This window comes from Burkholderia semiarida (assembly GCF_029268935.1).
Taxonomy (GTDB): Bacteria; Pseudomonadota; Gammaproteobacteria; order Burkholderiales; family Burkholderiaceae; genus Burkholderia; species Burkholderia semiarida.
Window position 1 is genome coordinate 1871296 of sequence record NZ_JAHLCL010000007.1, and the last position, 56401, is coordinate 1927696.

The window sequence follows — 56401 nt, forward strand, 5'->3', positions numbered from 1 at the left end:
CCGCCGACGCGCTTACGCGAACGAGTAGAACACGCGGAACGCGACCTTGCGCTCGGCCCAGAACTCGGCCGCCTCGCGGAACACGTCGAGCAGCGTTTCGCGCCCTTCCTTGTCGAATTTCTGCGCGATCGGCAACCCTTCGAGGACGATCACGAAACCAGGCTGCGCGCCGGCCTTCGCGACGAGATCGGTGAGGCAATCGTACAGCGCGTCGTAGTTCTTCCCGAAATGCTTCGGAAACAGGAACGAGGTCGCGATCGTTTCCATCACTTCCTGCTTCGACTGCGCGGCGCCGCAATACGCATACAGGAAATGCTGGCCGAGCCGACCGGCTTCGTCGGCGAGATCCTGCACGCGGAACGCGCGGATCGACTGCACGAGATTGGGTCGCACGGTCGTGAAAAGGCTCATAGGCTCCTCGTTCGATGAAAGCCCGGGCTCGGCTTCCTGTTGCTCCGGCGTGCCACCGGCCTGCGCCGCCGCGTGCAGCTGAATCACACGCTGAAACAGATTGCCGTCGCCGGCCGCGAACAGATCCGCCGCCGCCGTATCGTGCGCGTAGATGGAGTCGCTCATGCCATTCGTCCCGAAGTCATTCAACAATACGTTTAAAACTGTTGTAGTGGTCGCCCGTGTAATAACAGTTGTCGATCCGGCGCAACGGCCCGCCACAGACGATCCGGCGCGCGCCGCGATTGCGCGCACGCGGCGTCGGCACCGTGTACTCATGGTAGTAGCCGCGCTTCGCCTTCGGCAGGATCCGCTCGCGGTTGCCGAACACGACGCCGTCTTTCTCGTACGGATAGGGGCCGCCGGCGCTGATCAGGCCCAGCGTGGTCACGGCCTCGCGCGGAAGACTGGCAGTCGGGATCGTATCGAGCCCGCTGGCGGCCACGTCGGCCGGAACGGCCTCCCGTGCGTAAGCGGCGGAAACCAGACTGCCCGTCGGCGTGCCGACGATACCCATCGCGAACATCGCGAAGACGGACGCGAGCGCGCCGTTGCGGAGCCACTTGCGTGCCATGAACCAGGGTTCCCGCTGTTAAATCAAGTAGTTGACGACCAACAAAGGCGTTAGCGTAGCGTTATTGGCCGCGCGAATCAATGTCCGTTTGGGAATCGAAAGCCACGCGACGCCCCGAATTCCGCATTTTTACCGAAATTGCACTACATTTATCTTACATAGGATAAAATGCGTGCGGCATCTTTCGTATGGCAAGACCTGCCTCCTTGCCACACTCGCTACCCGGAGTGGAAAGATGCTGCTGTTGCTTATGGGAAGCGCGGTTGCGCCCTGCCCGCGGCGTGCCCCTTGCGGGCACGCCTCTTTTTGCCTTTGTTTACAATTTCGCCCGGCGCGCGGCCCCGGTTCGACCGGCGCCGCGCGTTCGTGTCGGCTCAGCGCGCGGCGTTGACGTCGGCCACCAGCAGCGCCGCCATGTTGACGATGCGACGAACGGTCGCCGATTCGGTCAGCACGTGCACCGGCTGCGCGGCGCCCAGCAGGATCGGCCCGATCGCGATGTTGTTGCCGGCGGCCGTCTTCAGCAGGTTGTACGCGATGTTCGCGGCGTCGATGTTCGGCAGGATCAGCAGGTTCGCTTCGCCTTCCAGCGTCGATTCCGGCAGGATCTCCTTGCGCAGCGCCGCGTCGAGCGCCACGTCGCCGTGCATTTCGCCGTCCACCTTCAGCTCCGGCGCGGTTTCCTGCAGGATCGCGAGCGTATCGCGCATCTTCTTCGCCGAAGGTGCGTTGCTCGTGCCGAAATTCGAGTGCGACACCAGCGCGACCTTCGGTTCGATGCCGAAGCGGCGCACTTCTTCGGCGGCCATGATCGTGATCTCGGCCAGCTCCTCCGGGGTCGGATCGACGTTCACGTGCGTATCGACGAGGAAAATCTGGCGGCCCGGCAGCACGAGGCCGTTCATCGCCGCGTACACGCTGCAGCCCGGGCGCTTGCCGATCACCTGGTCGATGAAGTGCAGGTGGCGGTGCGTGGTGCTGATCGTGCCGCAGATCATCCCGTCCGCTTCGCCCTTCTTCACCAGCATCGAGCCGATCAGCGTCGTCCGACGGCGCATTTCGACACGCGCGAGCTGCTCGCTGATGCCCTTGCGCGCCATCATCTTGTAGTACGTCTGCCAGAAGTCGCGGTAGCGCTCGTCGTGCTCGGTGTTGACGACCGTGAAATCGGTGCCCGGCGTCAGGCGCAGGCCGTAGCGCTGGATACGGTGCTCGATCACCGACGGGCGGCCGATCAGGATCGGCTTCGCGAGTTTTTCGTCGACGATGATCTGAACGGCGCGCAACACGCGCTCTTCCTCGCCTTCCGCGAACACCACGCGCTTCTTCTCTTCCGGCGCGGCGCGCGCGATCTGGAAGATCGGCTTCATCGTCGTGCCGCTGTGGTACACGAACTGCTGCAGGTGCTGCTTGTACGCGTCCATGTCCTCGATCGGGCGCGTCGCGACGCCGCCGTCCATCGCGGCCTGCGCGACGGCCGGTGCGATCTTCACGATCAGGCGCGGATCGAACGGCTTCGGAATCAGGTATTCGGGCCCGAACGACAGATCCTGGATGCCGTACGCGGTCGCGACGATGTCGCTCTGCTCGTGCTGCGCGAGCTCGGCGATCGCGTTCACGGCGGCGATCTCCATTTCGCGCGTGATCGTCGTCGCGCCGACGTCGAGCGCGCCGCGGAAGATGAACGGGAAGCACAGGACGTTGTTGACCTGGTTCGGGTAATCGGTGCGGCCGGTGGCCAGCACGGCGTCCGGGCGCACCTCGAGCGCGAGTTCCGGCAGGATTTCCGGCGTCGGGTTCGCGAGCGCGAGGATCAGCGGGCGCTCGGCCATGCCCTTCACCATCTCCTGCTTCAGCACGCCGGCGGCCGACAGGCCGAGGAAGATGTCCGCGCCGTCGATCACCTCGGCGAGCGTGCGGGCGTCGGTTTCGCGCGCGAAACGCTCCTTGTCCGGATCCATCAGCTCGGTGCGGCCCTTGTAGACCACGCCGGCCAGGTCGGTCACCGTGATGTTCTCGAGCGGCAGCCCGATGTCGACCAGCAGGTCCAGGCACGCGAGCGCGGCCGCGCCCGCGCCGGACGCGACGAGCTTGACCTTCTTGATGTCCTTGTTGACGACCTTCAGGCCGTTCGTGACGGCCGCGGCCACAACGATCGCGGTGCCGTGCTGGTCGTCGTGGAACACCGGAATCTTCATCCGCTTGCGCGCTTCGCGCTCGACGATGAAGCAGTCCGGCGCCTTGATGTCCTCGAGGTTGATCCCGCCGAAGGTCGGCTCCAGCGCGGCGATCACGTCGACGAGCTTGTGCGGGTCCGACTCGTTCAGCTCGATGTCGAACACGTCGATGCCCGCGAACTTCTTGAACAGCACGGCCTTGCCTTCCATCACCGGCTTCGACGCGAGCGGGCCGATGTTGCCGAGACCGAGCACCGCCGTGCCGTTCGTGACGACGCCGACCAGGTTGCTGCGCGCGGTGAAGCGCGCGGCGTTCAGCGGATTCTCGACGATCTCCTCGCACGCGAACGCCACGCCCGGCGAATACGCGAGCGCGAGGTCGCGCTGGTTGATCATCTGCTTGGTCGGGGCGATCGCGATTTTGCCGGGGGTCGGAAATTCGTGATAGTCGAGCGCGGCTTCGCGGAGCTTGGCTTTGGAGGAGGCTTGGGTAGACATGTGTCTCGTGACGGGCGGATTAGAATAACTGTTCGACGGCATTGTAGCGCCAATCACCGGCCGCCAGACCGGCGATTCGGGTGCGACAGTCGCGACAAAAATGAACTGGATGGTACAGGCGCGCCGCCGCCCGCCTCGTACAATGCCGCTCCTTCAACCGTTTCGGACCGCCCGCCGTGCCAGCCGCCCTCTCCGAGTTTTCGCTGATCGAACGCTTCTTCACGCGCCGCGCCGCCCGGGGCGCCCGCGCGTCGACGCTCGGCATCGGCGACGATTGCGCACTGATTGCGCCCCGATCCGGGAAATTGCTGGCCATTTCGACGGACATGCTGGTGGAAGGCCGCCACTTCTTTCCCGATGTCGCGCCCGACGCGCTGGGCCACAAGACGCTCGCGGTCAATTTGTCGGATCTCGCGGCGATGGGCGCCGAGCCGCGCGCGTTCACGCTCGCGTGCGCGCTGCCGCGCGCCGACGCGGCGTGGCTCGAAGCGTTCAGCAACGGGCTGTTCGCGCTGGCCGACCGATACGGCTGCGAGCTGATCGGCGGCGACACGACGAGCGGGCCACTGAACCTGTGCGTGACCGTGTTCGGCGAAGTCGCGCCCGACGCGGCGCTGCGGCGCGATGCCGCGCGCGACGGCGACGACGTATGGGTGTCCGGCACGCTCGGCGATGCGCGCGCGGGGCTCGGCGTCGCCCGCGGCGAATGGACCGCCGGCGCGCATGAAGCCGCCGCGTTCCGGCGCGCGCTCGAGCGGCCCGAACCGCGCGTCGCGCTCGGCCTGGCGCTCGCGGGCGTCGCGCACGCGGCGCTCGACCTGTCGGACGGCCTCGCCGGCGACCTCCAGCACATCCTGACGCGCTCGAACGTGCGCGCCGAGATCGACGCCGACGCGGTGCCGCGCTCGGTCGCGCTCGCGACGCTGCCGGCCGACGTGCAGCGCCGCTGCACGCTGGCGGGCGGCGACGATTACGAACTGTGCTTCACGGCGCCCGTCGCGGCCCGCGCGGCGGTCGAAGCGGCCGGCGCCGCGGCCGGCGTGCCGGTCACGCGAATCGGTACAATACGCGCGTTGTCCGCGCCGTCGGCCCAACCCGCCATCGCGTGGCGCGACGCCGCCGGCGCGCCCCTCGCTCTCACGTTGCACGGCTTCGACCACTTCCATGCAGACTGATCCGACGCCCGCGCACGCCGCGGCCGATTCCGGCGCCGCGCGGCCCGCGCCGACACGCGTGACGGCCCGCTTCATGCTGTCGCACCCCGCGCATATCGTGTCGCTCGGCTTCGGCAGCGGGCTCGCGCCGATCATGCCCGGCACGTTCGGCTCGCTGTTCGGCTGGCTCACGTTCGTCGTGCTCAACCGCTACCTGACGGTGCCCGAATGGTGGGCGCTGATCGCCGTCGGCTTCGCGGCCGGCACGTGGATCACCGGTTTCACCGCGAAGCAGGCCGGCGTGTCCGATCCGGGCGCCGTCGTCTGGGACGAGATCGTCGCGATCTGGCTCGTGATGCTGTTCGTCACGCCGGCGACCTTCGTCGGCCAGCTATGGGCGTTCGTCGCGTTCCGCTTCTTCGACATGCTCAAGCCGCCGCCGATCCGCTACTTCGACCGCCGCCTGAAAGGCGGGCTCGGCATCATGGTCGACGACCTCGTCGCCGCGTTCATGACGCTGCTCGTGATCGCGCTGTGGCGCTCCGTCGCCGGCTGACCGATTTCCCGACTCCCGTTTCCCGACGCGCATGCCAACCGATTCCGTCGTCCATCAGCTTGCGATCCGCGCAGGCAACAAGCTGCGTGACGAGCACCTCACGCTCGCCACCGCCGAATCCTGCACCGGCGGGATGATCGCCACGGCGATCACCGACATTTCCGGCAGCAGCCAGTGGTTCGAGCGCGGCTTCGTCACGTACTCGAACCAGGCCAAGATCGAGATGATCGGCGTGCCGCCCGACCTGATCGACAAGCACGGCGCCGTCAGCGAGCCCGTCGCGCGCGCGATGGCCGAAGGCGCGCTGCGCAACAGCCGCGCGCAGGTCGCGCTGTCCGTCACCGGCATCGCGGGCCCGGCCGGCGGCAGCGAGAAGAAGCCGGTCGGCACCGTGTCGTTCGGCTGGAGCAACCGGCTGCATACCGACGTCGAGACGCGCGTGTTCAAGGGCGACCGCGAACAGATCCGCACGCAGGCGGCCGCGCATGCGCTGCGCGGGCTGCTGAAGCTGCTCGACGAACACGAAGGCTGAGCGGCCCGGGCGCGCGTGGCGCGCCGCGCCCGCTTATTGGATCGCGTCGGGCTTCACGACGATCCAGTTCTTGTCCGCCGTCACCGGCAGGCCGAGCGCCTTCTGCTTCGCGGCCGATTCGTCCGACCACGCGCGGATCTGCGTCATCTGCTTGTCCTTCTTGTTGACCCACACGCGCACGCCGCCGCGCGCGACGTCGGTCGCGTTCAGCAGCATGTAGCCGTCGGAGCTCGGCGTGTCGCCCGCGACGAGCACCGGCTTCTTCCACTGGTCGATCCAGCCGACGATCGAACCGAGCTTGCCTTCGTACCACGTCATCGGGTTCATCAGGAACGGCGTGATCACGAGGTTGCGGTTCGCGGCCTCGTCGTACTTGCCGGCCTTGATCTGCAGCCGCGACGTGGTCAGCGCGCCGGTGGCCGGGTCGCGCAGCAGCGTCGTCACGCCGATCACGTTCTGCGGCTTCACGTTGTAGCCGTACTTCGGGTCGGACAGCACGAGCCGCGCGAGTTCCTCGTGCGCGGCCGTCATCACGTAGACGTCGATGCCGTTCTCGCGCAGCGCGTTGTACAGCTCCTGCATCCCGCGGAAGAAGCGCGGCGGATTCACCGTGCCGTCGACCACCTTGTCGCCCTGCCAGTAGCGGATCGGGATCGGCTTGCCGTCGGCGAGCATCGCGTCGACGTGGCGCTTCAGGCTGGCGAGCGACTGCCCGGCGAACGCCTGCGCGATCCACGGATAGCAGACCAGATCGTCGATCTCGCACAACCGGTAGTAGTAGCTCGTCAGCGATTCCTTGTAGTCGGCGGAATCCTTGAACGGGATCAGCTTCAGCGACGGGTCGAGCGAGTCGCGCGTCAGCACGCCGTGGTTCTCGAGATACGGCAGCAGCGATTCCTCGAGGTCGTAGCGGTAGGTCGTGTTGTCGGCGTCGAACACCGCGTAGTCGCCGCGGTTCGCGTGCGCGGCGATCATCGCGTTCAGCGCTTTCGCGCTGTCGGCCGGCCAGTGCGACAGGTCCGCCGCATGGGCGAACGTCATGCACAGCGACGCGGCGAACGCGCTCAGAAGACGGCGGGACAGCTTGGGCATGGCGTCGCTCCCTTCTTTGACATTTTTGTGACGGATCGATGACAAGCGGCAGCATCGCGCGAATAAACTGCGCGTATGCGATACGGAAGCGACGGAAAATTGTTCGCGTGCGCCAGGACGGCGAATACACGATGAAGGCGCGCGGCCCGCGAACGCGGGCGCGGCGGTCGAAGGCCGCCCGAGCGGGCGGCCGGTATTTCAGCGATGCGCGTTGATCGTGTCGCGCGTCTTCTGCGCGGCGAGCGCCGCGGCTTCGGCGAAATCCTCGCCCTTGCTCGCATACAGGATCGCGCGCGACGAGTTGATCATCATCCCGGTGCCGTCGGCCGTGCGGCCCGCGTTGACGGTCGCCTGCACGTCGCCGCCCTGCGCGCCGATGCCGGGGATCAGGAGCGGCATGTCGCCGACGATCCCGCGCACGATCTCGATTTCCTTCGGGAACGTCGCGCCGACCACGAGGCCGAGCTGGCCGTTCCTCGCGTTCCACTTGTTCGCCGCGAGATCGGCCACGACCTGATACAGCGGCCGCCCGTTCGTATCGAGGAACTGCAGGTCCGAGCCGCCCGGGTTCGACGTGCGGCACAGCACGATCACGCCCTTGCCTTCATGCTCGAAGTACGGCTCGACCGAGTCGTAGCCCATGTACGGGTTCACCGTGACGGCGTCCGCGCGATAGCGCTCGAACGCCTCGCGCGCGTACTGCTCGGCCGTGCTGCCGATGTCGCCGCGCTTCGCGTCGAGGATCACCGGCAGGCCCGGATGCTGGAGATGGATGTGCGCGATCAGCCGCTCGAGCTGGTCTTCCGCGCGATGCGCGGCGAAGTACGCGATCTGCGGCTTGAACGCGCTCGCATACGGCGCGGTCGCGTCGACGATCTGCCGGCAGAATTCGAAGATCGCGTCGGGCTGGCCGTCGAACTGCACGGGAAAGCGCGACGGCTCGGGATCGAGGCCGACGCACAGCAGCGAATTCGTGCGCTGCCACGCGGCGCGCAGCGATTCGATGAAAGTAAGCGGGGAAGACATGGCGGATACTCGCGGCAAACCGTTGGTAGACCGCGTATTTTACCCGCGTCGCCGCGCTGCCTCGCGTGTCGCGCCATTGCCGCGCGCATCGGCGCGCTCGACGGTGAACGCGAAGCGCCGCGTGAGCCGCTCGCCGGGCGCGAGCAGCGTCATCCCGTGCGCGGCCGCGCCGCCCGGCAGGTTCACCGCATTGATCGGATGATCGACCGGCTCGAAGCAGAAGAAATCCTCGCCCGGCGGCGTATAGAGCACGTACGCGTCGGCGTCGGCCGCGACGGTCAGCGACAGCCGGCGGCGCGGCCAGCTCACCGTCGCGTGGCCGCCCCAGCCGGTGAACGCGTGATTGACGAGCGTGGCCGGCAGCGGATACGCGACGCCGAACTGCCAGGCCGGCGGCACGCTGACGTGCCGCACCGGCAGGAAATCGGCGCCCGACAGCCACAGGCCGCCCGCCGCCGCGGCCAGCTCGGTCTCCGTATCGCGCACGAGGAACGGATGCACGCCGAGCCCGAACGGCAGCCGCGCGCGGCCCGCGTTCTCGATCGTCAGCGCGATCGACAGCGTCGCGTCGTCGAGTTCGAACGACTGGATCGCGCGGAACGCATACGGCGCGCCGGCCGCACGATCGAGCGACAGTTGCAGCGACGTGTCGGTCGCATCGTCCACCTGCCACGGCGCGAGCCAGCCGTCGCCGTGGATCGGCAGCGGCTCGTCGCGGCGGTTGCGCGGCACCGCGACCTTGCGCCCGTCGCATTCGAAGCGCCCGCCGCCGATCCGGTTCGAGTACGGCAGCAGCGGGTAGCACGCGAGCTCGTTCGGGTCCGTCACCGTCTCTGGGTGCTCGCAACGGCGGAACACCGGCATCAGCGCGCCGTTGTCGCCGCGCCAGTCGAAGCGCGCGATGCCGCCGCCGAGGTGCGGCAGCACGTCGAGCCGCAGCGACGCGTTCGACAGCGTGACGGCCGCCGCATGCGCGGCGCCGACGCCCTGCGCGAACACGGCCGTCTGCGGGCCGGGGCTGACCGGCTGGGCGGCGGCGGCCAGGCGCGCGCGGCGCGACTGGCTGGCGGACGACGATGCGCGCGAGGACGTGGCGGTCATGGTGAGCTCCTTTCCTTCGTCGAAGAAACGATGCAGGTCGTGCGAACGATCAGGCCCAGCCGCCGTCGACGATCACGTCCTGCGCGGTGATCATCCGGCTGTCGTCGGCCGCGAGAAACAGCGCCATCCGTGCGAGGTCGGCCGGCAGCAGTTCGGCGTCGATGCACTGGCCGGCCTTGATCGCCGCGCGGCCTGCGTCGTCGAGCCACAGCCGGCGCTGCTTGTCGGTCATCACCCAGCCGGGCACCAGCGAATTCACGCGGATGCCGAACGGGCCGAGATCGCGTGCGAGGCCGCGCGTCAGGCCCTGCACGGCCGCCTTCGCCATCACGTAGACGGGATAGCCGCCGTTCTTCAGCATCCAGCTGATCGAGCCGAGATTGACGATCGAGCCGCCGCCCTGCCGCTTCATGTCGTCGATCACCGCCTGCGCGGCGAAGAACTGGTGACGCAGGTTCACCGCGATGCCGGCATCGAACGACGCCGGCGTCACGTCGCCGATCGCATGGCGCGTGTCGTTCGCCGCATTGTTCACGAGCACCGCGATCGCGCCGATGCGCGCGCGGATCGCGTCGATCGCCCGGCGCAGCGCGTCGATGTCGGTCAGGTCGCAGGACAGGAACAGCGGCGCATGGCGCACGTGCGCGAGGCGTTCGGCCAGCGCGGCGCCGGCCGCCGCGTCGAGGTCGACGAACGCGACGCGCGCGCCCTGTTCGGCGAAGTGCTCGACGAACGACGCGCCGATGCCGGTCGCGCCGCCCGTGATCAGCACCGCGCGATCCTCGAGGCTCGGGTAGCGCGCATAGCGCGCGTCGCTCGCCGCCGCGTGCGTGCCCTGCGCTGATGGGTCGATGGTCATGCGTGTCGTCTCCGTGGATTCGGTCAGTCGCGTACGCCGCGGTTCTTCAACTGGTCGAGCAGCACGGCCGCGAGCAGGATCGCGCCGCGCACGAGGTACTGGTAGAACGCGTCGATGTTCAGCAGGTTCATCACGTTCTCGACGGTGCCCATGATCAGCACGCCGATCACGACGCCCGAGATCGTCGCGCGGCCGCCCATCAGCGACACGCCGCCGAGCACGCACGCGGAAATCACGTTCAGCTCGAAGCCCTGCGCGGCGTTCGGCTGGCCCGACGTGATGCGCGACGCGAGGATCACGCCCGCGAGCGCCGTCACCGCGCCCTGGATCAGGAAGATGTACACGCGCGTGCGTTCGACGTTGATCCCCGCGAGCCGCGACGCCTCCGGATTGCCGCCGATCGCGAGCGTGTTGCGGCCATAGATGGTCTGGTTCAGCAGCACGCCGAACCCGATGAAGCACAGCAGCGTGACCCAGATCGGCAGCGACACGCCGAACATCGACAGCCCGCCGAGCGCGATGAAGGTGTCCGACGACACGCCGACCGCCTGCCCCTTCGACACGATGAAGCCGAGCCCGCGCACGATCTCCATCGTCGCGAGCGTCGTGATCAGCGCGTTGATGCGCAGGTACGCGATCACCGCGCCGTTCACGAAGCCGATCGCGGCGCCGGCCGCGACCGCGGCGACGATCGCGACGAACGTGTTGTCGGTCGCGTTCAGCACCATCGCGCACAGCACGCCGGAGAACGCGACGGTCGAGCCGATCGACAGGTCGAAGTCGCGCGACGCGAGACAGAACATCATCGTGCACGCGACCATGCCGATCTGCGAGATCGACAGCGCGAGGCCCAGCATGTTGTCGATCGAGAAGAAGTGATCGACGGTCAGCGACATCGTGATGAACATCACCGCGAAGATCGCGATCAGGCTGTATTCGGTCAGATGCTGCCACCACTTCTGGCGGTCGCTCTGCTGCGGAACCAGCGCGTCGGCCGACGGCTTCACGGCGGCGCTGGCAAGGTTTTCGTTGGCTTGCATGGTGTGTCTCCTGCTCCTGCATCGCGCGGCCCGCGCCGCGCGTGTTCGATTCGATTGTCCCGGGCTTGTCCGGACGTAGCCGGCCGCGTCAGGCCGCCTCGGCCGCGCTCGTCTGCGGCAGCGCGAGGTTCAGCACCGCGTGCTCGTTCGCGTCGGCGCGCGCCAGCTCGCCGGCGATCCGCCCTTCGCGCATCACGACGATGCGGTCGGACACGCCGAGCACTTCCGGCAGCTCCGACGACACCATCACGATCGCGCAGCCGCGCTCCGCGAGCCGGTAGATCACGTCGTAGATCTCGTGCTTCGCGCCGACGTCGATCCCGCGCGTCGGCTCGTCGAGGATCACGACCTTCAGGTCGGGCTCCGCGAGCCAGCGCGACAGGATCGCCTTCTGCTGGTTGCCGCCCGACAGGAAGCGGATCTTCTGGCGCCGGTTCGGCGTCTTGATCTTCAGCCGCTGGATGAAGCGGTCGGCCGTTTCGCTTTCGGTCTTGCCGTTGATGAAGAGCCCCGCACGCAGCGAATGGCGGCGGCAACTGATGTTGATGTTCTCCGCGACCGACGCGATCGCGATGATTCCTTCTTCCTTGCGGTCCTCCGGGCACAGCACGATGCCGTGGCGGATCGCGTCGCCGGTGCGCTTCACGTCGATGCGCTGGCCGTCGAGCGTCAGCACGCCGGCGCGCCGGCGGTCCGCGCCGTACACGAGCCGCATCAGCTCGCTGCGGCCGGCGCCGACGAGCCCGAAGAAGCCGACGATCTCGCCCGCGCGCACCGAGAAGCTCGCCGGTTCGCGCAATGCCGGGCCGTCGACGCCTTCGGCGGAAAACCGCACGTCGCCGAGCGCGCGCGGCGCGTAATGGTAGATGTCGGCGATCTCGCGCCCGACCATCTCGGCGACGAGCCGCTCGCGCGGCACGTCGGCCAGCGCCTCGTGCGACGCGATCTTGCGCCCGTCGCGGAAGATCGTGCACGCGTCGCACAGCCGGTAGATCTCGTCCATCCGGTGCGAGATGTAGATCAGCGCACGGCCCTGCGCGCGCAGATCGTCGACCAGCTTGAACAGCACTTCCGTCTCGCGATGCGACAGCGAGCTCGTCGGTTCGTCGAGCGCGATCACGCGTGCATTGCGCATCAGCGCCTTGCAGATCTCGACCATCTGCCGCTGCGCGATCGACAGCCGCCCGAGCCGCGCGTCGGGGTCCAGATCGACGCCCATCTCGGCGAGCCGCTCGCGCACGTAACGCTTCGCCTCGCGCTTCCTGACCCAGCCGAACGCATTCGGCAAGCGGCCGAGCAGCAGGTTTTCCGCGACCGTCAAATCGGGCACGTACTGCAATTCCTGGTGAATCACCGCGATGCCGGCCGCGATCGACGCGGCCGCATTCGCGAACTGCACGGGCTGGCCGTCGACCAGCACGCTGCCCGCGTCGGGCTGGTATTCGCCGCCGAGAATCTTCAACAGCGTCGACTTGCCCGCGCCGTTCTCGCCCATCAGGCCATGCACCTCGCCCGCATGCACGTCGAACGAAATGCCGTCGAGTGCGCGCACGCCGGGAAATACCTTGCCGATATTGTCAAAACGCAGTGCCGCTGACACGTCGTCTCCCCACTTCCGGATCCATCGACCGCCGGCCGCCGCGTCGCCGCGGCAGCCGGCGGGCCGCTTACTTCGATGCGAGCCCCATCTCCTCGCGCACCTTCGACACGTTCTCGCGCGTCGCGAGCATGCCCGTCGTCAGCGTCAGCGGCGGCGGCGCCTTGCCCTGCGTGATCCACGCGTACATCAGGTCCGAGGTTTCCTCGCCGTGGCGCTTCGGGCTGATGATCACGGTGCCGTAGAAGCCCGTCGGCTGCGGCTTCTTGAACTCGTTCAACGCCGAATCGGAACCGCCGATGCCGATGCCGATCATGTTGTCGGCCTTGAAGCCGCGCCCTTCGGCCGCGCGCACCGCGCCGAGCACGGCCTCGTCGTTCAGGCCGTACGCGACCCAGTGCTTGAACTGCGGGTTCTTCGTGAGCGCGATGTTCGCCGCGTTGAACGCGTTCTCGGTATCGGTCTTCGCCTGCGGCGCCGCGATCACGTTCGCCTTCGGGAAGCCGGCGGCCACCAGCGCGTCGGTCGCGCCGCTCGTGCGGTCGTGCGCGGTCGGCAACTGCTCGTAGGTGATGTCGATCGCACCGACGTCCTTCATGTCCCAGCCGCGCTTCTTGATCTCGGCCGCGATGCCGTCGCCGACCTGCTTGCCGATGTTGTATGCGGAAATCCCCATGTGCGGCACCGACTCGATCGGCTTGCCCGCGCCGTCGACGAGGCGGTCGTCGACCGTCATCATCTTCAGGTTGTGCGACTTCGCCTTCGCGACGATGCCCGGCCCGAGCTTCACGTCGGGCGTGCAGATGATGAAGCCCTGCGCCTTCTGCGCGGACAGGTTGTCGATCGCGCTCATCACCTTCTCGCCGGACGGCGCGCCGATCTTCACGAGCGTGAAGCCCTTCTGCTTCGCGGCGATCTCGGCGAATTTCCACTCGTCCTGGAACCACGGCTCTTCCGGCTGCTTCACCAGGAAGCCGATCTTGACCGGGTCGGCCGCGTGCGCGACCGGGCTGCCCATCACCACCGCGGCCGCGGCGGCCAGCGTTACGAACGTTCTGCGTTTCATCTCCAGTGTCTCCTTGTTTTCATCGAACAGGATGCAGCCGCTTGTTGGTTTCGACGCAGCGTGCGCGCGGCCGTCGCACGTGCGGTCTTTCGAATCGTTACGTCAGTCGTGTCAGTCGTGATACAGCGCCGCGCGCCCGCCATCGACGGTGATGCACGCGGCGTTGATGAACGGCGCCTCGTCGGACGCCAGGAACACGGCCGTCATCGCGACCTCCTCCGGTTTCCCGATCCGCTTCATCGGCTGCAGCGCGAGCGTCTCGGCGCGCGCGGCGGCCGGATCGGGCTGCGCGTCCCACCAGTCGCGCGTCAGTTGCGTCTCGATGTAGCCCGGCGCGATCGCGTTCACGCGCACGTTGCGCGCCGCGTATTCGATGCCGAGCGCACGCGTGAGACCGAGCACGCCGTGCTTCGCGACCGGGTATGGAAAGCAGCCCGGAATGATCCTGAATGCATGCGTCGACGCGATGTTCACGATGCTGCCGCGGCCGCGCTCGACCATGCCCTCCAGCGCCGCGCGGCAGCCGTGCCACACGCCGTCGAGATCGACCGCGAAGCAGCGGCGCCAGTCGTCGTCGGTCATCGTCAGCGGATCGGCGAACACGTTGATGCCCGCGTTGTTCACGAGCACGTCGAGCGGGCCGAACGCCGCTTCCGTCCGCGCGAGCGCATCGCGCACCGCCTGTTGCCGCGCGACGTCCGCCTGCAGCGGCAGCACGCGCGCGCCGTCGCATTCGTGTGCGATCGCGGCGGCCGTGTGCTGCGCCTGCGGGAAGTCGAGATCGACGAGCGCGACGGCCGCGCCTTCGCGCACGAACGCACGCGCGATCGCGGCGCCGATGCCGCGGCCCGCGCCCGTCACCATCGCGACCTTGCCCGTGAGGCGGCCCATCATGCGGCTCCGCCGCGCGCCGCGCGCAAGCCGGCCTGGAACGCGCGCGCATTCACCGCGGTCGTATCCGCCGACTGGCCGGGACGGTACAGCGCCGAGCCGAGCCCGAAACCGTTCGCGCCGGCGTCGAGGAACGGCCGCATGTTGTCCGGTGCGATCCCTCCGACCGGAACCAGCGGCACCGCACGGTCGATCACCGCGCGCCACGCCTTCACGACCGTCACGCCGAGCTGCTCGGCCGGGAACATCTTCAGCACGTCGGCGCCGTTCGTCAGCGCCGCGAATGCTTCGGTCGGCGTTGCGACGCCCGGCGCGCTCGCCAGCCCGCGCTCGCGGGCGCGGCGGATCACGGCCGCGTCGCTGTGCGGCATCACGATCAGCGCGCCGCCCGCGTCCTGCACGCGGTCGACGTACTCGGCGCGCAACACCGTGCCCGCGCCGACGATCATGTCGTCGGGCAACGCGCGCCGCAGCGCCGCGATGCTGTCGAACGGCTCCGGCGAGTTCAGCGGCACCTCGACGATCCGGAAGCCGGCTTCGTAGAGCGCGCGGCCGTGGTCGGCCGCTTCCGCGGGCGTGATGCCACGCATGATCGCGATCAGCGGGCACGCATCGAACGCGCGCATCAGGGCGGCGTGGGGCGTGTACGGCGCGGGCAATGTCAGGTCGGACGGCATCGAGGATTCCTCTGCAAGCAGTTCATTGGTCGGCGCAGACGGGCTCGCCGTCCGCGCGCACGAGCCCGGCGCGCGACGCGATCCGCCACAGGCCGCGCTCGGTCGCCTGCGCGGCGACACGCGCATGCGCATGGCCGAATACCTGCAGCGCATCGACGTAGCGCGAACACAGGCCGCCGTCGCCGATCAGCAGCAGCGGCTGGTCCGCGAGCGCGATGCCGCGCTCCGCGAGCATCGCGTCGAGCGCATTGAGCTCATGGCCGATCAGCAGGCCGGACAGGTAGTCGCCCTGCGCATCGGGCGCGAGCCGGTCGGTCAGGCCGAGCGTGCGCGTGCTGAAAATCGTCGCGAGCAGCCCCGTGTGCCGCGCGCCGCGCGCGACCGCCACGCCGCGCACGAACGCGCCACGGTCGGGCGACGCACCCGCGCGCATCGTGCGGCCGAGGATCGTGTGATCGCGCAGCACCGCGAACAGCTCGCCGGTCATGAAGGTCTGGAAGCGTTCGATCAGCCCGTCCTTCACCCACGCCCATTTCGCATGCGTTCCCGGCAAGCCGATCAGTACGCCTGAACGATCGGCGCCAAGCGTGGGATCGCTCGCGAGCGCGCCGACGATCTGCGTTTCTTCGCCGCGCATCACGTCGGGCAAGTCGCCCGTCGCGATCACGCCCGGCACGATCGAGACTGTCGCGCCGCGCGCCGTCGTCACCGTGATGAGGCCCGCGACGAGCGCGTCGGCGCCGGCCGGCACCGCGACGTACGGCGCTTCGCGCCAGCCCTGCGCGCTGCCGACCATCCCGGCGGCGAGCACCGGCAGGCCGGGCGTGCGGTCGAGCCAGTCGCCGCACGCTTCCTCGAACACCGCGTCGAACGCACGCGCGCCGCCACCCGGCACGTGCATCACGCCGGCCGCCCGGCTGCGCGTGTCGATCGGCACACCGTGCGCGTCGTACAGATAGGCGCGCAGCGACGTGGTGCCCCAGTCGAGCGCGATCAGCGACGGGGCGGCGGAACAGGCATCCGGAACGGGCCGGGTCGAAGTCGTCATCGTTTGATCCTGCGGGTACCCTGCGGCGGGCTCCAGCCCAGTTCCGCGGAAATGGCTCGCGCTTCGCGCTGCACGAGCGGAATCAGTTCGTCCATCCGGTCGTGCGGCATGTACGGAATCGTGCTCGCGACCGACACCGCCGCGACGATCGCGCCCGACGCGTCGCGGATCGGCGCGGCCACGCAGCGGATCGACGCCTCGTTTTCCTCGAGGTCGAACGTATAGCCGCCGGCCGCGTAATGGGCCATGCGCTGCAGGAACGCATTCGTCTCGGGCCGGTTGTCGGGCTTGAAGTTGACGCCGGCCAGCGCGCGCCGCGCGGCTTCGAACAGCGAGCGCCACAGCTCGGGATCGAGGTCGAGCATCATCGCCTTGCCGATGCCGGTCGATGCGAGCGGCATCCGGTGGCCGACGCGCGAGCGCATCTCGAGGCCGCGCGTGCCGGGAATCTTGTCGATGTACAGCACGTCGTCGCCGTCGCGCACGCCGAGATGGATCGTATCGAGCGTCGCTTCCGCGAGCGCCTCCAGATGCGGACGCGCCACCGCGGTGAGCGGCATCTGTTCGAGCGCGATCGTGCCGAGCTCGATCAGCTTCGGGCCGAGCAGGTAGCCGCCCTGCACCTGGCGCAGATAGCGCGCCTGCACGAGGCTGCTGACGAGGCGATGCGTCGTGCTGCGCGTCGTGCCGAGCGCGGCGCCGATCGCACGCATGTCGCGCGCGCCGTTCGCGATCGCCTCGAGGATCGCGAGGCCGCGCAGCAGCGTCTGCGTGCCGGCCTGCTGCGCGGCGAGGTCGAGCGGCGTGCTGGTCGCGCCGATGCTGTCGGTCAGCGACGGTTCGGCCGGCATCGCGCGCCGGGCGTCGAGGGCAAGGGAGTCTGGCATCTTGGTCATGGGGCGGGGCTTCTTCAACGGAATCGGTGAAGCCGCTCGCGCGGCGCCGGAACTGCGTCCCGTGCTGCGGCGTGGCGGCGGTCGATGCACCGAGTAAAGCGCCCGGCGAACTTCATGGAAGGTGTCTCCGTGTGCGACGGGCGCCGCGCGATGCGTGGGTCCGAAGCTGTCGATGTGCTTCGGATTGTAGGAGCGCACGCACTCGGCTCCAATATTTGAATGCGTTGTCCAGATAATGAGAATTCAGGCGAGATCGACTCGGGGGCTCGCGCAACCGCCGGGCGATGCGCACGGGGGCGGAACCCGCCGTGCCGCAGGTTCCGCCCCCGTTTGCTCACCGCGTCCCGCGCTTACTGCTGGCTCGTGCCGCGCGCCTGCATGTAGCGCTGTACGTCGGCGAACGACACGCGGCCGCTGCCGCCCGCATCGATCTGCCGGAAGTGGTTCGCGACGTAGCCGAGGCCGGCCGCGCGCGCCTGCGACTCGGTGATCGAACCCGTGTTCTGCGTATCGGCCGCGCTGAACTGCCGCGCGAGCTTGCGCACCACCTGCGCATGCAGTGCGGCGCCGGTCGTCTGCGTGCCGGCGCTCGCGTGGCGCGCGGCCGGCGGCACGTACGGATCGCCGAGCTGCGCCTGGCGCGCACGCGCCGGCGCGACGGCGTCGCTCGCCTGTGCGAACGCGGAAACGGATGTGGCGGCGCCGACGCATGCGAGCGCCGCGGCAACGACGATGAAACGATTCTTCATGTCAGGCTCCAGTCTGGAATGAGGTCGACTGCCGGCGAGCGGCGCCGCCGAGGGCACCTGTCGCCGGCCTCGCGCATCAGTGCGCGGCCGCGTTGTAGAAGGTCACGAGGTCGGCTTTCTCCTGCGGACGCGACGTATCGTCGAGATAGACCATGTGCCCGCCCTGATAGTCCTTGATCGTCAGGTTCGGTTGCGTGCCGAGCCGCGCGAGGTCGAGCTCGGTCTGGTAGAACGGCGTCGCGATGTCGTGATACCCGTTCAGCGACAGCACCTTCAACTGCGGGTTCAGCGTCAGCGCCGCGGCCAGATCGGGGATCGTGTCGGGCATCGCGAGGCCGTCGTGCGTCCAGTCCCACGTGTTGATCGCATTGCTGCTCACCGAGTAGGCCGACTGCGCGGTGTACTTGAGTTCGTTCGGCAGGTAGCTGCCGATCGTGTCGGTGAACGGCTTCGTGATGAACGAGCTGGACGGATCGCCGTCGGCCGCGAGCGGGCTCGACAGGGGCACGTTCACGCGTGCGTCGTAGCGGCCGATCAGCGTGCCCGGAACGAGCGACAACTGGAAGCTGTTGTCGAAGAAGGTCGGGACCACGTTGAAGTCCGCATTCCACAGCGCTTGCTTCACGCCGGTCGAATTCACCATCGTCGTGACCAGGTTCGGCGGCGGCGGCGTGTGGCTCGCGAGGTACGCGTTCACGGCGGGCGCGTAGCTGCCGGCCGTCAGCAGGCGCATCTGGTCCGCATACTGCGGCAGGTTCGACGGGTTCGGGTTGTCGAGCTGGTAGTACGCGCCGACCGTGCCGTACGACGGCACGAAGCCCGCGCAGCTCACCGGGCTCGCGCCGTTGTTCGAGTTGCCGACATAGTCGCTCGCCATGTCGCAGTTGGTGTTGTAGTTCAGGATCGACGACTGCAGCACGATGCCGTCGAGCTTCACGCCGGCCGTCTCGAGCAGGTTCGCGAGCACGTCGGTGCGCGGCGTGCCGTACGATTCGCCGAACAGGTATTTCGGCGAAGCGCCGCGCTGGTTCACGTTCAGGTAGCGCGTCACGAAATCGCGGAATGCGCCGGCGTCCTGGTCGACGCCCCAGAACGTCTGGTTCGTGTTCGGCGCGATCGCCTCCGAAAAGCCGGTGCCGATCGCATCGACGAACACGAGGTCGGTCGTGTCGAGCAGCGTGTCCTGGTTGTCGACGAACGGGAACGTCGACGTGTTCGCGTTCGGGTCGCCGGTCTGGATACGACGCGGGCCGAACGAGCCGAGATGCAGCCACACCGAGGCCGAACCGGGGCCGCCGTTGTACAGGAACGTGACGGGCCGCTTCGCCGCGGGCTGGTTGTCGGCCGTGTAGGCGACGTAGAAGAACGACGCTTCAGGCGCGCCCGTCTGCGGATTGCGCGCGACGAGGTGGCCGGCGGTGGCCGTGTACCGGATCGTCTTGCCGTTCAGCGTGATCTGGTGGTGCGTGACGGCCGCCTTTTCGACCGCGGCGGCCGCGTCGAGCGACGCGTTCGCGCTCGACGAATAACTGTTCGGATCGTTGTACGCGCGGTCGACCTGACCGGCGGGATCGGCTGAATTCGCGGCGCTCGCCGCAGCGGACGACGTCACGTCGTCGTTGCAGGCCGTCAGAATCAGCGAAGAACACACCACCCCCAACAACAGCTTCGCTTTGCTCGCTGGCATCGTTGCGTTCCTTCTCTCGGATGTTTTTCGTGTCGAGCAGCCGGATAAGCCGCCCCCCGCCTCGATTGCGGCCGATGAGCCGAGGCGCCGGCCAATATACGCGAGCCCGCCGGCTTTGAAAAATTTGGAAATATTTGGCGTGCGGCCGGTGCGGCGCACACCTTTCAGGAATGCTTCGATTCGCGAAACGTTGCATTTCACGTCGCTTTCGCCGACTTTCGCGGTGACCGGAAACGACTAAAAAAGCACCCGTTTCGTGCAATGCCGACCAACAAAAGCAGGTAGTCGCCGATATTGCTCAGCAAATCGAAATAGACGGATTCGTCTAAAGGATCCGGCCCGACATGATCGCGACATGAATGCGCTGCGGTGCAGCAACCGTGCGCCAACGGCAGAACGGACAATGCAGCGGCGCGCCGCCGCTTACTCGGATTGCGGCAGCTCGGCCGCCCCCATCCGGCGCGCGATGACCGCCGCACGCTGCGCCTGGTAGGCCGAGCCGCGATGCGCGTCGAACCAGCGCGGCTTCGGCAGCATCACCGCGAGACGCGCCGACTGCCACGCGCCGAGCCGGCTCGCGGGAATCCTGTAGTAATAGCGTGCGGCCGCCTCGGCGCCGTACACGCCGCGGCCCCATTCGACCGAATTCAGGTAGATCTCGAAGATGCGTTCCTTGTCGAGCACCGTTTCGAGCATCCACGTGATGATGAGCTCCTGCCCCTTGCGGATGTAGCTCTTCTCGCGCGACAGGAACAGGTTGCGGGCGAGCTGCTGCGTGATCGTCGAGCCGCCCGCGACGATCCTGCCGCGCGCCTTGTTCTTCTCCCACGCCTGCAGGATCGCGTCGACGTCGTAGCCGTTGTTGGTCGCGAACGTCGAATCCTCGGAGGCGATCAGCGCCCGCTTCAGGTTGCGCGAGATCTGGTCGTACGGCACCCACTGGTGCCGGATCTGCGCGGGCGGCGTGTCGCGCGACAGCCACCACGCGTCGGTGCGCATGAATGCGGTCGAGCCCGGATTCACGAACGACCACAGCGCGATCTGCGCGAGATAGAACAGTTGCGTCGCGAGCCACGCGCCCGCGAACACCGACCCTGCGTAGACGAGCCAGCGAGCGACGCTCACCGTACGCGTGCGCTGCATGCCGCTCACCGCCACCACGTGCCGCTCCGTTCAGCTCGCCGCGAGCGCCTGGCGCAGCGCGGCCAGCACCGGCGCACCGTCCGGCCGCACGCCGCGCCAGATGAAGAACGATTCGGCGGCCTGCTCGACGAGCATCCCGAGCCCGTCGGCCGTGCGCGCGCCGAGCGACGCCGCGTGCTGCATGAACACGGTCGGCTGCGCGCCGTACATCATGTCGTACGCGAGCGTGCCCGTGCCGAACGCGGCCGCGTCGCATTCCGGCAGCGCGGCATCGAGGCTGCCGGCCGTCGCATTGATCACCACGTCGTACGGCTCGGCGCGCACGACGCCGGGGCCGCCGCCCGCGAGCGTGCAGCCCGCATCGTGCGCGGCCTGCATGAACTGGCCGACGAGCGCTTCGGCCTTGCTCGCGGTGCGATTCACGATTTCGATCGACAGCGGCGCGCGGTCGAGCAGCGGCAGCACGACGCCGCGCGCGGCGCCGCCCGCGCCGAGCAGCAGGATGCGCGCACCGGCGAGCGACACGCCGAGATTCGCCTCGATGTCGCGCACGAGGCCGACGCCGTCGGTGTTGTCGCCGTGGAGGCGGCCGTCGGCGTCGATGCGCAGCGTGTTCACCGCACCGGCCGCCGCCGCGCGCGGCGACAGCGTATCGGCGAGCGCATGCGCGTCGAGCTTGAACGGCACCGTCACGTTCGCGCCGCGTCCGCCTTCGGCGACGAACGCGCGCACGGCGGCCTCGAACCCGTCGACCGGCGCGAGCCGGTGCGTGTACTCGATCGGCTCGCCGGTCTGCGCGGCGAACTGCGCGTGGATGAACGGCGACTTGCTGTGCGCCACCGGGTTGCCGAACACGACATAGCGGTCGGCGCCGCTCGTCGACGCAGTTGCGTTCATGATGCGCGCCCCGCTTCGCCGTCGTTGCCGCCCGCGGCCTCGCCGCCCTCTGCCGCCGCATCGCCCGATTCGGCCAGCGCTTCGGCCTCGGCTTGCGCCGACGCGTCTTGCGCGTCGACCAGCGTGTCGTCGCCGCCTTCGGCGTCATCCTCGTCGTCGGCCGCGTCGCCGCTCGTCACGGTCGGCGCGTCGAGCACGTTCAACAGCCGCACCGACGCCTCGATCGTCAGCTCGTCGAGCGACATCACGTCGAGCAGCACGCGCGTGCCGCGCGCATGCACGCCGAGCCCCGGCACGTGCAGCAGCAGCGGGATTTCCTCGAGGCGCACGAGATCACCCTTCACGACGCTCGCGACCACCTGCTTCTTCTGCTCCTGCGCGAGCCAGCGCAGGCACCAGAAGTACTCCATCCGGCGCTGGTAGTCGGCGTAGGCCGTATACGTATCGTCGAAGCCCTGCACGACCGCGTAGAGATCGGCGTCCTTCGGCTTGAACGGCGCGGCGAGCTTCGCGGTGACGCCGTGCTGCACGCACGCGAGCAGCTGCCACTGGTTCACGAGGTCGACGTAGCGGCGCAGCGGCGACGTGCTCCATGCGTATTGCGCGACGCCGAGGCCTTCGTGCGGCGCGGCCGTCGTCTGCATCCGCGTGCGCTTCGGGCCCGGCGCGCCGAAGCCGCGCTGCGACCGGTAGATGCCCGGCACCGTATGGTCGTGCAGGAACGCGCCCCAGGTCGAGTTCGCGAGGATCGCGAGCTCCGACACGATCAGGTCGAGCGGCGAGCCGCGGCGGCGCGGCGTGATCGTCACGTGCTCGCCTTCGACGTAGAAGTTGTAGTCGGTGTTGCGCTGCACCTCGCGCTTCAGCCCGTAGCCCGCGCGCGCGACCTGGCGCTTCTCGAACAGCGCCTGCGCGAGCGGCCACAGCACGGCGATGTCGTCCTTGTGCGGATAGTCGCCGGTGCCGGCCGCGAGCGTCTCTTCGTTGACGAGCTCGTCGAGCGTGTTGTGGCGCAGGTTGCTCTTCACGAACACGAGCTCGGCGCGCGTCTCGTTCGCGACGATCTCCTGCGTCTCGCGGTTGACGATGATGTACAGCGACAGCGCCGGGCGATAGTCGCCCTCTTTCAGCGTGAACACGTCGACGACGTCGTCCGGCAACATCGTGATCTTGTCGCCCGGCATGTAGACGGTCGACAGGCGCGCACGCGCGATCGCGTCGACCGGGTCGCCGCGCACGATGCCGAGCGCCGGCGCCGCGATGTGCACGCCGATTCGCACCCGGCCGTCGGACAGGTGCTCGACCGAAAACGCGTCGTCGATTTCGGTGGTCGTGATGTCGTCGATCGAGAACGCCTCGACGTTCGCGCGCGGCAGGTCGTCCGGCAGCGGGCCGACCGTGACGGGCGGAAAGCCCGTGCCGTGCGGGAAGAATTCCGCGAGAAAGCGCGCTTCGTGCAGCGCACGCGGCGACTCGATGCCGCCGCAGTCGAGCATCAGCCGCGCCGGCGACACGCCGCGCGCGCCGGCCGCCGCTTCCATCGCCTTGTATTCGATCGAATTCTTGTCCGGCCGCGTCAGCAGCCCGAGCACCTTGCCCGCGAACGCTTCCGGCAGCTTGCCGGCCTTCAGTTCCTCTTCATACTGCGCCTGCACGAGCGCCTGCTGGCGCTTGCGCTCGAGCGACGCGAGCGCCATCTTGAGCTGCTCTTCCGGCGCGCGCTGGTACTGGCCGCGCCCCTTGCGGCGAAAATAGACGGGCGAGCCGTGCAGCCGCAGCACCAGCGCGGCGCGCTCGACCGGGCCGTACGTCGCGCCGAAGTATTCGGCGGCCAGCGCCGTGTACGCGAACTCGTCGGCCGGCGCGCATTCCCACAGAAAATCCAGATCGATCTGCTGCGCGGCCGTGTCGGCCTCCTGCATCAGTTCGCTTGCGGCCGGCTTGTCGAATTCGATCAGCACGTCTTTCGCGCGCACCTTCGCGCGCCGCCCGCCGGGCAACTCGACCTGAAATGCGTCGCCCTGGCGCGACAGCACGCTGCCCGCCTTGAAACTGCCCGATTCCTCGAAGAAAACGTTCACTCAGTACTCTCGTTCAGACTGCCGGGCGCCGCGTCGGCGGCGCCGCATGATGTTGGGGATTCGATCGGCACGCGGCCGGTTCAAGTCGTCTTTCCGTCGCAAAACGCGAGAACGTCGTCGACATAGTCGGCAAATTCGCTGATCCCGTGATCGCTGCCGTCGATCACGCGGGTTTTCGCGCCCGGGTAATGGGCGAGCATCTCGCGATAATCGAGCACTTCGTCGCCGGTCGCCGCGAACAGATAGTAGCGGTCGGCGCGCGTGATCGCCGGCACGCGCAGCGCGTCGAGTTCGTGCAGGTGGCGGCGCTCGACGACGATCGTGCCGCCGCCGTGCCACAGCGGCTGCTCGCCCAGATGCTGTTCGAGATCGCGCTGCGGCACGATCGCCGGATTCAGCAGCACGGCTTTCCAGCCATGCTTTTCGGCGAGCCACGTCGCGTAATACCCGCCGAGCGAGCTGCCGATCACGGTCACGTCGCGCGCGCCCGCGACCTCGGCTTCCGCGATCGCGATCGCGTCGAGCGGCGACACCGACAGCGACGGGCACCGCCACTCGCCGGTGCGGCCGAGTTCGGCCATGCGCGCGGCGAGCAGCCGTGACTTCTGCGATTCCGGCGACGACCGGAAGCCGTGCAGATACAGGATCACGTGCGGCTCCCGAGCGCGTCGAGCAGCTTCTGGTGCACGCCGCCGAAACCGCCGTTGCTCATCACGAGCACGTGGTCGCCCGGGCGCGCGGCCTCCACTACCGCCTTCACCAGCACGTGCAGGTCGTCGAATGCGCGCGCACGCTCGCCGAGCGGCGCGAGCGCTTCGGCGAGATTCCAGCCGAGCGCATCGCGCCCGGTCGGCGCGCCGTAGCCGAACACGAGATCGGCGTCGGCGAGGCTCGACGGCAATTGCGACTTCATCACGCCGAGCTTCATCGTGTTCGAGCGCGGCTCCAGCACCGCGAGGATGCGGGCATTCTTGCGGCCGATGCGCGCGCGAAGGCCGGCGATCGTGGTGTCGATCGCGGTCGGATGGTGGGCGAAATCGTCATAGACGGTCACGCCGTCCACGCTGCCGCGCACTTCCATGCGGCGCTTCACGTTGCGGAACGAGGCGAGCGAAACGGCCGCCTGCGCGGGCGGCACGCCGACGTGGCGCGCGGCGGCGATCGCCGCGAGCGCGTTCATCCGGTTGTGGTCGCCCTGCACCTGCCACGCGACTTCGCCGACACGCTCGGCTTGGCGATACACCGCGAAGCGTTCGTCCACCGGCACGCCGTCCTCGGCCGGCAGCGCCCGCCAGCCGCCGTCGACGCCGAAGCGTTCGACCTCGCTCCAGCAGCCGCGCGCCAGCACGCGCTCGAGCGCGTCGGAGCGGCCGTTCGTGACGATCCGCCCGACGCCGGGCACGGTGCGCACCAGATGATGGAATTGCGTCTCGATCGCGGCGAGATCGGGGAAGATGTCGGCGTGATCGAATTCCAGGTTGTTCAGCACCGCGGTGCGCGGCCGGTAGTGCACGAACTTCGAGCGCTTGTCGAAGAATGCCGTGTCGTACTCGTCCGCCTCGATCACGAAGAAGCTCGAATCGGTGAGCCGCGCGGACACGCCGAAGTTCAGCGGCACGCCGCCGATCAGGAAGCCCGGGTTCAGCCCCGCGTCTTCCAGCAGCCACGCGAGCATCGACGACGTGGTCGTCTTGCCGTGCGTGCCCGCCACGGCGAGCACCCACTTGCCGGCCAGCACGTGCTCGCCAAGCCACTGCGGGCCGGACACGTAAGGCAGGCCGCGATCGAGGATCGCCTCCATCAGCGGATTGCCGCGCGTGACGACGTTGCCGATCACGAACAGGTCCGGCTTCAGGTCGATCTGCTCCGCGCCGTAGCCCTCGATCAGCGTGATGCCCTGCGCCTCGAGCTGCGTGCTCATCGGCGGATAGACGCCCGCGTCGCAACCCGTCACCGTGTGGCCCGCCGCGCGTGCGAGTACGGCGAGACCGCCCATGAAGGTGCCGCAGATGCCAAGAATGTGGATGTGCATAGATGAATGCTTTCGCGCCGCCGGGCGCCGTCGATTCGGAAAGGATGCGTGCGCGGCGCGCCGGCGAGGCCGTGCGGCCGGCGCCCGGCCAACGACCTGGCCGCGACACAAAAGAGCACTATTGTAACTGACGGCCTGCGATGCCCGGCGGCCCGAACGATGCGGGCGAACGGCGCCGTCACCCTCGGGCGGCGGGCCGCCGCACCCGTGCTCGGGCGCCGCGACGATCGAGTATGATTGCCGGATCATGTCTCGCAAACCTCTTGTCGACCCGCGGCGCGTCCGCGAGGAAATCGCCCAGTCCGCCGCCCGCCTGATCGCGGAGGACGGGCTGGACTACGCCGGCGCGAAACGCAAGGCCGCGCGCCAGTTGCTGGGCGATTCGCGCGTTGCGGGCGAATGGCTGCCGGATAACGACCAGATCGAGGAAGAACTGCGCGAGTACCTCGCGCTGTTCCAGAGCGACACGCAGCCGGACGAACTGCGCCGCCTGCGCGAGATCGCGCTCGACTGGATGCGCCGGCTCGCCGAGTTCCATCCTTATGTGACGGGCGCCGTGCTGAACGGCACCGCGAACGCGCATTCGGATATCCATTTGCAGGCATTCACCGACAACCCGAAGGACGTCGCGATCTACCTGCTGAACCAGAACGTCCAGTACGACGTGTCCGAGACACGGCATTTCGCGGGCCGCGGCGACGTCGAAACGCTCAGTTTCCTGTGGCGCCCGCGGCGCGACGTGGACGCGATCGGCATCCATCTCGCGCTGTATGCGAGCGACGACCTGCGCGGCGCGGTGAAGGCCGACGCGCGCGGCCGCGTCGCCCGCGCGGACGCCGCCGCGCTGCGCGCACTCGTCGCGGCAGGCGAGGCCCCTTCCGAACCGGAATGATTCAACGATGATGATGAAACGCATGTTGGCGCTCGCGGTGGTCGCGGCCGCCGCCGTTGCCGGCGGGATCGCCGCCGGCCACTGGTTCCGCGGCACGACGGACGACGGCGTCGCCGTCGCCGCGCCGGCCGCCCACGGCAATCCGGTCGACCAGCTGTGGGCGTCGTCGCTCACCGGCGTCGACGGCAAGCCGGCCACGCTGGCCGCCTTCAAGGGCCAGAAAGTCGTCGTCAATTTCTGGGCGTCGTGGTGCGGCCCGTGCGTCGAGGAAATGCCCGAGCTCGTCGCGCTGTCGCATCAGTACAAGCAGAAAGGCATCCGCTTCGTCGGGATCGGCGTGGATTCCGAGCAGAACGTGAAGAATTTCCTGCAGAAGGTGAAGGTCGATTATCCGGTCTTCGTCAGCGGCTATGCGGGCGCCGATCTGGCCCGCAATTTCGGAAATACCGCCGGCGCGCTGCCGTTTACCGTCGTCATCGACGAAACCGGCAAGATCCGCGAGACAAAATTAGGACAAATCCAGCCGGCCGAGCTGAAAAAGACGCTCGACGCGCTGTAATCCGCGCAAGCGACGGCCTGCGCGTTCGCGGCGATTTGCCGGTCATTCGCCGCAATTTCGCGTGAATTCGCCGATACTTTGCATCCGCACCGGTAATTCTTGCGGGTCCGACGCGTCTGGCCGTTCGGCAAAACTAGACAAATTTCTCTAAATAGCGCTAAAGTTCGCGCAATTCCGCAGAAATAGAAGCGACCATGACACGATTGCTGGTGTTGCACGGCCCCAACCTGAACCTTCTCGGCACCCGGGAACCGGAGGTGTACGGCCGCGTCACGCTCGCGCAGATCGATCAGGCGCTTGCCGCGCGCGCCCAGGAGGCCGGCGCCGAACTGTCGTCGTTCCAGAGCAACCATGAAGGTGCGCTGGTCGACCGCATCCAGGCCGCGCGGGAGGAACAGACCGACTTCATCCTGATCAATCCGGCCGCGTATACGCATACGAGCGTTGCGATCCGGGACGCGATCGCCGGCGTTGGCATTCCGTTCGTCGAGGTTCACCTGTCGAACGTGCATCGCCGCGAAGCGTTCAGGCACCACTCCTACTTTTCCGACCAGGCCGAAGGCGTGATCTGCGGGCTCGGCTGGAAAGGTTATCTGTACGCGCTCGAGTACGCGCTCGACAAGTTGCAAGGCGCGTCGCGCGGCTGATTTCGCGATCTAGATTCAGCGCCGGCCGCTCACCGGCGCTTTCACGTATTGAAAGGGGAATTCCCGATGGATCTTCGTAAGCTGAAAACTCTGATCGACCTCGTTTCCGAATCCGGCATCTCCGAGCTGGAAGTGACGGAAGGCGAAGGCAAGGTGCGTATCGTCAAGAATGCGCCGCCGGTCTACGTGCAGCCGACGGCTGGGTATGCCCCGCAAGTCAGCGCGCCCGCTCCGTCGGCCGCGCTGCCGACCGAAGGCGCTGCCGCGCCGGCCGCCGGCGCTGCAGCCGCACCGGCCGCTCCGCAGGGCCACGTCGTGACGTCGCCGATGGTCGGCACGTTCTATCGTGCGCCGTCGCCGGGCGCCGACCCGTTCGTGCAGGCCGGCGACACGGTCAAGGAAGGCCAGACGATCTGCATCATCGAAGCGATGAAGCTGCTCAACGAGATCGAGTCGGACAAGGCCGGCGTGATCAAGGAAATCCTCGTCGAGAACGGCCAGGCCGTCGAATACGGCCAGCCGCTTTTCGTGATCGGCTAAGCCCGCCGCGCGGCCCAGCCGGCCGCGCGCCGCCGATGCTCGCCAGGCGCCGTTCGCGCGCCCCTCGAAGAGACGAATACTCGCTATGTTTGAAAAAATCCTCATTGCCAACCGCGGTGAAATCGCGCTGCGCATCCAGCGTGCGTGCCGCGAACTCGGCGTCAAGACGGTGGTCGTCTACTCGGAAGCCGACAAGGAAGCCAAGTACGTGCGCCTCGCGGACGAAGCCGTCTGCATCGGCCCGGCCCCGTCGAACCTGAGCTACCTGAACATGCCGGCGCTGATCAGCGCCGCGGAAGTCACCGATGCCGAGGCGATCCACCCCGGCTACGGCTTCCTGTCGGAGAACGCCGATTTCGCGGAGCGCGTCGAGCAGTCGGGCTTCACGTTCATCGGCCCGCGTCCGGAAACGATCCGCATGATGGGCGACAAGGTCACCGCGAAGCAGACGATGATCAAGACCGGCGTGCCGTGCGTGCCGGGCTCGGAAGGCGCGTTGCCGGACGATCCGAAGGAGATCGTCAAGATTGCGCGCACGATCGGCTATCCGGTCATCATCAAGGCGGCTGGCGGCGGCGGCGGGCGCGGGATGCGCGTCGTGCACACCGAAGCCGCGCTCGTCAACGCGGTCAACATGACCCGCGAGGAAGCCGGCCGTGCGTTCGGCAACCCGCAGGTGTACATGGAGAAGTTCCTCGAGAACCCGCGCCACATCGAGATCCAGGTGCTGTCGGACGCGCACAAGAACGCGATCTGGCTCGGCGAGCGCGACTGCTCGATGCAGCGCCGCCACCAGAAGGTGATCGAGGAAGCGCCGGCGCCCGGCATTCCGCGCCGCCTGATCGACCGCATCGGCGACCGCTGCGCGGACGCGTGCAAGAAGATGGGCTACCTCGGTGCGGGCACGTTCGAATTCCTGTACGAAAACGGCGAGTTCTACTTCATCGAGATGAACACGCGCGTGCAGGTCGAGCATCCGGTATCGGAGCTGATCACGGGCGTCGACATCGTGCAGGAACAGATCCGCATCGCGGCCGGCGAGAAGCTCGCGCTGCGCCAGCGCGACATCCAGTTCCGCGGGCATGCGATCGAATGCCGGATCAACGCCGAAGATCCGTTCAAGTTCACGCCGTCGCCGGGCCGGATCACGTCGTGGCATACACCGGGCGGCCCCGGCGTGCGCGTCGATTCGCACGCGTACAATGGTTATTTCGTCCCGCCGAACTACGATTCGATGATCGGCAAGCTGATCACCTACGGCGCGACGCGCGAACAGGCGATCCGCCGGATGCGCATCGCGCTGTCGGAAATGGTCGTCGAAGGCATCCAGACCAACATCCCGCTGCACCGCGAGCTGATGATCGACTCGAAGTTCGTCGAAGGCGGCACCAGCATCCACTACCTCGAAAACCGGCTCGCGCAGAAGCAGCAGGTCGCACCGGAAGAAGCGTAAGCATGAGTTATCGCGAACTCGTCGTCGAACTGGCCCGCGAGCATGCGGAGGCCCTGTCCGACGCGCTGCTCGATCTCGGCGCGCTGTCGGTGTCCGTCGAGGACGCCGACGCCGACACGCCCGACGAACAGCCGCTCTTCGGCGAGCCGGGCCTCGTGCCCGATCGCACCGCGTGGCAGCATTCGCGCGTGGTCGCGCTGCTGTCGGCCGACCACGAGCCGGCCGTGCTGCTCGCGGCGGCCGCGAACGAGATCGGCATCGCCGAAACGCCGAAGTTCGTCGTGCGCGAAGTCGAGGAGCAGGACTGGGTGCGGCTCACGCAGTCGCAGTTCGAGCCGATCCCGATCGGCGAGCGGATCTGGGTCGTGCCGTCGTGGCACGATGCGCCCGATCCCGATGCGCTCGTCCTCGAGCTCGATCCCGGCCTCGCGTTCGGTACCGGCAGCCACCCCACTACCCGGCTGTGCATGGAATGGCTCGAGCAGTCGGTGAAGCCGGGCCAGTCGGTGCTCGACTACGGCTGCGGCTCGGGCATCCTCGCGATCCTGGCGAAGAAATGCGGGGCGAACCCCGTGATCGGGATCGACATCGATCCGCAGGCGGTCGAATCGGCGCGCCAGAACAGCGAACGCAACCGTGCGGAAGTCACGTACGGGCTGCCCGACGCCTGCCCGGACGGCGAATTCGACATCGTCGTCGCGAACATCCTGTCGAACCCGCTGAAGCTGATGGCGTCGATGCTCGCGTCGAAGGTCAAGCCGGGCGGGCGCATCGCGCTGTCCGGCGTGCTCGCGCGCCAGGCCGACGAAGTGGCGGCCGTCTATGCGCGCTACGTCGACATCTCGGTCTGGCGCGAGCACGAAGGTTGGGTATGCCTCGCCGGAACCCGCCGCGAAAGCCATTAGAATAGCGCTGTCCTTCACTCTGGCCAGCAGGCCGCCCGGCTCGACATGCTTCTTGCGACGCGCTGCCCTCATTGCGAAACCGTCTTCCGGCTGCAGCAGGAACAGCTCTCGCTGCACCAGGGGCTCGTGCGCTGCGGGCATTGCCACGAAGTCTTCAACGCCGCCGAATCGCTCGTTCCCGAGTACGCGCGGCAGCCCGAGCCGGCCTTGACCGAACCGGCTGCCGCGCCGCAGGGCGGCGACGCACGCCAGCAGGCCGCCCCGGCTCGGCTGTTCGCCACCGACGCGCCGCCCGAATTGCCGACCGGCACCGATTACAAGCCGGAAGGCTGGGACATGTGGGCGCCGTGGCTAGACGGCGGCGTCGATCCGTCGCTGCAGCACAGCGCCGAGACCGTGCGCACCGAACCGCTGATACCGCTCGCGCTTCCGTCCACGGAAGCCGGCGTCGTCCATCTGTCGGGTACGCCCGAGCCGTTCGCGTCGTCTCCGGCCGAGCTCGATGCCTCGGCAGCCGTCGAGCAACCGGCCGAACCGCATTCGCCGCAACCGCACGAACCGCAGGAAACCGGGGAAGCCGCGTCGTCGCCCGCGCCCGTCGAGCGCGACCCGCGCGAGCCGCGCTTCGTCGCTCACCTGCCGCCCGAAACGGAAACCGCCGCCGAACCGGTCGAACCCGTCGTGCCCGCGCACTTCGCGGCGCCCGACGACGAACGCGCGCCGCGCGAACCGCGCTTTGCGTTCAGGCCCGCGCCCGCCGTTACCGAAACCGAAACCGCATCGGAACCCGATACCTTCGCCCGGCACGACAAGGCCCCGACGACAGCAGCGGCCGACGAACCGATCATCCAGCCAGACGTCCAGCCGGCCGACCAACCGGCCGTCCAACTGGCCGTCCCGTTCCCCGCCGCACCGACCGATGACGATCGTCCCCACTTCGCCGTCACGCGCGAGACGCGCGCGCCGCAGCGGCGCGGGATGCTCGGCGGCTTTTTCGGCGGCCTCGTCGCGGCCGCGCTGGTCGCCCTGCTCGCCGCGCAACTGGCGTGGTGGCAGCGCGAAACGCTGATGATCTCCTGGCCCGCCACGCAGGGCTGGTTCCGGCAGGCGTGCGCGCCGCTCGGCTGCACGGTCGCGCCGCCGCGCGCGATCGACGGATTGCGGCTCGACGCGACCGACCTGCGCCAGCTCGACGGCCCGCGCGAGCTCGAACTCAAGGTGCCGCTGACGAACCGCTACCGCGTCGCACTCGCGTACCCGTCGCTCGAACTCACGCTGCTCGACGACACCAACCACGTCACCGTGCGTCGCGTGCTCGCGCCGCGCGACTACGTGCGCCCGGGCACGCCGATCGACGCCGGGCTGCCGCCCGGCACGACGCAGACGATGGTCGTCCGCCTCGAAACGAACGGCACGCCGGCCTCGAATTTCCGCGTCCAGATCTTCTATCCGTGACGCGCCGCGGCGCGCTTGCGCGCCCGTCTCAACCCGCGCGCCCGAGCGGCGCGCTATTTCGGAGCACGAACATGAGCAAAGTTACGCTGGGTGGCAACCCGATCGATCTCGCCGGCACGTTCCCGGCCGTCGGCGCGCAAGCCGCCGATTTCAAGCTGGTCGGCAAGGATCTCGCCGATCTGACGCTCGCCAGCTTCGCCGGCAAGCGCAAGGTGCTGAACATCGTGCCGAGCCTCGACACGCCGACCTGCGCGACGTCCACCCGCAAGTTCAACGAAGCCGCGTCGTCGCTCGACAACACGGTCGTGATCGTCGTGTCCGCCGACCTGCCGTTCGCCGCCACGCGCTTCTGCACGACCGAAGGCCTCGCGAACGTCGTGACGGCGTCGACGTTCCGCACCGGCCGCGCATTCGCGAACGCGTACGGCGTCGACGTGACGAGCGGCCCGCTGAACGGCCTGACCGCGCGTGCGGTGGTGGTGCTCGACGCGCAGGACAAGGTGATCCACGCGGAACTCGTCGGCGAAATCAAGGACGAGCCGAACTACGATGCAGCGCTCGCCGCACTGAAGTAAGCTTTCTTCCGCTTTCCCCTGCCGCGCCGCGCCCTTCGCGCGGCGTTGTCGCGCAGGGCCCCTCATTTCTACAGGAACGCACACCTTGGCTACGCTGATTTGCGGCTCGATCGCCTACGACTCCATCATGACCTTCGAAGGGCGGTTCCGCGAGCACATCCTGCCCGACCAGGTGCACCTCATCAACCTGAGCTTCCTCGTGCCGACGATGCGCCGCGAGTTCGGCGGCTGTGCGGGCAACATCGCGTACGCGCTGCACCTGCTCGGCGGCGATGCGCGCATCATGGCCACGATGGGCGCGTTCGACGCGCAGCCGTATCTCGACCGGTTCGACCAACTCGGCCTGCGCCGCGACCATGTGCGCGTGCTGCCCGATACGTACACCGCGCAGGCGATGATCACGACCGATCTCGACAACAACCAGATCACCGCATTCCACCCGGGCGCGATGATGCAGTCGCACCTGAACCATGCGGGCGACGCGCCGGACATCAAGCTCGCGATCGTCGGCCCGGACGGTTTCGACGGAATGGTGCAGCACGTGGAAGAACTCGCCCGCGCCGGTGTGCCGTTCGTGTTCGATCCGGGCCAGGGCCTGCCGCTGTTCGACGGTGCGACGCTGCGCCGCAGCATTGAACTTGCGACCTATGTAGCGGTCAACGACTACGAGGCCAAGCTGGTGAGCGACAAGACGGGATGGTCCGAAGACGAAATCGCCAGCCGGGTCGACGCTCTCGTCATTACGCGCGGCGAGCACGGCGCGACCATCCGCCACAAGCAGGGCACGGAGCAGATTCCGGTCGTGCCGGCCGAGCGCATCGCCGATCCGACCGGCTGCGGCGACGCTTTCCGGGGCGGCTTGCTGTACGGCATCGAGCACGGTCTCGACTGGGCAACCACGGGCCGCCTCGCGAGCCTGTTGGGCTCGCTCAAGATCGCTCATCAAGGGCCCCAGACTTACGTACTGACGCGCGAGGAAATCGACGCACGCTTCGAGACTGCATTCGGTTACAGTCTCAAATGAATATTGTGGGAGAGCAAAGATGTTGACCAGAAAAACCCTCACGCTCGCGGCCATGCTGACGGCCACGCTGACCCTCGCCGGCTGCTTCACGGCACCCGGTTCGGCGGATGTCTATAGCGTCGGCCAGGCGCAGCGCGAACAAACTGTCCGCATGGGCACGGTCGAAAGCGTCCGCGCGGTGCGCATCCAGTCCGACGGCGGCGGCAGCGCGATCGGCACGCTCGGCGGCGGCGCACTCGGTGCGGTCGCGGGCAGCGCGATCGGCGGCGGCAAAGGTTCGATCCTGACGGCGATCGCCGGCGGCCTCGTCGGTGCAGTCGCCGGCAACGCGGTCGGCGAAAACCTCAGCACGGCGAACGGTGTCGAAATCACCGTGCGTCTCGACAACGGCGACCTGCGCTCGATCACGCAGGCAGCGAGCGGCGAAGCGTTCCGCGCCGGCGAGCGCGTACGCCTGCTGTCGAGCGGCGGCGTCACGCGCGTCACGCACTAACCGATATCCTCAGCACGCGGCGCAAGCCGCGGTCGAACGCATGTGCGAAGCCGCGCATGCGTTTTTTTTCGTCCGCCCGTTTTCGTCCGCGCTCGCGTCGGCCCGCCGATCGATGACCCATACGGACGAATACGGACGAAAAAAATCCCGCCACCTGAGCTGAGCCAGATGGCGGGACTGATTGAGTAGCGCTACTCAACCCACGGACACATGAGTGTCCGGGTGATGCTGCTCAGCCGCGATTACGGACGGCTGCCGGTCGGGAACGGCCATGCGGCTGCCGGGTTGAGCGCGGTCTTCACGCCCGATGCCGGCGCAACCGATGCGGTCGACGCGGTCGTTGCCGGCGCGGCCTTCTTCACGACGGCCTTCTTCGGGGCAGCAGCCTTCTTCGCCGGTGCGGCCGCCGTCTTCGCAGGGGCAGCCTTCTTGGCGGGCGCAGCCTTCTTCGCGGCAGCCTTCTTCGCCGGCGCGGCCTTCTTCGCGGCAGCCTTCTTCGCGGGCGCGGCCTTCTTCGCGGCAGCCTTCTTCGCCGGTGCGGCCTTCTTCGCGGCAACCTTCTTCACCGCGACTTTCTTGGCTGCAACCTTCTTCGCGGCGGCCTTCTTGGCCGGTGCTGCCTTCTTTGCAGCAACCTTCTTCACCGCGACCTTCTTCGCTGCGACTTTCTTGGCTGCAACCTTCTTCGTTGCGACCTTCTTGGCTGCGACCTTCTTTGCAGCGGCCTTCTTAGCCGGTGCTGCCTTCTTCGCGGCAACCTTCTTCACCGCGACCTTCTTCGCAGCAACCTTCTTCACCGCGGCCTTCTTCGCCGGAGCAGCAGCCTTCTTCGCAACGGTCTTCTTTGCAGCAACCTTCTTAGCAGCCGGTTTCTTCTTGGCAGTAGCCATGTTGTTCTCCTTCAGGTTCAGATGAGAGTCAGTTCAAACTACACCCTTCGTCAAAACCCGCTTCCCGCGGACGCTGTTCAGGACGTGCGCTTCGAAGCGGGCTATTCATCGGCGTACGCAGATACCGCGCGCTTACGCTAATGAATACGGTATGGCGCGCGTGACCACCCGGCCTCGCGCGCCAAATCAAGTCGGTAGCCGGCGCACCTCGCGCCGCTACCCCTAATCGCTTGATCAAGCGGACCGCCACACGGCCGTCCGCTTTTTCCGGAGGGAAGTTTGCCCATCCCACTGAAGGGTTCGCAAAGTGCCTGTCGTATCGTTGGGCCGCTAAGGCACCGGGCATGCTTTGCATCAGGCGTTCTTGCTCCTAAACCTTGGGCCGGGGCCGAGAGGCCACCGGCTGCTCCATCATGTAACGGGTTCGCTGCTGCGGGTTATTCCCAGGACAGCGCGCCCCCCGTCTGATACTCGATCACACGCGTCTCGAAGAAGTTGCGTTCCTTCTTCAGGTCGATCATCTCGCTCATCCACGGGAACGGGTTTTCCTCGTTCGGGAACAGCGGGTCGAGGCCGATCTGCTGGCAACGGCGGTTGCTGATGAAGCGCAGATAGCTCTTGAACATCGACGCGTTCAAACCCAGCACGCCGCGCGGCATCGTGTCCTCGGCGTAGCGGTATTCGAGTTCGACAGCCTGCTTGAACAGCTCGCGGATCTCGGCGCGGAATTCGGCGGTCCAGAGATGCGGGTTCTCGAGCTTGATCTGGTTGATCAGGTCGATGCCGAAGTTGCAGTGCATCGACTCGTCGCGCAGGATGTACTGATATTGCTCCGCAGCACCCGTCATCTTGTTCTGGCGGCCGAGTGCGAGGATCTGCGTAAACCCGACATAGAAGAACAGGCCTTCCATGATGCAGGCGAACACGATCAACGACTTCAGCAGCTTCTGATCCGCTTCGAGCGTGCCGGTCTTGAAGGCCGGGTCCGTCAGCGTATGAATGAACGGGATCAGGAATTCGTCCTTCGCGCGGATCGACGTGACCTCGTGGTATGCGTTGAAGATCTCGCCTTCGTCGAGGCCGAGCGATTCGACGATGTATTGGTACGCGTGCGTGTGGATCGCTTCCTCGAACGCCTGGCGCAGCAGGAACTGCCGGCACTCGGGCGCCGTGATGTGGCGGTACGTGCCGAGCACGATGTTGTTCGCCGCGAGCGAATCGGCCGTCACGAAGAAGCCGAGGTTGCGCTTCACGATGCGGCGCTCGTCCTCGGTCAGACCGTTCGGGTCCTTCCACAGTGCGATGTCGCGGGACATGTTGATTTCCTGCGGCATCCAGTGGTTCGCGCAACCGGCCAGATACTTTTCCCACGCCCACTTGTACTTGAACGGCACCAGCTGATTGACGTCAGTCTGGCCGTTGATGATGCGCTTGTCGGCGACATTGACCCGCGCTTCCGTACCGCCGGCGGGAACAGCCGATGCTTGCGGCGGCACCGCAAGATCGCCTTCGAAAATGTCACGGACCTGATGGGCGGCAGGCGTTGCAGCCTGCATTCCGACAGCCATCCCGGCGGAGGTGCGCATCGCGTTTTGCTGCGCTCCGCTCGCGGGGGTTACGGCAGTCTTCTCGTCATCCCAGTTGAGCATAAATTCTCACCATCAATTTAGAACGGTTTGTACCATCTTTTCCTGAGCGATAAAAGGGTTCGCTCACGAAAAATCCTTTTTTCGATTCGCGTTGCGACCTCGATACAACACTTTGAGCAACGCATCGTCATTCATGCAGCGCGCGACGTGAGTCGCGCTTGTATCGCGAGGTGCGCTCGACGCGTCGAACGCTGATCGAAACGCGACGTCGTCGGGGCTGTTTCGATCGCTTGTCACTGCCTGCAACGCAGGTGTCGCGTTACAGATTCCTTATCATTTTTTTAGTTGAGAGCGGCGCACACTTCAACCTCGATCGGTCGTCGTGCGCGCCGCCCAGGCCTGCTTCTCAGGTCAGGCGCACTGCGTTACTGGCACGCTTCGCACTCGTCGAAGCCGGGGTCGCCCGGACGCATCGTGCACACCGGACCGTCTGCTTCCACCGGCGCGAGCGCCGGCGCCGCGTTGACCGTACCCGACGATGCAGCGCCGCCTGCCGCACCGAAGCCGCCCGCCGCGCCTTGCGCGCCGCCGCTGCCCGAACCGCCTGCACCGCCGCTGCCCGCACCGCCCGTCGGCACCGCGTTCAGCGCGCCGTGCGCGACCGTCGACTTCTCGACGTGCGTCGCCGCCATCGTGCGGAGGTAGTAGGTCGTCTTCAGGCCGCGCAGCCATGCGAGCTTGTACACCTCGTCGAGCTTCTTGCCCGACGCGCCGCCCATGTAGATGTTCAGCGACTGCGCCTGGTCGATCCACTTCTGGCGACGCGATGCCGCTTCGACCAGCCACGTCGGGTCGACCTCGAACGCGGTCGCGTAGATCGCGCGCAGGTCGGCCGGGATGCGGTCGATGCGCGACAGCATGCCGTCGAAGTACTTCAGGTCGGCGACCATCACTTCGTCCCACAGGCCGCGCTCCTTCAGGTCGCGGACGAGATATTCGTTCACCACCGTGAATTCGCCCGACAGGTTCGACTTCACGTACAGGTTCTGGAAGGTCGGCTCGATACAGGCCGACACGCCGATGATGTTCGAGATCGTCGCCGTCGGCGCGATCGCGACGCAGTTCGAGTTGCGCATGCCGTGCGTGGCGATCCGCGCACGCAGCGTCGTCCAGTCGAGCGATTCCGACGTGTCGACCTCGACGTAGCCGCCGCGCGCTTCCGTCAGCAGCTTCAGCGTGTCCTGCGGGAGGATGCCGCGATCCCACAGCGAGCCGCGGTAGCTCGAGTAGCGGCCGCGCTCCTCGGCCAGCTCGGTCGACGCGTAGTACGCGTAGTAGCAGACGGCTTCCATCGAACGGTCGGCGAACTCGACCGCCGCTTGCGACGCGTACGGCGTGCGCAGCAGGTGCAGGCAGTCCTGGAAGCCCATGATGCCCATGCCGACCGGGCGGTGCTTCAGGTTCGAGTTACGCGCCTTCGGCACCGCGTAGTAGTTGATGTCGATCACGTTGTCGAGCATGCGCATCGCGACGCTGATCGTGCGCTTGAGCTTGTCATGGTCGAGCGCGTAGCTGCCGTCGGCCTGCTTCACCAGGTGGGCGACGAGGTTCACCGAGCCGAGGTTGCACACCGCGATTTCGGTGTCGCTCGTGTTCAGCGTGATTTCCGTGCACAGGTTCGACGAGTGGACGACGCCGACGTGCTGCTGCGGCGAGCGCACGTTGCACGGATCCTTGAACGTGATCCACGGGTGGCCCGTCTCGAACAGCATGCCGAGCATCTTGCGCCAGAGCTGCTGCGCCGGGATCTTCTTGAACAGCTTGATCTCGCCGCGCGCGACCTTGTCTTCGTAAGCCGTGTAAGCCGCCTCGAATTCCGCGCCGAACTTGTCGTGCAGGTCCGGGCAGGTCGACGGCGAGAACAGCGTCCAGTCGGCGCCTTCCATCACGCGCTTCATGAACAGGTCGGGAATCCAGTTCGCCGTGTTCATGTCGTGCGTGCGGCGACGGTCGTCACCGGTGTTCTTGCGCAGCTCCAGGAACTCCTCGATGTCGAGGTGCCACGATTCGAGGTACGCGCAGACCGCGCCCTTGCGCTTGCCGCCCTGGTTCACCGCGACGGCCGTGTCGTTCACGACCTTCAGGAACGGGACCACGCCTTGCGACTTGCCGTTCGTGCCCTTGATATGCGAGCCGAGTGCGCGCACGCGCGTCCAGTCGTTGCCGAGGCCGCCGGCGAACTTCGACAGCAGCGCGTTTTCCTTCAGCGCCTCATAGATGCCGTCGAGATCGTCGGCGACCGTCGTCAGGTAGCACGACGACAGCTGCGAGCGGTGCGTGCCCGAGTTGAACAGCGTCGGCGTCGAGCTCATGAAGTCGAAGCTCGACAGCACGTTGTAGAACTCGATCGCGCGCGTTTCGCGGTCGATCTCGTTCAGCGACAGGCCCATCGCGACGCGCATGAAGAATGCCTGCGGCATTTCGATGCGGGTGCCTTCGACGTGCAGGAAGTAGCGGTCGTACAGCGTCTGCAGGCCGAGGTAGCCGAACTGCAGGTCGCGGTTCGCGTCGAGCGCTTCGCCGAGGCGCTTCAGGTCGAACTGCAGCAGCTTGTCGTCGAGCAGGCCGGCGTCCACGCCGCGCTTCAGGAACTGCGGGAAGTATTCGGCGTAGCGGGTCGACATCTCGGCCTGCACGACTTCCTCGCCGAGGATCTCGCGACGGATCGTGTGCAGCAGGATGCGGGCCGTGACCTGGCTGTATGCCGGATCCTTTTCGATCATCGTGCGCGCCGCGAGGATCGCCGAGTCGTAGACCTGGCTCATCGGCACGCCGTCGTACAGGTTCTTCACCGTCTCCGCGACGATCGGGTCAGGGTTAACCGCAGCGCCGAGGCCGTCGCACGCCGACACGATCAGCGCGCGCAGCGCGTTCAGGTCGAGCGGGCGCGTGACGCCGTTGTCGACGACGTTGATGCCGGTGGTCGACTCGCCGCCCGCTGCCGCCGCTTCCTCGCCCGCATGCTGGCGCTCGAGGTGACGCTTCTCGCGGTACAGCACGTACGCACGCGCGACGTTGTGCTCGCCGCCGCGCATCAGCGCGAGTTCGACCTGATCCTGGATGTCTTCGATATGGAACGTACCGCCGTTCGGGCGGCTGCGCACGAGCGCGCGAACGACGTTGTGCGTCAGTTGCTCGACCTGCTCGCGTACGCGCGCCGATGCCGCGCCCTGCCCGCCATTGACGGCCAGGAAAGCCTTGGTCACCGCGATCGCGATCTTCGAGGGTTCGAACGACACCACGCTGCCGTTGCGGCGGATCACCTTGTAGTCGGCGAACGTGGCCTGCGGCGCGAGCGCCTTCGCGCCCTGTTCGGTCCCGCCGAGCGGACGGCTCGAGGCGCTCTCGTACTGGGACGTCGCGTTGTCGGTGGTTTGCATGTGCAAAGCTCCTGGTGTTGGATGGTGCGGAGAGAACCGCGGATTAAAACGAACGCTGCGCAATGCGGTGCGCGAGCGGTAAGAGGCGAGCGATGCGCCGGGGAAGCCGGTTCGGTCGATGCGCGACAACCCGGCCGGTCGTGTGCTTCGTCATGTGTACCCTGCCCCGTCGATGTTCGCTGCGCTGGTCGCGACGCCCGGACCGCCCGGCCTGACGCGCCGCCTTGAGAACCCTGTCCGCCGACGTTGCCCGCCGGCCGGTGCCGCTCGGGTTTTCCCCTGCGACACACACTATATCTAGTACAGAACCGCTCAACTGGCACCAAGTATAGTGGACATTCGGAGGACGTCCAAACGGATAATTTGCGATAGAGGTCTTGACATCGCTCACGCGCAGACGCGGCAAGGCATTGATCGGAGAAAAAACTTTCTCCGATCAAAAAACCCCGCGATCAGTGCTGACGGAAAGGAAAGTATTCGGCGGAAAAACCGGCATCGCTCGCGAAGCGTTGCCAATCGAAATGCGGGCCCGGGTCGGTCTTGCGGCCCGGCGCGACGTCCGAATGCCCGGCGAACGCATCGACCGGGTAGCGCGCGGCGAGCGCGCGCGAGAGCGCGGCGAGCACCGCGTATTGCGCATCGTCGAACGGCACGTCGTCGGCCCCCTCGAGCTCGATGCCGATCGAGAAGTCGTTGCAGCGCGTGCGGCCGAAGAACTCGGACGAGCCCGCGTGCCATGCGCGCTCGTCGCACGACACGAACTGCACGAGCTCGCCGCCGCGGCGGATCAGGAAATGGGCGGACACGCGCACGCCGCGCAGGTGGCTCTGGTAATAGGGGTGCGCATCGCAGTCGAGACGATTCAGGAACAGCGCCTCGATCGCGTCGCCGCCGAATTCGCCGGGCGGCAGGCTGATGTTGTGGACGACCACGAGCGTCGGCACCGCGCCCGCGGGCCGCGCCTCGAAGTTCGGCGACGGCGCATGGCGCGCTTCGCGCACCCAGCCGTTCGCGTCGACCGACAACACCGGCGCGTCGCTCATCGCGCGTCGCGGCCGTTCACGCGCGCGGCGTGGCGCTGCGCATGCTCGGCGCTGCAGAAGTATTCGCCGCTCGCGGCGATGGCATCGCCCTTCGGCGCATGCACGCCGCACTCGGCGCAGCGCACCATCGGTTCGGGCAGCGAGCGCGCGTCGCCGTTCGGGCGCGCGGCACCGGCGCCGGACGCACCGCCGTTACCGGCGCCGCGACCGCCGCGCGCCTGCGCCTGTTCCTGCGCGTGGCGCAGCTTGCGCGCGAGCCACGAACCCGCGAAGAAGAGAAGAATCAGGAGAAGAATCTGTCGCATCGGAAACCTGCGGTCAAACCACGGAGCGGTGCAGCAGCACCTCGAAAACGAACCGGCTGCCGACATACGCGAGCAGCAGCGCGGCGAACGACACGAGCACCCAGCGCGCGGCCCCGCGGCCACGCCAGCCCGACGTCTTGCGGGCGACCAGCAGGCCGCCGAACATCAGCCACGACAGGATCGCGAACACCGTCTTGTGATCGAGCCGCAACGCGCGCGCGTCGACCTGCTCGCTGAACAGGATGCCCGACGCGAGCGTCAGCGTCAGCAGCACGAAGCCGGCGCCGATCAGGCGGAACAGCAGCTTCTCGAGCGTGAGCAGCGGCGGCAGCGTTTCGAGCCAGCTCGCGATCCAGCCCGTCGAGCCGTCGCGCCCGCCGCTCCTGAGCGACTGCAGACGCCGCTCGACCATCAGCATCAGGATCGCGTGCAGCGCGGCGATCGCGAAGAGGCCGTACGCGATGTTCGCGATCAGGAAATGCAGCTTGAACAGCGGCGCCGCGGCATAGGGCAGCACCCGCACGCCGCCGAATATCAGCGGCAGCAGCGACGCGCCGCACGCGAGCGGCAGCACCAGCAGGCGCAGGCTGTCGAGCGGGAAGAAGAAGCTCTCGATCCAGTAGATGCCGGCGCCGAGCCAGAACATCGCGGACAGCGCGAACGCGAAGCCGAACACCATCGCGTCGTTCGGAAAGATCGTCATGTGCAGCAGCACGCCGTGCGCGACCAGCGCGGCGAACAGCAGCGCGCGGCCGGCCCCGCTCATCCCGGACGCGGCGGACGCCGGGACCGGCACGGCCGGCACGCTCGCGACGAGCGGCGTCGCACCCTGGCGGTGCGCACGCCAGCCTGCGACGGCGAGGCCGCCGTACAGGAATGCGGTGAGGGCATACAGTACAATATCCATGTTCGAAGTTTACACTAGGCCCCCTCCCCGCGACGGCTCCCTTTGTTCGGTTCCGCCGCGCCTTCGGGCCCCACTGTCCATCGCTCCCCATGCTCGACAATCTCACTCAACGGATGGCGCGCGTCGTCAAGACGCTGCGCGGCGAGGCCCGGCTCACCGAGGCGAATACGCAGGAGATGCTCCGCGAGGTGCGTCTCGCGCTGCTGGAAGCCGACGTGTCGCTGCCGGTCGTCCGCGAATTCATCGCCAAGGTCAAGGAAAAGGCGCTCGGCGAAGAAGTGATCAGCAGCCTGTCGCCGGGCCAGGCGCTCGTCGGCGTGGTCCAGAAGGAACTCACCGCCGTGATCGGCGGCGACTACGAAGGCAAGGCCGCCGAGCTGAACCTCGCGGTCACGCCGCCCGCGGTGATCCTGATGGCCGGCCTGCAGGGCGCGGGCAAGACCACGACCGCCGGCAAGCTCGCGAAGCTGCTGCGCGAGAAGTACAAGAAGAAGGTGCTGACCGTGTCGTGCGACGTGTATCGCCCGGCCGCGATCATGCAGCTGAAAACGGTGAGCGAACAGGTCGGCGCCGATTTCTTCCCGTCCACGCCGGACCAGAAGCCCGTCGACATCGCGCTCGCGGCCGTCGACTGGGCGAAGCGCCACTACCATGACGTGCTGATCGTCGACACGGCCGGCCGCCTCGGCATCGACGAGGCGATGATGCAGGAAATCGCCGCGCTGCACGGCGTGCTGAAGCCGGCCGAAACGCTGTTCGTCGTCGACGCGATGCTCGGCCAGGACGCGGTCAACACCGCGAAGGCGTTCAACGACACGCTGCCGCTCACTGGCGTCGTACTCACCAAGCTCGACGGCGACTCGCGCGGCGGCGCCGCGCTGTCGGTGCGGCACATCACGGGCAAGCCGATCAAGTTCGTCGGCGTCGCCGAGAAGCTCGACGGCCTCGAGGTGTTCCACCCCGACCGGATGGCGAACCGGATCCTCGGCATGGGCGACATCCTCGCGCTCGTCGAGGAAGCGCAACGCGGCGTCGATGTCCAGGCCGCGCAGAAGCTCGCCGACAAGGTCAAGAAAGGCGGCGATTTCGACCTGAACGATTTCCGCGCGCAGATCTCGCAGATGAAGAACATGGGCGGCCTGTCGTCGCTGATGGACAAACTGCCCGCGCAGTTCCAGCAGGCGGCGGCCGGTGCCGACATGGGTCAGGCCGAGAAGTCGATCCGCCGGATGGAAGGCATCATCAGTTCGATGACGCCCGCCGAGCGCGCGAAACCCGAAATCATCAAGGCGACGCGCAAGCGCCGCATTGCAGCCGGCGCGGGCGTGCCGGTGCAGGAAGTCAACCGGATGCTGAACCAGTACGACCAGATGCGTACGATGATGAAGAAGCTGAAGGGCGGCAACATGCAGAAGATGATGCGCGGGCTGAAGGGCATGATGCCCGGCATGCGCTGATTTCGCCCGTCGGCCGGCGCGCGGGTTTTTGCCGTAGCGCGCGCCGGCCGTTCTGCTTCATCCTTATTTGTATACCGACTGCCCGCCAGAACACATGAACCGCGAAGAAGCCCTCCACATTTTCGACCACTCCGAAGAGATCGTCTCGGCCGACGCCGTCAACGCGTCGATCTCGAAGATGGCCGACGCGATCCGCGCCGAGATCGGCGACGCGTTCCCGCTCGTTCTCTCGGTGATGGGCGGCGCCGCGGTGTTTACCGGGATGCTGCTGCCGCATCTCGATTTCCCGCTCGAATTCGACTACATCCACCTGACCCGCTACCGCAACACGACGCAGGGCAGCCCGGAGATGCACTGGCGCGTCGCACCGCGCGAATCGGTGAAGGACCGCATCGTGCTCGTACTCGACGACATCCTCGACGAAGGCGAGACGATGGCCGCGATCCGCGACCGCATCCTCGACATGGGCGCGAAGCGCTTCATGTCCGCCGTGCTGTGCGAGAAGACGCTCACGAAGGCGAAACCGCTGCACCCCGACTTCTGCGGCTTCTCGGTGCCGGACCGCTACGTGTTCGGCTGCGGGATGGACGCGAAGGGCTACTGGCGCAACCTGCCGACGATCCGCGCGCTGACCGCGAACGTCTGATCGCCGCGCTGTCCGCCATATACCCGCCATATAAATAGAAAGCGGCGCGCCGGTTGCCCGGAGCGCCGCTTTTTTGTTTCCGCGCCGCCTGCTTATAACTGGTGCGCGAACGCGCGGATGCCGGCCAGCAGCATCTCGACCGAGATCGCGACGAGCACGAGCCCCATCAGCCGCTCGAACGCCGCGACCGTCCGCTCGCCGAGCCACTGCTGGATCCGTTCGGCCAGCACCAGCGTGATCGCGCAGACGAGCATCGTGACCGTCAGCGCGCCGACCCACTCGAGCATCTTGCCGGGCGCCTGCGACGTCATCAGCATCACCGTCGCGAGCGCGGACGGCCCGGCCAGCGCGGGAATCGCGAGCGGCACGATGAACGGCTCGCCACCCGCGCGCGGATCGCTGCCGAGCGCGCCGTCCGGATGCGGGAAAATCATCCGCAGCGCGATCAAGAACAGCACGATCCCGCCGCCGAGCCGCAGCGACAGGTCGGTGAGGCTCATCATCCGCAGAAAGCGATCGCCGACCAGCATGAAGAACAGCAGGATCACGAACGCGATCCCCACTTCGCGCAGGATCAGCTTCACGCGCCGCTCGCGCGGCACATCCCGCATCGCCGAAATGAACAGCGGGATGTTGCCGAGCGGGTCCGTGATCAGCACGAGGAGCACGGTGGCGGACAGGAACGTGTATTCCATCGTGTCCCCGGTCGCCGCGCTCAGTGCGCGAGCGCGGCGCGGATCTTCTCGGCGACCGTCGCCGCGGCCGCGTCGGCCGGCAGCAGCGTCGCTTCGGCGTCGCGGCGGCCCTGGTATTCGACCTTGCCTTCCTTCAGGCCGCGCTCGCCGATCACGAGACGATGCGGCACGCCGATCAGCTCCCAGTCGGCGAACATCACGCCCGGGCGCTCGCCGCGATCGTCGAGGATCACGTCGATGCCGGCGGCGACGAGTTCCGCGTACAGCTTGTCGGCCGTCTCGCGCACCATGTCGCTGCGGTCGTAGCCCATCGGGCACAGCACGACCTCGAACGGCGCGATCGACTCGGGCCAGATGATGCCGCGGTCGTCGAAGTTCTGCTCGATCGCCGCACCCAGGATACGCGTGATACCGACGCCGTAGCAGCCCATCAGCATCGGCTGCGGCTTGCCCGACTCGTCGAGGAACGTCGCGCCCATCGCTTCCGAGTACTTGGTGCCGAGCTGGAACACGTGGCCGACTTCGATGCCGCGGCAGATGTCGATCACGCCCTTGCCGTCCGGCGACGGATCGCCCTTCTTCACGTTGCGCACGTCGGCGACTTCCGGCTCCGGCAGGTCGCGGCCCCAGTTCACGCCCGCGATGTGATAGTCGACCTCGTTCGCGCCGACGACGAAGTCGCTCATGTTCGCGACCGTGCGGTCGGCAATTACCTTCACCGGCTTCTTCGTGCCGACCGGGCCGAGGTAGCCCGGCGGCGTGCCGAACCACTCGACGATTTCCTGCTCGGTCGCGAAGCGGTGGTTCTTCAGGCCCGGCAGCTTCGACACCTTGATCTCGTTCAGATCGTGATCGCCGCGCAGCATCACGAGCCAGATGGTCGGCTCGGCGCCTTCATTGTCGGTCGCGAGCACGATCGACTTGATCGTGCGCTCGAGCGGGATCGACAGCAGTTCGGCGACGGCCTCGCACTTCGCCTTGCCGGGCGTCGCGACCTTTTCCATCGTTTCGGCCGGCGCCGCGCGCTCGGCAATCAGCGGCAGCGCTTCGGCCGCCTCGACGTTCGCCGCGAATTCGGACGTCGGGCAGTACGCGATCGCGTCCTCGCCGGTGTCGGCGATCACGTGAAATTCGTGCGAGAAGTTGCCGCCGATCGAGCCGCTGTCGGCCGCCACCGCGCGGAACTCGAGGCCGAGGCGCGTGAAGATGCGCACGTACGCGTCGTACATCTTGCGGTACGACTCGTTCAGGCCCGCCGCATCCTTGTCGAACGAATACGCGTCCTTCATGATGAATTCGCGGCCGCGCATCACGCCGAAGCGCGGACGGATCTCGTCGCGGAACTTCGTCTGGATCTGGTAGAAGTTCACCGGCATCTGCCGGTAGCTCTTGATCTGGTTGCGCGCGATGTCGGTGACGACTTCCTCGTGCGTCGGCCCGATCACGAAATCGTTGTCCTTGCGGTCCTTGAAGCGCAGCAACTCGGGGCCGTACTGTTCCCAGCGGCCCGATTCCTGCCACAGCTCGGCCGGCTGCACGGCCGGCATCAGCAGCTCGATGGCGCCCGCCCGGTTCATTTCCTCGCGCACGATCGCCTCGACCTTGCGAATCGAACGCAGGCCGACCGGCAGATAGTTGTAGATGCCGCCGGCGACGCGACGGATCATGCCGGCGCGGACCATCAGCTTGTGGCTGACGATCTCTGCGTCGGCGGGTGCCTCTTTCAGGGTGCCGATAAAGAAACGGGAAGCTTTCATGCGGACGGTTCCAAAAACGGCGCCCCCAGGCGGGGCGCCCGAAAAAGTTTCAAGGTGAAAAAGCTGCGCGCGGCGAACAACGAGGGACGACGATGGCGCAGACGACGTAGCAGACTAATCAGGGACAATTCAGCCGGCGTACCCCGCGCGGATTCGCTCCGTCACGGTGCGCAGCGCCCGTTATCTGTTTATAATCAAAGCAATTTTAAAGGATTCGAAGGTGGTTGTATGCTGGATCGTGAAGGCTTTCGCCCGAACGTCGGCATCATCCTCTTGAACGCGCGCAACGAGGTGTTTTGGGGCAAGCGGCTCCGCGAGCATTCCTGGCAGTTTCCTCAAGGTGGGATCAAGTACGGCGAGACCCCCATGCAGGCGATGTACCGGGAACTGCACGAGGAAACGGGCCTGCATCCGGAACACGTCAAGATAATCGGCCGCACTCGCGACTGGTTGCGTTACGAGGTGCCTGACAAGTTCATCAAACGCGAAGTACGCGGTCATTACCGCGGCCAGAAGCAGATCTGGTTCCTGCTGCGGATGGTCGGACGCGATTGCGACATTTGCTTGCGCGCGACCGATCACCCGGAGTTCGATGCGTGGCGCTGGAACGAGTACTGGGTGCCGCTCGATGCGGTGATCGAGTTCAAGCGGGATGTCTATCAGTTGGCGCTGACGGAACTGTCGCGCTTCCTGCGCCGCCCGGCGCAGCGAGCCGAGAAGCCGCGCGGGCCGCGTGTGTCGCGCTATCCGCGCGTCATCGGCGCACAGGCCCAGACGCTGACGATTGTCGACGCATCGGTAGTCTGTTCGGAGATCGAAGTGGAAGCGAGCACGCTCGACGAGATGCCGCCCCGCGTGATCGTCGGCAAATGACGAGTTGGACTGCATGACCGGGCGCGACCTTGGTGTCGCGCCCTTTTTTTACGAGGAATGCATATTGAAAGCGATTGCTCTCGCGCTCGCATCGATCGCCGCGATGGCCGCCCTGGCCGGCTGCGCGAACTCGAAAGCGCCGTCCAACAAGGATGACAGCGAGTTCGTGTACCTGCTCGACCGTCAGGGAACCTGGAAGGAAAACGCCGTCGACACGCTGCCGCCGCTGCCGCAAACGGGCGATCTGCTGCCATTCAACGTGTCGCAGAACACGCCGCTCAAGTTCTTCGTCGATGCGAAGTCGCTCGACGTCGGCACCGACGGCGTCGTGCGCTACGCCGTCGTGATCACGAGCCCGGCCGGCGCGCGCAACGTGAACTACGAAGGCATCCGCTGCGACACCTACGAATGGCGCCAGTACGCCGGCCTGAACGCGGACCACAACGGCTGGGATCGCACCGTCGAGAACGACTGGCGGCGCATCGAGAACGGCGAGTTGAACGCCTACCACTCCGCGCTCTACCAGGACTACTTCTGCTCGAACAAGATGCCCCAGGGCTCCACCCGGCAGATCCTCGAAAACATCCGGTTCCACCGCACCGCGATGACGCAGCTGCGCTGACGACGCGCGGGGGCCCGTCGCCCGCATCGCCCCGCTGCAACGAAAAGCCCGCGCGATGCGGGCTTTTTCATTTCGACGACGAAAACCGGCTGGCGATCACACCAGCACGAGGTTGTCGCGATGAATCAGTTCGGGCTCCAGCATGTAGCCGAGCACGGCCTCGATCTCGCCGCTCGGCTTGCGGTGAATCAGCTTCGTTTCCGCGCTGCTGTAGTTCGTGAGCCCGCGCGCCACCTCGCGCCCGTCCGGGCCGACACACGCGATCACCTCGCCGCGCGCGAACGCGCCCTGCACGTCGGTGACGCCGATCGGCAGCAGGCTCTTGCCGCCGGCCGTCAGCTTCTCGACCGCGCCGGCATCGATCACGACATGGCCGCGCACCTGCAGATGATCGGCCATCCATTGCTTGCGTGCCGCCATCCGCGCCGTCCGTGCGATCAGTTGCGTGCCGATCGCCTCGCCGGCCGCCAGCCGCACGAGCACGTCGGACTCCCGGCCGCTTGCGATCACGGTATTCGCGCCGCTGTGCGCCGCCCGCTTCGCCGCGAGGATCTTCGTCAGCATTCCGCCGCGGCCCAGACTCGAACCGGCTCCGCCTGCCATCGCCTCGAGCTCCGGTGCGCCCGCATTGGCCTCGCCGACGAGCGTCGCATTCGGATCCTTGCGCGGATCGGCCGTGAACAGCCCCGACTGGTCGGTGAGGATGATCAGCGCATCGCCTTCGATCAGGTTCGCGACGAGCGCGCCGAGCGTGTCGTTGTCGCCGAACTTGATTTCGTCGGTGACGACCGTGTCGTTCTCGTTGATGATCGGCACGACGCCGAGCCGCAGCAGCGTGAGCAGCGTCGAGCGCGCGTTCAGATAGCGTTCGCGATCCGCCAGGTCGGCGTGCGTGAGCAGGATCTGCGCGGTGCGGATGCCGTGCTCGGTAAAGCGGCTTTCGTAGACTTGCGCGAGCCCCATCTGGCCGACCGCGGCGGCGGCCTGCAACTCGTCGATTTCCCGCGGCCGCTTGCTCCAGCCGAGCCGCTGCATGCCTTCGGCGATCGCGCCCGAACTGACGAGCACGACTTCCTTGCCCTGCGCACGCAGCGCAGCGATCTGGGCTGCCCAGCGGCCGATTGCAGCATGATCGAGCCCCTTGCCGTCGTTGGTCACGAGGCTGGAGCCCACCTTCACCACCAATCGCTTCGAATCCGCGATGATCGAACGCATCCTGCACTGTCTCCTGTATCTGATGCCCGCCCCGGCCGGGCCCGATGGAACGCCAACGCCGGGCGGCACGCCCGGCGCGTCAGCGAACCGTTCAGGCGTCGTCGCCCGGCGCCGCACCACCCTTCGCCGACGGCGCCTCGCGGAAACGCACGTCCGCCGCGAGATCCTCCGCCTCCGCCGCGCGATGCGCGTCCGAATGTTCGGAGAGGTAGTCGTAGATCGCGTAGCACAGCGCTTCGCAGCCCTGGCCCGTGAGCGCCGAGATCTCGAACACGGGGCCGTCCCAGCCGAAGCGGTCGAGGAAATCCGCGACGCGCGCCTCGCGCTCGTCTTCCGGCACCATGTCCAACTTGTTGAGCACGAGCCAGCGCGGCTTCTCGTAGAGCGCCTCGTCGTACTTGCGCAGCTCGCCGACGATCGCCGTCGCTTCCGCGACCGGATCGACGCTTTCGTCGAACGGCGCGAGATCGACCAGATGCAGCAGCACGCCGGTACGCTGCAGGTGGCGCAGGAATTGATGCCCGAGGCCCGCGCCTTCGGCCGCCCCTTCGATCAGCCCCGGGATATCGGCGATCACGAAGCTCTTGCTCGGCCCGACACGCACCACGCCGAGATTCGGCGCGAGCGTCGTGAACGGGTAGTCGGCGATCTTCGGCTTCGCGTTCGACACCGACGAGATGAAGGTCGACTTGCCCGCGTTGGGCATGCCGAGCAGGCCGACGTCGGCGAGCACCTTCAGCTCGAGCTTCAGCATGCGCCGCTCGCCCGGCTTGCCGTCCGTCTTCTGGCGCGGCGCGCGGTTCGTGCTCGACTTGAAATGCAGGTTGCCGAGGCCGCCGGCGCCGCCCTGCGCGAGCATCACCCGCTGGTCGTGCTCGGTCAGATCGGCGATCAGCTCGCCGGTATCCATGTCGCTGATGATCGTGCCGACCGGCATGCGCAGCGTGACATCGTCGCCGCCCTTGCCGTAGCAATCCGAGCCGCGGCCGTTTTCGCCGTTGCGCGCGAGGTGCTTCTTCGCGTAACGGTAGTCGATCAGCGTGTTGATGTTGCGGTCGGCGATCGCGTAAACGCTGCCGCCCCGGCCGCCGTCGCCGCCGTCCGGCCCGCCGAACGGGACGAATTTCTCGCGGCGCATCGACGCGCTGCCATCGCCTCCGTCGCCGGCGATGACTTCGATTCGTGCTTCGTCAATGAACTTCATTCGCCACTCCGCCCAGTATTTCCGCTATTGTGCCGCGCGCCGACACGCTTGAACAATCTGCCGTTCGGCCGATCGTACGCCGGTTGCGCGAGGGTCGCCGGCGCGCATTTGCGGCCGGCGACCCAATAAAAAAGGCCCCGCGAAGACTGCGGGGCCTTTCGGCTACGAAGCCCGTGGGTGCCTGACTCAGGCAGCCGCCGGGACGACGATGACCAGATGCTTCTTGTCCGCGCCCTTCGTCGCGAACTTGACGTGACCGTCGACCAGCGCGAACAGGGTGTGATCCTTGCCCATGCCGACGTTCTCGCCAGCGTGCATGCGCGTGCCGCGCTGACGCACGATGATGCCGCCAGCGTTGATTGCCTGGCCGCCGTACACTTTCACGCCGAGACGTTTCGACTCGGAGTCGCGGCCGTTCCGGGAAGAGCCGCCTGCCTTTTTGTGTGCCATCTGATTGCTCCTTTACCGAGGCGCTTACGCGTTGATCGCGTCGATGCGCAGCTCAGTGTAGTTCTGGCGGTGGCCGCCGTGCTTTTGGTAGTGCTTCCGGCGACGCATCTTGAAGATGGTGACCTTGGCATGACGACCGTGCGACACGACGGTGGCCTTGACGGAAGCCCCACTGACCAGCGGCGTACCGAACTTAATCGATTCGCCTTCGCCCACTGCGAGAACCTGGTCGAGCGTGATTTCAGCGTCAATGTCAGCCGGTATCTGTTCTACTTTGAGTTTTTCGCCAACGGCAACCTTGTACTGCTTGCCGCCGGTTTTTATGACCGCGTACATTGAGAACCTCACTCTGGATCCAATTTTTCCGCACACCACGCGCGGAAAACACGTGATTATACATGGGGTTAGCACCCAAGTCAAAGCCGATCGACGATTGCCGCGCGCGGGCCTCGGCCGGACGGCCAAAATCGCGCCACGGGTATGTCTGACAGACCGGCATATCGCGGATTCGACTTATAATCCGCCGCATCACCCAATTCCATCATCATGTCGTCGTCCACCGCCTCCCCCACCCTCAGCGCCGCCCACCTGCTCGCCCCGATCACCAGCGACATGGAGCAGGTGAATCGCGTTATCCGGCAAAGCCTCGCGTCCGACGTGCTGCTGATCAACCAGATCGCCGAGTACATCATCGGCGCGGGCGGCAAGCGGCTGCGTCCGGCGTTGCTGCTGCTCGTCGCCGGCGCGCTCGGCGAAACGTCGCACCAGCGGCACGTGCTGGCCGCCGTCGTCGAGTTCATCCATACGGCCACGCTGCTGCATGACGACGTCGTCGACGAATCCGAGCTGCGCCGCGGCCGCCAGACCGCCAATGCGCTGTTCGGCAACGCGGCGAGCGTGCTGGTAGGCGATTACCTCTACTCGCGCTCGTTCGAGATGATGGTCGGCGTCGGCAAGATGCGCGTGATGGAGATCCTGTCCGAAGCGACGACGATCATTTCGGAAGGCGAGGTGCTGCAACTCCTGAACATGCACGACGCGGACGTCGACGAGACGCGCTACATGCAGGTGATCCGCTACAAGACGGCGAAGCTGTTCGAGGCGTCGGCCCGCCTGGGCGCGGTGCTCGCGGGCGCCGACGCGCCGACCGAGGCCGCCGCCGCCGAATACGGCCGCCGGATCGGCACCGCATTCCAGATCATGGACGACTGGCTCGACTATGCGGGCACCGCCGAGGCAATGGGCAAGAATGCCGGCGACGACCTGCGCGAAGGCAAGCCGACGCTGCCGCTCATCTATCTGATCGAACGCGGCACGCCCGACCAGTCGGCGCTCGCCCGCGAGGCGATCGAACACGGCGGCACCGATCGCTTCGACACGATTTTCGAAGCGATCACGCGCTCGGGCGCGCTCGACCACACGCTCGAATGCGCACGCCAGGAAGCGCAGGCGGCGGCGGCGGCGATTGCCGCGTTCCCCGATTCGATCTACAAGGAAAGCCTGCTCGGGTTGTGTTCATACTCGACGTCACGGCAGTCGTAAACACGCGGCGAACGGGAAGCGCCGCCTTGTCTCGAAAAATTTCTTCACCAAAGTATTCCCTTTTAGAAAAAACATCGTTATAGTTACGTTCTTGCTTGTGACGACGCAGCGATCTTCAAGAAGACGGCGAAGTCCGAAGAGCAAAAATCGGGGTGTAGCTTAGCCTGGTAGAGCGCTACGTTCGGGACGTAGAGGCCGGAGGTTCGAATCCTCTCACCCCGACCAGATTTAAAAAAACCGTGCACCTTGTGCACGGTTTTTTTTCGTCCGGCCGCCGCGGGCCCTCGTGTCGCGCGCGACACATCGCGGTCGCCGGCCTCTGCTATATTTGCCCCATCCCTGTCCTTCACTGCCCTTTCCAACGCGTGGACCAAATTCCCTTATGGGCGCAAATCGGCGCCGTCTTCCTGCTTCTCCTCTGTTCCAGCTTCTTTTCCATTTCCGAGACCGCGATGATGGCGCTCAATCGCCATCGGCTGAAGCATCTCGCCGGCCAGGGCGTGCTCGGCGCGAAAACCACGCAGGGGCTGCTCACGCGCACTGACTTGCTGCTCAGCGTGATCCTGATCGGCAACAACCTGTTCAACACGATCATTCCGGTCCTCACGACCTCGCTCGCGCTCCATACGTTCGGCCGCAACAACCTCGCGCTGTCGATCGCGACCGGCGTCGTCGCGTTCCTGATCATCGTGTTCGCGGAAATCGCGCCGAAGATCGTCGGCGCGACGTTCCCCGAGCGCATCGCGCTGCCCGCAAGCCTCGTGATCGCCCCGTTGATGCGCGTGTTCAAGCCGGTCGTCTGGTTCGTCAATGCGCTCGCGAACGGCGTGCTGTGGGTGCTGCGCATCAACACGAAGAAGGGCCGCGACCAGCGAATGTCGGCCGACGAGCTGCGCGCCATCGTGCTCGAATCGAGCAGTTTCATGCCGACCAAGCACCGCAGCATCCTGCTCAACCTGTTCGACCTCGAGAACATCACGGTCGACGACGTGATGGTGCCGCGCCGCCAGATCGAGTCGCTCAACTTCTACGCGCCGCTCGACGACATCCTGCATCAGCTCGAAACCTGCTATCACAACCGCCTGGTGGTCTACGAAGGCGACATCGACAAGGTGCTCGGCGTGCTGCACGTGCGCAAGACGCTCACCGGGCTGCACAACCAGGATTTCGACCGCGAGACGCTGCGCACGCTGCTCGCCGAGCCGTACTACGTGCCGTCGGGCACGCCGGTGGTCCAGCAGCTCCAGTTCTTCCAGGAAACCCGGCAGCGCACCGCGCTCGTCGTCAACGAGTACGGCGAGCTCGAAGGACTCGTCACGCCCGAGGACATCATCGAGGAGCTGATCGGCGAATTCACGACGTCGATGCCGCGCAGCGAACGCGCGGGCGGCTGGGACGAGAACGGCGAATGCATCGTGTCGGCCAGCATGCCGCTGCGCGAACTGAACCGCTGGCTGCACCTGAAACTGCCGACCGACGGGCCGAAGACGCTGAATGGGCTCGTGCTCGAGATCCTCGAGGAAATTCCCGAAGACGACGTGTGCCTGAAAATCGGCGACGTGATGCTCGAAGTGATGCGCAGCGACGATCAGGCGGTACGCACTGTCAAGCTTTTCAAGCCGCGCGGCACGCGCAGCGGGCGCGCCGCCTCCCGCTAGCCGAACGGCCGACTGCCGGCGCCGCCCGCGACGCGCGATCATCTGCGCATCACGGTCAACAGGCGGCCAGCGCGCCGGCTCACATGCACTTCCCTTCCTCCGGGGCGTCGCCGCACACGCAGTCGGCGCCCGCGCACGCCGCCGCGCCCCATGCACTCGATGCGGCCCAGCTCGACGATGCCCCCGCCGTACGGCTGCTGACGGACACGCTGCACGCGGCGCGCGTGCGCGACGCGTCGGACATCCACGTCGAGCCGTTCGAAGCCGGCTGGCGCATCCGTCTGCGCATCGACGGCGTACTGCATGAACATGCGCGACCGCCGCTGCACCTGCGCGATGCGCTCGTGACGCGGATCAAGGTGCTCTCGCGCATGGACATCGCCGAGCGGCGGCTTCCGCAGGACGGCCGGCTGCGCATCGCGATCGACGGCGGCACGCGCGGCGACTACCGCGTCAGTTCGCTGCCGACGCTGTTCGGCGAAAAGCTCGTGCTGCGGCGGCTCGAAACGCTGCCGCCCGATCTCACGCTTGCCAACCTCGGCTTCGACGCGCGGCAGGCCGCCGCGATGGAGGCCGCGATCCGCGCGCCGCATGGCCTCGTGCTCGTCACCGGCCCGACCGGCAGCGGCAAGACGCTGTCGCTCTACTGCGCGCTGCAGATGCTCGATCGCGACGCGCACAACGTCTGTACGGTCGAGGATCCCGCCGAGATCCAGCTCGACGGGATCAACCAGGTCGGCGTCGCCGACAAGGCCGGTCTCACGTTTGCGACCGCGCTGCGCGCGCTGTTGCGACAGGATCCCGACGTCATCATGGTCGGCGAGATTCGCGATGCGGAGACGGCCGATGTCGCGATCAAGGCCGCCCAGACAGGCCATCTCGTGCTGTCGACGCTGCATACGAACGACGCGCCGGCCGCCGTCGCGCGGCTGCTCGACATCGGCGTCGCGCCGTACAACCTCGCGGCCGCGCTGCACCTCGTCACCGCGCAGCGCCTCGTCCGGCGCCTGTGCGTCGCCTGCCGCGTGCATTCGGACGCATCGGCGCGCGCGTTGCGGGAAGCCGGCTGCGACCCGGCGGCGCTGGCAACCGGCTGGCGGCCGTTCGTCGCGCGCGGCTGTTCCGCCTGTCACGGAATCGGCTATCGCGGCCGCATCGGCCTGCATCAGACGATGCCGGTATCGCCCGGGCTGGCCGAGCGCATCGTCGCGCGGGCAAGCGTCCGCGAACTCGCGCAATGCGTGGCGGCCGAGGGCGTGCGTACCCTGCGCGACGCGGCATTCGCGCGCGTGCTGGACGGCACGACGAGCATCGCTGAAGCCGTCGCCGCCACGCCCGCGGCGTGAACGTTCGCACGCCACCGCGCGAAACCCGCTTTGCATGGCGCGGCCGCCATCGCGACGGCGCGCCGCGCCGCGGGATCGTCATCGCCTTCGACGCGGCGGCCGCGCGTGCCACGCTCGCGCGCGACGGCATCGCGGTACTGTCGCTCGACGTCCGCGGGCCGGCCCGCCCGCCGGCGGCCGGCGCCCGTGACATCACGCGCTTCACGCGCCAGCTCGCGAGCCTGTTGCAGGCCGGCCTGCCGCTTGCACCGTCGCTCGAGATGCTCGCGCGCACCCGCACGCGCGACGGCGTGCCGCGCATCGCCGCGGGGCTCGCCCGCGAGATCGTCGGCGGCCGGCGCTTCGCCGACGCACTCGCACGTTATCCCTCGCAGTTCGGTACGCTGTATCGTCAGT

At 67.1% G+C, this 56401-nt stretch carries 55 protein-coding genes and 1 tRNA gene (1 of these 56 cut by a window edge); 22 read left to right on the top strand and 34 right to left on the bottom strand.

Translation table 11 applies throughout. The features are described 5' to 3' along the window. Positions 1-12: 12 nt before the first annotated feature. The 3 genes from KPB06_RS21675 to KPB06_RS21685 all read right to left on the bottom strand — a co-directional run bounded on the left by KPB06_RS21675 (position 13) and on the right by KPB06_RS21685 (position 3741). Positions 13-576 carry a barstar family protein gene (locus tag KPB06_RS21675; RefSeq protein ID WP_059581000.1) on the bottom strand — a complete coding sequence of 188 codons (564 nt, stop codon included), beginning with the start codon at positions 574-576 and terminating at the stop codon, positions 13-15. A 16-nt stretch (positions 577-592) separates the two neighbouring features. Then, positions 593-1024, bottom strand: coding sequence for a guanyl-specific ribonuclease (locus tag KPB06_RS21680; RefSeq protein WP_060312627.1), 432 nt, complete (start codon positions 1022-1024; stop codon positions 593-595). A gap of 374 nt (positions 1025-1398) precedes the next feature. Beyond that, the gene (locus tag KPB06_RS21685; RefSeq protein ID WP_319001459.1) at positions 1399-3741 is read right to left on the bottom strand and encodes an NADP-dependent malic enzyme; all 2343 of its coding nucleotides are present in this window, start codon (positions 3739-3741) and stop codon (positions 1399-1401) included. A 134-nt stretch (positions 3742-3875) separates the two neighbouring features. On the opposite strand from KPB06_RS21685, the gene thiL reads away from it, so the two are divergent. The 3 genes from thiL to KPB06_RS21700 are packed head-to-tail and all read left to right on the top strand — an operon-like array spanning position 3876 to position 5941. Further along, a complete protein-coding gene (thiL, locus tag KPB06_RS21690; RefSeq protein WP_059580993.1) occupies positions 3876-4874 on the top strand; it encodes a thiamine-phosphate kinase in 999 nt (332 codons plus the stop codon). Further along, a complete protein-coding gene (locus KPB06_RS21695; protein ID WP_059580990.1) occupies positions 4864-5409 on the top strand; it encodes a phosphatidylglycerophosphatase A family protein in 546 nt (181 codons plus the stop codon). Before thiL ends, KPB06_RS21695 begins: the two co-directional genes overlap by 11 nt. Before the next feature lie 31 nt (positions 5410-5440). Continuing rightward, entirely contained in the window at positions 5441-5941 is a 501-nt protein-coding gene (locus tag KPB06_RS21700; protein WP_059580979.1) for a CinA family protein, read from the top strand. 33 nt (positions 5942-5974) lie between these two features. On the opposite strand, the gene KPB06_RS21705 is transcribed toward KPB06_RS21700, so the two are convergent. The 18 genes from KPB06_RS21705 to mpl form a co-directional block, all read right to left on the bottom strand. Further along, entirely contained in the window at positions 5975-7033 is a 1059-nt protein-coding gene (locus tag KPB06_RS21705; protein ID WP_059580977.1) for a hypothetical protein, read from the bottom strand. Between the two features lie 198 nt (positions 7034-7231). Continuing rightward, on the bottom strand, positions 7232-8059 hold the full coding sequence (gene pyrF, locus KPB06_RS21710) for an orotidine-5'-phosphate decarboxylase (RefSeq protein WP_011544549.1): 828 nt from the start codon (positions 8057-8059) through the stop codon (positions 7232-7234). A gap of 39 nt (positions 8060-8098) precedes the next feature. Beyond that, positions 8099-9160: an aldose 1-epimerase gene (locus KPB06_RS21715; RefSeq protein WP_059580975.1), complete on the bottom strand. Its 1062-nt coding sequence runs from the start codon at positions 9158-9160 to the stop codon at positions 8099-8101. 49 nt (positions 9161-9209) lie between these two features. Continuing rightward, positions 9210-10019, bottom strand: a complete 810-nt coding sequence (locus KPB06_RS21720) for an SDR family NAD(P)-dependent oxidoreductase (protein ID WP_059580973.1) — start codon at positions 10017-10019, stop codon at positions 9210-9212. A 23-nt stretch (positions 10020-10042) separates the two neighbouring features. Beyond that, positions 10043-11059 carry an L-arabinose ABC transporter permease AraH gene (araH, locus tag KPB06_RS21725; protein ID WP_059580970.1) on the bottom strand — a complete coding sequence of 339 codons (1017 nt, stop codon included), beginning with the start codon at positions 11057-11059 and terminating at the stop codon, positions 10043-10045. A gap of 88 nt (positions 11060-11147) precedes the next feature. Continuing rightward, on the bottom strand, positions 11148-12659 hold the full coding sequence (araG, locus tag KPB06_RS21730; protein WP_059580968.1) for an L-arabinose ABC transporter ATP-binding protein AraG: 1512 nt from the start codon (positions 12657-12659) through the stop codon (positions 11148-11150). A gap of 67 nt (positions 12660-12726) precedes the next feature. Beyond that, a complete protein-coding gene (locus tag KPB06_RS21735) occupies positions 12727-13722 on the bottom strand; it encodes an arabinose ABC transporter substrate-binding protein (protein WP_059580965.1) in 996 nt (331 codons plus the stop codon). Between the two features lie 111 nt (positions 13723-13833). Next, positions 13834-14613 carry an SDR family oxidoreductase gene (locus tag KPB06_RS21740; RefSeq protein ID WP_059581198.1) on the bottom strand — a complete coding sequence of 260 codons (780 nt, stop codon included), beginning with the start codon at positions 14611-14613 and terminating at the stop codon, positions 13834-13836. Further along, positions 14613-15290: a 2-dehydro-3-deoxy-6-phosphogalactonate aldolase gene (locus KPB06_RS21745; protein WP_059580963.1), complete on the bottom strand. Its 678-nt coding sequence runs from the start codon at positions 15288-15290 to the stop codon at positions 14613-14615. Before KPB06_RS21745 ends, KPB06_RS21740 begins: the two co-directional genes overlap by 1 nt. A gap of 22 nt (positions 15291-15312) precedes the next feature. Then, positions 15313-16338, bottom strand: coding sequence for a 2-dehydro-3-deoxygalactonokinase (locus KPB06_RS21750; RefSeq protein WP_059580960.1), 1026 nt, complete (start codon positions 16336-16338; stop codon positions 15313-15315). After that, positions 16335-17234, bottom strand: a complete 900-nt coding sequence (locus KPB06_RS21755) for an IclR family transcriptional regulator (protein ID WP_059580957.1) — start codon at positions 17232-17234, stop codon at positions 16335-16337. Before KPB06_RS21755 ends, KPB06_RS21750 begins: the two co-directional genes overlap by 4 nt. Positions 17235-17584: 350 nt before the next feature. Beyond that, positions 17585-17983 (bottom strand): EF-hand domain-containing protein, encoded by a 399-nt coding sequence (locus KPB06_RS21760; RefSeq protein WP_059580955.1) that lies wholly within the window; start codon positions 17981-17983, stop codon positions 17585-17587. A 76-nt stretch (positions 17984-18059) separates the two neighbouring features. Further along, positions 18060-19670 (bottom strand): S10 family peptidase, encoded by a 1611-nt coding sequence (locus KPB06_RS21765; protein WP_059580953.1) that lies wholly within the window; start codon positions 19668-19670, stop codon positions 18060-18062. A gap of 423 nt (positions 19671-20093) precedes the next feature. Beyond that, positions 20094-20831 carry a monofunctional biosynthetic peptidoglycan transglycosylase gene (gene mtgA, locus KPB06_RS21770; RefSeq protein ID WP_059580951.1) on the bottom strand — a complete coding sequence of 246 codons (738 nt, stop codon included), beginning with the start codon at positions 20829-20831 and terminating at the stop codon, positions 20094-20096. A 12-nt stretch (positions 20832-20843) separates the two neighbouring features. Next, the gene (gene aroE, locus KPB06_RS21775; protein ID WP_059580948.1) at positions 20844-21710 is read right to left on the bottom strand and encodes a shikimate dehydrogenase; all 867 of its coding nucleotides are present in this window, start codon (positions 21708-21710) and stop codon (positions 20844-20846) included. Next, on the bottom strand, positions 21707-23791 hold the full coding sequence (locus KPB06_RS21780; protein WP_059580946.1) for an RNB domain-containing ribonuclease: 2085 nt from the start codon (positions 23789-23791) through the stop codon (positions 21707-21709). Before KPB06_RS21780 ends, aroE begins: the two co-directional genes overlap by 4 nt. Before the next feature lie 80 nt (positions 23792-23871). Beyond that, positions 23872-24441: a YqiA/YcfP family alpha/beta fold hydrolase gene (locus tag KPB06_RS21785; RefSeq protein ID WP_059580943.1), complete on the bottom strand. Its 570-nt coding sequence runs from the start codon at positions 24439-24441 to the stop codon at positions 23872-23874. Beyond that, the gene (gene mpl / locus KPB06_RS21790) at positions 24438-25823 is read right to left on the bottom strand and encodes a UDP-N-acetylmuramate:L-alanyl-gamma-D-glutamyl-meso-diaminopimelate ligase (protein WP_059580941.1); all 1386 of its coding nucleotides are present in this window, start codon (positions 25821-25823) and stop codon (positions 24438-24440) included. Before mpl ends, KPB06_RS21785 begins: the two co-directional genes overlap by 4 nt. Positions 25824-26070: 247 nt before the next feature. On the opposite strand from mpl, the gene KPB06_RS21795 reads away from it, so the two are divergent. The 10 genes from KPB06_RS21795 (at position 26071) to KPB06_RS21840 (ending at position 34366) form a co-directional block, all read left to right on the top strand. Beyond that, positions 26071-26715, top strand: coding sequence for a hypothetical protein (locus KPB06_RS21795; protein ID WP_059580939.1), 645 nt, complete (start codon positions 26071-26073; stop codon positions 26713-26715). 7 nt (positions 26716-26722) lie between these two features. After that, positions 26723-27274, top strand: coding sequence for a TlpA family protein disulfide reductase (locus tag KPB06_RS21800; RefSeq protein ID WP_059580937.1), 552 nt, complete (start codon positions 26723-26725; stop codon positions 27272-27274). Between the two features lie 194 nt (positions 27275-27468). Beyond that, positions 27469-27921 (top strand): type II 3-dehydroquinate dehydratase, encoded by a 453-nt coding sequence (aroQ, locus tag KPB06_RS21805; RefSeq protein WP_040143361.1) that lies wholly within the window; start codon positions 27469-27471, stop codon positions 27919-27921. A gap of 66 nt (positions 27922-27987) precedes the next feature. Next, entirely contained in the window at positions 27988-28461 is a 474-nt protein-coding gene (gene accB, locus KPB06_RS21810; RefSeq protein ID WP_059580933.1) for an acetyl-CoA carboxylase biotin carboxyl carrier protein, read from the top strand. Positions 28462-28546: 85 nt separating this feature from the next. Then, positions 28547-29914 (top strand): acetyl-CoA carboxylase biotin carboxylase subunit, encoded by a 1368-nt coding sequence (gene accC / locus KPB06_RS21815; RefSeq protein WP_059580930.1) that lies wholly within the window; start codon positions 28547-28549, stop codon positions 29912-29914. Positions 29915-29916: 2 nt separating this feature from the next. Continuing rightward, complete coding sequence (gene prmA, locus KPB06_RS21820; RefSeq protein ID WP_034186386.1) at positions 29917-30819, top strand: 50S ribosomal protein L11 methyltransferase; 903 nt, start codon at positions 29917-29919, stop codon at positions 30817-30819. Between the two features lie 45 nt (positions 30820-30864). After that, complete coding sequence (locus KPB06_RS21825; RefSeq protein ID WP_059580926.1) at positions 30865-32274, top strand: DUF3426 domain-containing protein; 1410 nt, start codon at positions 30865-30867, stop codon at positions 32272-32274. Between the two features lie 71 nt (positions 32275-32345). Continuing rightward, complete coding sequence (tpx, locus tag KPB06_RS21830; RefSeq protein WP_050013872.1) at positions 32346-32849, top strand: thiol peroxidase; 504 nt, start codon at positions 32346-32348, stop codon at positions 32847-32849. A gap of 85 nt (positions 32850-32934) precedes the next feature. Next, positions 32935-33873, top strand: a complete 939-nt coding sequence (locus KPB06_RS21835; RefSeq protein ID WP_059580925.1) for a carbohydrate kinase family protein — start codon at positions 32935-32937, stop codon at positions 33871-33873. Positions 33874-33892: 19 nt separating this feature from the next. Then, complete coding sequence (locus KPB06_RS21840) at positions 33893-34366, top strand: outer membrane lipoprotein (RefSeq protein WP_059580922.1); 474 nt, start codon at positions 33893-33895, stop codon at positions 34364-34366. 242 nt (positions 34367-34608) lie between these two features. Here the strand turns inward: KPB06_RS21840 and KPB06_RS21845 are convergent, their stop codons facing one another. The 7 genes from KPB06_RS21845 to KPB06_RS21875 all read right to left on the bottom strand — a co-directional run bounded on the left by KPB06_RS21845 (position 34609) and on the right by KPB06_RS21875 (position 42540). Next, positions 34609-35256 carry a histone H1-like DNA-binding protein gene (locus tag KPB06_RS21845; RefSeq protein ID WP_081059044.1) on the bottom strand — a complete coding sequence of 216 codons (648 nt, stop codon included), beginning with the start codon at positions 35254-35256 and terminating at the stop codon, positions 34609-34611. 28 nt (positions 35257-35284) lie between these two features. Beyond that, the gene (locus KPB06_RS21850; RefSeq protein WP_081059043.1) at positions 35285-35611 is read right to left on the bottom strand and encodes a hypothetical protein; all 327 of its coding nucleotides are present in this window, start codon (positions 35609-35611) and stop codon (positions 35285-35287) included. 82 nt (positions 35612-35693) lie between these two features. After that, positions 35694-36905, bottom strand: a complete 1212-nt coding sequence (locus tag KPB06_RS21855) for a ribonucleotide-diphosphate reductase subunit beta (protein ID WP_006476978.1) — start codon at positions 36903-36905, stop codon at positions 35694-35696. Between the two features lie 365 nt (positions 36906-37270). Then, on the bottom strand, positions 37271-40285 hold the full coding sequence (locus KPB06_RS21860; RefSeq protein WP_059580916.1) for a ribonucleoside-diphosphate reductase subunit alpha: 3015 nt from the start codon (positions 40283-40285) through the stop codon (positions 37271-37273). Between the two features lie 452 nt (positions 40286-40737). Continuing rightward, entirely contained in the window at positions 40738-41328 is a 591-nt protein-coding gene (ampD, locus tag KPB06_RS21865; RefSeq protein WP_059580913.1) for a 1,6-anhydro-N-acetylmuramyl-L-alanine amidase AmpD, read from the bottom strand. Further along, positions 41325-41633, bottom strand: a complete 309-nt coding sequence (locus KPB06_RS21870; protein WP_059580911.1) for a PP0621 family protein — start codon at positions 41631-41633, stop codon at positions 41325-41327. Before KPB06_RS21870 ends, ampD begins: the two co-directional genes overlap by 4 nt. A 13-nt stretch (positions 41634-41646) precedes the next feature. Continuing rightward, positions 41647-42540: a cytochrome C assembly family protein gene (locus KPB06_RS21875; protein WP_059580909.1), complete on the bottom strand. Its 894-nt coding sequence runs from the start codon at positions 42538-42540 to the stop codon at positions 41647-41649. Between the two features lie 89 nt (positions 42541-42629). Here KPB06_RS21875 and ffh point away from each other — a divergent pair, with 89 nt between their 5' ends. Continuing rightward, positions 42630-43997, top strand: coding sequence for a signal recognition particle protein (gene ffh / locus KPB06_RS21880; RefSeq protein WP_059580906.1), 1368 nt, complete (start codon positions 42630-42632; stop codon positions 43995-43997). Between the two features lie 94 nt (positions 43998-44091). Continuing rightward, positions 44092-44643 carry a hypoxanthine-guanine phosphoribosyltransferase gene (locus KPB06_RS21885; protein ID WP_059580903.1) on the top strand — a complete coding sequence of 184 codons (552 nt, stop codon included), beginning with the start codon at positions 44092-44094 and terminating at the stop codon, positions 44641-44643. Positions 44644-44735: 92 nt separating this feature from the next. Here KPB06_RS21885 and KPB06_RS21890 read toward each other — a convergent pair whose 3' ends face one another. Further along, a complete protein-coding gene (locus tag KPB06_RS21890) occupies positions 44736-45338 on the bottom strand; it encodes a MarC family protein (RefSeq protein WP_059580901.1) in 603 nt (200 codons plus the stop codon). Between the two features lie 20 nt (positions 45339-45358). Beyond that, positions 45359-47095 (bottom strand): proline--tRNA ligase, encoded by a 1737-nt coding sequence (locus KPB06_RS21895; protein WP_059580899.1) that lies wholly within the window; start codon positions 47093-47095, stop codon positions 45359-45361. Between the two features lie 228 nt (positions 47096-47323). On the opposite strand from KPB06_RS21895, the gene KPB06_RS21900 reads away from it, so the two are divergent. Together KPB06_RS21900 and KPB06_RS21905 are read left to right on the top strand one after the other, a co-directional pair. Continuing rightward, on the top strand, positions 47324-47968 hold the full coding sequence (locus tag KPB06_RS21900; RefSeq protein WP_006496762.1) for an RNA pyrophosphohydrolase: 645 nt from the start codon (positions 47324-47326) through the stop codon (positions 47966-47968). 13 nt (positions 47969-47981) lie between these two features. After that, positions 47982-48590 carry a CNP1-like family protein gene (locus KPB06_RS21905; RefSeq protein ID WP_059580894.1) on the top strand — a complete coding sequence of 203 codons (609 nt, stop codon included), beginning with the start codon at positions 47982-47984 and terminating at the stop codon, positions 48588-48590. Positions 48591-48686: 96 nt separating this feature from the next. Here the strand turns inward: KPB06_RS21905 and proB are convergent, their stop codons facing one another. The 4 genes from proB to rplU form a co-directional block, all read right to left on the bottom strand. After that, entirely contained in the window at positions 48687-49805 is a 1119-nt protein-coding gene (gene proB / locus KPB06_RS21910) for a glutamate 5-kinase (protein WP_059580892.1), read from the bottom strand. A gap of 91 nt (positions 49806-49896) precedes the next feature. Continuing rightward, positions 49897-51009, bottom strand: a complete 1113-nt coding sequence (gene obgE / locus KPB06_RS21915; protein ID WP_059580889.1) for a GTPase ObgE — start codon at positions 51007-51009, stop codon at positions 49897-49899. Positions 51010-51195: 186 nt separating this feature from the next. After that, positions 51196-51459, bottom strand: a complete 264-nt coding sequence (gene rpmA / locus KPB06_RS21920) for a 50S ribosomal protein L27 (RefSeq protein ID WP_006476999.1) — start codon at positions 51457-51459, stop codon at positions 51196-51198. Positions 51460-51483: 24 nt separating this feature from the next. After that, positions 51484-51795, bottom strand: coding sequence for a 50S ribosomal protein L21 (gene rplU / locus KPB06_RS21925; RefSeq protein ID WP_006025184.1), 312 nt, complete (start codon positions 51793-51795; stop codon positions 51484-51486). A 210-nt stretch (positions 51796-52005) separates the two neighbouring features. Here rplU and KPB06_RS21930 point away from each other — a divergent pair, with 210 nt between their 5' ends. From KPB06_RS21930 to KPB06_RS21950, 5 genes are all read left to right on the top strand, one after another. Next, a complete protein-coding gene (locus KPB06_RS21930; RefSeq protein WP_059580886.1) occupies positions 52006-53001 on the top strand; it encodes a polyprenyl synthetase family protein in 996 nt (331 codons plus the stop codon). A gap of 148 nt (positions 53002-53149) precedes the next feature. Next, positions 53150-53226, top strand: a tRNA-Pro gene (locus tag KPB06_RS21935). Positions 53227-53366: 140 nt separating this feature from the next. Continuing rightward, on the top strand, positions 53367-54659 hold the full coding sequence (locus tag KPB06_RS21940) for an HlyC/CorC family transporter (RefSeq protein WP_081066450.1): 1293 nt from the start codon (positions 53367-53369) through the stop codon (positions 54657-54659). A gap of 83 nt (positions 54660-54742) precedes the next feature. Next, the gene (locus KPB06_RS21945; RefSeq protein ID WP_059580879.1) at positions 54743-56005 is read left to right on the top strand and encodes a GspE/PulE family protein; all 1263 of its coding nucleotides are present in this window, start codon (positions 54743-54745) and stop codon (positions 56003-56005) included. Beyond that, a protein-coding gene (locus tag KPB06_RS21950) for a type II secretion system F family protein (RefSeq protein ID WP_059580877.1) crosses the window boundary here: on the top strand, positions 56002-56401 show its beginning. Its footprint extends 812 nt past the window's final position; only the first 400 of its 1212 coding nucleotides appear in the window; it begins with the start codon at positions 56002-56004; the stop codon falls past the right edge of the window. Before KPB06_RS21945 ends, KPB06_RS21950 begins: the two co-directional genes overlap by 4 nt.

Excerpts from the sequence above, each read along its gene's own strand:
- KPB06_RS21675 (WP_059581000.1), bottom strand. The coding sequence starts at position 576 with ATGAGCGACTCCATCTACGCGCACGATACGGCGGCGGCGGATCTGTTC.
- KPB06_RS21680 (WP_060312627.1), bottom strand. The coding sequence starts at position 1,024 with ATGGCACGCAAGTGGCTCCGCAACGGCGCGCTCGCGTCCGTCTTCGCG.
- KPB06_RS21685 (WP_319001459.1), bottom strand. The coding sequence starts at position 3,741 with ATGCCGTCGAACAGTTATTCTAATCCGCCCGTCACGAGACACATGTCT.
- KPB06_RS21695 (WP_059580990.1), top strand. The coding sequence starts at position 4,864 with ATGCAGACTGATCCGACGCCCGCGCACGCCGCGGCCGATTCCGGCGCC.
- KPB06_RS21700 (WP_059580979.1), top strand. The coding sequence starts at position 5,441 with ATGCCAACCGATTCCGTCGTCCATCAGCTTGCGATCCGCGCAGGCAAC.
- KPB06_RS21705 (WP_059580977.1), bottom strand. The coding sequence starts at position 7,033 with ATGCCCAAGCTGTCCCGCCGTCTTCTGAGCGCGTTCGCCGCGTCGCTG.
- pyrF (WP_011544549.1), bottom strand. The coding sequence starts at position 8,059 with ATGTCTTCCCCGCTTACTTTCATCGAATCGCTGCGCGCCGCGTGGCAG.
- KPB06_RS21715 (WP_059580975.1), bottom strand. The coding sequence starts at position 9,160 with ATGACCGCCACGTCCTCGCGCGCATCGTCGTCCGCCAGCCAGTCGCGC.
- KPB06_RS21720 (WP_059580973.1), bottom strand. The coding sequence starts at position 10,019 with ATGACCATCGACCCATCAGCGCAGGGCACGCACGCGGCGGCGAGCGAC.
- araH (WP_059580970.1), bottom strand. The coding sequence starts at position 11,059 with ATGCAAGCCAACGAAAACCTTGCCAGCGCCGCCGTGAAGCCGTCGGCC.
- KPB06_RS21735 (WP_059580965.1), bottom strand. The coding sequence starts at position 13,722 with ATGAAACGCAGAACGTTCGTAACGCTGGCCGCCGCGGCCGCGGTGGTG.
- KPB06_RS21740 (WP_059581198.1), bottom strand. The coding sequence starts at position 14,613 with ATGGGCCGCCTCACGGGCAAGGTCGCGATGGTGACGGGCGCGGGCCGC.
- KPB06_RS21745 (WP_059580963.1), bottom strand. The coding sequence starts at position 15,290 with ATGCCGTCCGACCTGACATTGCCCGCGCCGTACACGCCCCACGCCGCC.
- KPB06_RS21750 (WP_059580960.1), bottom strand. The coding sequence starts at position 16,338 with ATGACGACTTCGACCCGGCCCGTTCCGGATGCCTGTTCCGCCGCCCCG.
- KPB06_RS21755 (WP_059580957.1), bottom strand. The coding sequence starts at position 17,234 with ATGACCAAGATGCCAGACTCCCTTGCCCTCGACGCCCGGCGCGCGATG.
- KPB06_RS21760 (WP_059580955.1), bottom strand. The coding sequence starts at position 17,983 with ATGAAGAATCGTTTCATCGTCGTTGCCGCGGCGCTCGCATGCGTCGGC.
- KPB06_RS21765 (WP_059580953.1), bottom strand. The coding sequence starts at position 19,670 with ATGCCAGCGAGCAAAGCGAAGCTGTTGTTGGGGGTGGTGTGTTCTTCG.
- aroE (WP_059580948.1), bottom strand. The coding sequence starts at position 21,710 with ATGAACGCAACTGCGTCGACGAGCGGCGCCGACCGCTATGTCGTGTTC.
- mpl (WP_059580941.1), bottom strand. The coding sequence starts at position 25,823 with ATGCACATCCACATTCTTGGCATCTGCGGCACCTTCATGGGCGGTCTC.
- KPB06_RS21795 (WP_059580939.1), top strand. The coding sequence starts at position 26,071 with ATGTCTCGCAAACCTCTTGTCGACCCGCGGCGCGTCCGCGAGGAAATC.
- KPB06_RS21800 (WP_059580937.1), top strand. The coding sequence starts at position 26,723 with ATGATGATGAAACGCATGTTGGCGCTCGCGGTGGTCGCGGCCGCCGCC.
- aroQ (WP_040143361.1), top strand. The coding sequence starts at position 27,469 with ATGACACGATTGCTGGTGTTGCACGGCCCCAACCTGAACCTTCTCGGC.
- accB (WP_059580933.1), top strand. The coding sequence starts at position 27,988 with ATGGATCTTCGTAAGCTGAAAACTCTGATCGACCTCGTTTCCGAATCC.
- accC (WP_059580930.1), top strand. The coding sequence starts at position 28,547 with ATGTTTGAAAAAATCCTCATTGCCAACCGCGGTGAAATCGCGCTGCGC.
- prmA (WP_034186386.1), top strand. The coding sequence starts at position 29,917 with ATGAGTTATCGCGAACTCGTCGTCGAACTGGCCCGCGAGCATGCGGAG.
- KPB06_RS21825 (WP_059580926.1), top strand. The coding sequence starts at position 30,865 with ATGCTTCTTGCGACGCGCTGCCCTCATTGCGAAACCGTCTTCCGGCTG.
- tpx (WP_050013872.1), top strand. The coding sequence starts at position 32,346 with ATGAGCAAAGTTACGCTGGGTGGCAACCCGATCGATCTCGCCGGCACG.
- KPB06_RS21840 (WP_059580922.1), top strand. The coding sequence starts at position 33,893 with ATGTTGACCAGAAAAACCCTCACGCTCGCGGCCATGCTGACGGCCACG.
- KPB06_RS21845 (WP_081059044.1), bottom strand. The coding sequence starts at position 35,256 with ATGGCTACTGCCAAGAAGAAACCGGCTGCTAAGAAGGTTGCTGCAAAG.
- KPB06_RS21850 (WP_081059043.1), bottom strand. The coding sequence starts at position 35,611 with ATGCAAAGCATGCCCGGTGCCTTAGCGGCCCAACGATACGACAGGCAC.
- KPB06_RS21855 (WP_006476978.1), bottom strand. The coding sequence starts at position 36,905 with ATGCTCAACTGGGATGACGAGAAGACTGCCGTAACCCCCGCGAGCGGA.
- KPB06_RS21860 (WP_059580916.1), bottom strand. The coding sequence starts at position 40,285 with ATGCAAACCACCGACAACGCGACGTCCCAGTACGAGAGCGCCTCGAGC.
- ampD (WP_059580913.1), bottom strand. The coding sequence starts at position 41,328 with ATGAGCGACGCGCCGGTGTTGTCGGTCGACGCGAACGGCTGGGTGCGC.
- KPB06_RS21870 (WP_059580911.1), bottom strand. The coding sequence starts at position 41,633 with ATGCGACAGATTCTTCTCCTGATTCTTCTCTTCTTCGCGGGTTCGTGG.
- KPB06_RS21875 (WP_059580909.1), bottom strand. The coding sequence starts at position 42,540 with ATGGATATTGTACTGTATGCCCTCACCGCATTCCTGTACGGCGGCCTC.
- ffh (WP_059580906.1), top strand. The coding sequence starts at position 42,630 with ATGCTCGACAATCTCACTCAACGGATGGCGCGCGTCGTCAAGACGCTG.
- KPB06_RS21885 (WP_059580903.1), top strand. The coding sequence starts at position 44,092 with ATGAACCGCGAAGAAGCCCTCCACATTTTCGACCACTCCGAAGAGATC.
- KPB06_RS21890 (WP_059580901.1), bottom strand. The coding sequence starts at position 45,338 with ATGGAATACACGTTCCTGTCCGCCACCGTGCTCCTCGTGCTGATCACG.
- KPB06_RS21895 (WP_059580899.1), bottom strand. The coding sequence starts at position 47,095 with ATGAAAGCTTCCCGTTTCTTTATCGGCACCCTGAAAGAGGCACCCGCC.
- KPB06_RS21900 (WP_006496762.1), top strand. The coding sequence starts at position 47,324 with ATGCTGGATCGTGAAGGCTTTCGCCCGAACGTCGGCATCATCCTCTTG.
- KPB06_RS21905 (WP_059580894.1), top strand. The coding sequence starts at position 47,982 with ATGACCGGGCGCGACCTTGGTGTCGCGCCCTTTTTTTACGAGGAATGC.
- proB (WP_059580892.1), bottom strand. The coding sequence starts at position 49,805 with ATGCGTTCGATCATCGCGGATTCGAAGCGATTGGTGGTGAAGGTGGGC.
- obgE (WP_059580889.1), bottom strand. The coding sequence starts at position 51,009 with ATGAAGTTCATTGACGAAGCACGAATCGAAGTCATCGCCGGCGACGGA.
- rpmA (WP_006476999.1), bottom strand. The coding sequence starts at position 51,459 with ATGGCACACAAAAAGGCAGGCGGCTCTTCCCGGAACGGCCGCGACTCC.
- rplU (WP_006025184.1), bottom strand. The coding sequence starts at position 51,795 with ATGTACGCGGTCATAAAAACCGGCGGCAAGCAGTACAAGGTTGCCGTT.
- KPB06_RS21930 (WP_059580886.1), top strand. The coding sequence starts at position 52,006 with ATGTCGTCGTCCACCGCCTCCCCCACCCTCAGCGCCGCCCACCTGCTC.
- KPB06_RS21945 (WP_059580879.1), top strand. The coding sequence starts at position 54,743 with ATGCACTTCCCTTCCTCCGGGGCGTCGCCGCACACGCAGTCGGCGCCC.